This is a genomic window from Paenibacillus sp. MAHUQ-45 (assembly GCF_058133325.1).
In genome coordinates, this window is the sequence record NZ_JBYUPV010000019.1 from 1 (window position 1) to 57,671 (window position 57,671).

Genomic DNA, 57,671 nt, shown 5'->3' on the forward strand with positions numbered 1-57,671 from the left:
TTTTGGACGCCCTTCGGGCTGCTTACGCAGCGAAGCGACCAGGCAAAGAGCTCTTGCACCACTCCGACCGAGGTTCTCAATATACTTCTAAGGATTATGTCGAACAACTGAAAAGCTACGAGATGGAATCCAGTATGAGTCGCAAAGGAAACTGTTACGATAACGCCTGCATCGAGTCTTGGCACAGTATTTTAAAGAAAGAGCTCATTTACTGTAACCCCCGTTTCAAAAACAAGGAAGAGGCTTACAATGCCATTTTTCAGTACATTGAATTTTACTACAACCGCAAACGAATACATGGCGCGCTAGGGTATCTTTCTCCCGCTCGCTTTGCACAGCAATTTAATAAAAAATCCGTTGCGTGACTGTCCACTTTCTTGACAGAGGTCCAATTGTACCTTAAATTTGCCAGAATCCCCCGTCCAGCGTGCTTTTTCGAAAATTAAGATACAATAATGACCTTATTTCCTTAATTCACCTATATTGAAGAAAAATAAGGTGCAAAAATGCTGTTAGTTGGGAAAAAGCCCCTCTTTTTCACGGTTTAGACGACAGGTCAGGGGGAATATCCCGCCTCTACGCTTCTAGTGGTTGAAAATTGTCGATAGTCTATGTTCCGGTGCTAGCTTTCCTGTGGAAAGCTTTCAGGGAAGCGCTTTGCGCCCACAGCTCCAGACTTCGTCGTTCTCTCATCTTCGCTTTTGTTCGGCTTATAGATACAGAGGAATAAAAATATTAGCAAAGAAGCTCCGCTCGCCCGAAAAAGGGCAGTGGGGCTTTTTTGCGTTCTGCTATTGCAACTATTGCAACTATTGCAGTCATTGCAGTGTGCAGTCATTGCAGTGTGCAGTCAATGTAGTTGTTCAGATATTGCCAACGTTGCAACGTCCCTGAAAATGTTATTCAGCAAACATTCAGCCAGCACTCATTGTCCATTAAGGTACGGATGCGATACTACATCTGCGGAACAAGGAACATCGAAACGAAGTAGCGATATACCGCAAGATGAAGTTCAAGAGCGATGGGAGTGTGGGGGACGTATGTCAACGATCAAAAAGCAGGGACCGGATCTAGTTTTGCCTTTTATTCTGCTCCTGGCAGCATTTCTGTATGGCTATGGCATTTGGAATGATCATTATGTTAATACCTATTACACAACAGCCGTAGGGAGCATGCTGCAGAGCTTTCATAATTTCTTTTTTGCTTCCCTGGATTCGGCAGGTTCGGTAACGGTGGATAAGCCGCCGGTAACATTCTGGATTCAGAGCCTCTTTGCCCTGATCTTCGGGCTGCATGGCTGGAGTGTGATTTTGCCGCAGGCGCTGGCGGGTGTTGGCTCAGTTCTGTTAGTGTATCTGCTGGTCAAGCCAACCTATGGTATTAACGCAGCACGTATTGCCGCACTGGTGATGGCTTCGACGCCGGTAGCTGCGGCGGTTAGCCGCACGAACAATATTGATGCGATGCTGGTATTCACGCTGCTGCTGGCAGTCTGGTTTCTTTTTAAAGGGACTAAGAGTAATCGTATGGGCAGTCTTCTTGCCGCTTTCGCGTTGATTGGGGTCGGATTCAATGAAAAGATGCTGCAGGCTTACATGGTGCTTCCGGCATTCATCCTGTTCTATCTGCTGGCAGCCAAGGTGGGCTGGAAGCGAAAGACAAGTGTGCTGGCAGCAAGCACAGCAGTCATGCTTGTGGTTTCATTGTCCTGGGCGGTAATCGTCGATGCTATCCCGGCGGATAAGCGTCCCTTTATCGGAAGCAGTGGTACCAATTCCGTGCTCAATCTGGCGTTTGGGTATAACGGCGTCTCCCGGCTAACGGGGGATCGCAGCACCGGTGCTGCGTTTGGTGGCGGTGGCGTGCCTAACATGAACGGTAACGGGATGCCTGCATGGAACGGTGAAGTGCCTGACGGAGGCAATGGCAACGCGTTCGGGACGGACGGCGGCAGGTCCGGGATGGGCGGCATGGGCGGACGTGGGGCGAATGGCGCCCGTGGAATAGGCAGCATGGACCCCGAAGGGCAACAACGGGATCGGGGCCAGCGAGGTCAAGGCGGATTCGGCGGCGGTGGTGGGATGTTCCACACAGGTACGCCCGGACCGCTGCGGCTATTCCAGTCCGACCTGTCTGGCCAGGCTAGCTGGCTGCTGCCGCTTGTAGCGGTTGCTTGTATTGGGCTGTTCGCTAGTCTGCGTAGAAGAAACTTCACGCAGCAGCATAAAGAGGCAATTTTCTGGTTGGCATGGCTGGTGCCAGTAATGGGCTTCTTCAGCATCGCCGGGTTCTTCCACCAGTATTACCTGATCATGATGGCTCCGCCGATTGCTGCATTGGCCGGCGCAGGCTGGAAACAATTATGGAGTCAGTACCGTGAGCACTCCGGCTGGCGCTCCTGGCTGCTTCCGGTAGCCATATTGGCCACGATGGCCTTGCAGTGGTATATTCTACACCCTTATGACAGCACCATCGGTAGCGGCTGGTCCATCGGGATTTTGGCTGCGGGCATCCTAGCGACCCTGTTGCTCGTTATTTTCAAAGGCAGAGAGCAATCATTCGTGCATACAACGGCGGTTGCCGGGCTGCTGGTGCTGTTGATCGGTCCCCTCTACTGGGCAGTAACGCCGATTGCCTATGGTTCCAACAGCATGACCCCGGCAGCGGGACCTGATAGCAACTCCGGCCCGGGCGGTATGCGCATGAACGCTGGTTTCATTCCCGGTGGCAACGATCCAAATGCAATAGGTGACGCTGCGGGCAACTTTGGTGGTGTTCCGGGTAACTTCGGTGGTAGCGCAGGTAACTTCGGTGGCGGCGCGGGTAATTTTGGTGGCGGTGCAGGCAATTTTGGTGGTGGCGCGGGTAATTTCGGCGGCGGTGCAGACAACTTCGGTGGTGTTCCGGGCAACTTTGGAGGTGGTAAGGGCGGCTTCGGTGAGCGCGGTAGTGAAGGAGTCAACGAAGCTTTGCTGACTTATCTGGAGGAGCATAATTCCGGCGAACAATACTTGTTCGCGACAATGGATTATGGGACAGCCGGACCTTATATCATTGATAAAAATGCTTCCGTAGTAATTCTTAACGGATTTAATGCCTCTGACCAGGTCTACACGCCCGACTCTCTGAAGGCATTGGTAGAGAGTGGGAAGGTGAAATATTTCCTCATTTCCGGCGGCGGGATAGGCGGCGGTCGTGGCGGAAATAGCGAACTTACAACCTGGATTACCGAGAATGGAACCGAGGTACCCGCGGCGGACTGGCAGGGAGCAGGTACAGCCGCCAACACCGGAACCCTATACGAGGTCACCTTGAAGTAACAGAATGGCTTTTAACCATAACAAGGCAAGCACGCTGTGGTCTGTGAGGTACCGGGCGTGCTTGACCATTTCCCAGTAAAGGAGGTAGCGTCCATGAGTGTAACTATACGCTATTCCATTATCATACCGATGTTTAACGAGGAAGCAGTCATTCAGGAGACGTACCGGCGAATCAAAAAAGTAATGGGCACAACGGGCGAGTCGTACGAGCTTCTTTTCGTGAATGATGGCAGCACTGACCATTGCGCAGAAATGATTGAGGAGTACAGCCACTGGGATGAGAGCGTCCGCTTGATCGACCTGTCCCGCAACTTTGGGCATCAGGTGGCGATTACGGCAGGCATGGATTATGCCCAGGGCGATGCGATTGTGATTATTGACGCGGATCTTCAGGACCCGCCGGAGCTAATTTTGGAGATGATAGAAGAGTGGAAAGTGGGCTACGATGTGGTGTACGCCAAACGGGTGAAGCGACATGGGGAATCGTTGTTCAAAAAATGGACGGCAAGCCTCTTTTACCGGGTACTTCGCTATTCTACTGATATATCGATCCCGGTAGATACGGGTGATTTTCGCCTTATTGACCGTAAGGTTTGTGATCAGCTAAAACGTCTGCCCGAGAAAAATCGTTTTGTACGCGGACTCGTCAGTTGGGTCGGCTTCCGGCAGAAAGCTATTGAATACGAGCGCGACGAACGCCTTGCTGGTGAGACCAAATACCCGTTGAAGCGCATGATCAAGCTGTCCCTGGACGGAATCACTTCTTTCTCGTACAAGCCGCTGAAGCTGGCAGGGTATCTGGGCGGGGTACTGTCAGCTGCTGGTTTCTTCTACTTGATGTATGTGCTGTACCTGGCTATTTTCACAGATTCAGTGGTTAAAGGTTGGGCATCAATGATCGGCATCAGCTTGACGTTCAACGGGTTCGTACTGGTCATGCTCGGTATTCTCGGCGAGTACGTGGGCCGCATTTACGATGAGACCAAAGGGCGTCCACTGTATATCGTGGAGGAAGTATACGGAGGCCCATCACAGGCTGTTCAGGAGAAACGCAAGATTCAGTTGAACAAATAACGTTCCGGAAGGAAGTAAGGAGAACGGAATAAAGTAAGAAAGGGAGAAAGAAGGGAAGTAGGGGAGAAAGTAAGGGAGTAGGAAACGGATAAAGAAAGGCAGAAAGAAAGGAAGGAAGGAAGGAAGGAAGGAAGCGTCTTCCAGGTGATGGACTAGAAGATCTTTGTTGCTTCGTTATTCGTTTTACTAAAATAGGGGATGCTCTTGCAGCGAATGTTTGGGCTGCGGGCATCCCCATTTCGGTAACAGGACTTTCCTGATAAACGTGACAAGTATACCATCTCCATCGGTGGGCATTCCCGCTTCAGTAACAGGATTTTCTCCAGTTAATTCGGAGAGAAATCCTGTTTTTTATTTTTTAACAGGAATTTCTCCTGTTAATTATCTGTAATTCGCTGATATGACCGCTCAAGGCCAATAATAACTGGAGAAATTCCAGTTATTGAATATGCTTTCTGGTGTGACGGCGAATTAACAGGAGAAAATCCCGTTATAGGTGTTGAATTTGACTAAATCTCGACTACAGCCGATCCCCAACCAGTCCGCAACCGATCCCCAACCCCCCAACCGATCCCCAACTATAAACACAGTTTATTTATAGTTGTTTTTGAAAAGCAGCTTTGCCAAACTTATTTCCCTGCACAAGCCATTTGCCTTCCACGTAAAATAGAGTCAAAATCCCTTCTAACGGAACGCGGATACATTCCTTATTCTCTTAATCTATTAAGACAGGATCGGTGTATGATTCAAATTCATCCGATCATCTTTCGGGTCTAATACCTTGAATTTCAGATTCTCAGAGATAACCAATGTTGGATGGATAGGGGCTATGCTTACGAGTAAGGTTGCATAACGAGTAGTAAATGCTTTTTCAGAAAGATATTTATGAAGCCTACCTGTGCAAAATATGAAGCGGGTTCTCAGCGTTCTTTAATTCGGAGTAGACAACAAAAATAGCAAGTTCCGGCGCCTGTCCGGTGCTTGCTATTATAACGTGCATGCCTACTATTAAGACATTCCTTGCACACAAGGAAGAGACACCTTGAAGACTGTTTCTACACCCGGAATACTGGTGACGTTGATGTCCCCGCCATGGGCTTCGACGATGGACTTCGAGATCGATAGGCCCAGCCCGGACCCTCCGTATTTGCGGGTCCGGGAGGAGTCGCTGCGGTAGAAGCGGTCGAAGACGCGGGGCAGATGCTCGGCAGTAATGCCGGAGCCATTGTCGCTCACGGTCAGCTCGGCCCGCGGCCCCTCGGCATGCAGCGAGATGCGGATGACGCCCTCCTGGTCATCCGTATGCTGCACTGCATTGTGGAACAGGTTCAGGATCACCTGTTTGATTTTATCGGCATCATAGAGGCCATGGATGCCGTAGGAGATATCGAAGCTGACCCGGCGGTTCCCGGCCAGCACGGGCAGACCGGGCTTCATCTCCTCCAGGATGCCGCCGAGCTCAAGATCTGCCAGGCGCAGCTGCGGTGCGCCATCCATACGGGCCAGCAGCAGCAGGTCCTCCACCAGCTTGTTGATCCGCTTCGATTCCCCGTGCATGCTGTTAAGCGCGCTGTACAGCTGCTCACTGTTGTCGGCAGCGCCGCGCAGCAGAACCTCCAGAAAGCCGTGGATGGAGGTCAAGGGAGTCCGTAGCTCATGAGACGCATCAGCGGCGAAGCGCCGCATCTGCTCTTTGGCTTCCCGCTCGTTGCGGAAGGAGATCTCCAGACGCTCAAGCATCGCGTTGAACGACCGGGACAGCTTGTCGATCTCCATCTGCCCCTGAGATACCGGGAACCGCACATCCAGGTTACCGGCATCGATGCGCTGTGCGGCGTCCCCCATATTGGACAGGGGGACAAGCGTCTTTCGCAGCGCGGGCAGATACAAGAACAAGCCGGCCAGCAAAGCTGCCAGGGACAAGGCAGCAAAGATGAGCAGTTGCTGGAGGATGACATCCTTCAGTGGGCCCGTTTCCACTGTCATTTGCAGCAGCAGCCTTGTATTTCCTGGCCTGCCCAAATTCATGAAGACAGCCAGATGCTCGCTGCCGTCTTCGGCGTTGATCAGCTTATATTTGCCCGTGGCCTGATCGGGTGTCCGCCTCATCAATTCCTGATACTCTTCGTTGGTTAATCTGGGAGCGGCCGCCGTAGACAGTGTGTCCTGCTGAAAATCCTTGAAAGTGCCATCCGAACTGTAGATGGCAAGAGTCGCATGGGCGTCCAGCAACAGCGGCCGCCCTGTACCGTAACGGGGATTGCCGGGTCCGGATATCATGCCCCCGCCCGGAACGTTGGTATCGAAGCGGCCGCCGCTCCCGCCGCCAAAATTCTCATTAGGCTTGTTTGTACCGGCCTCATCTCGCAACGAATAATTCAGGAAATTAAAGAAAAACTCACGCGGAACGGACCGCAGCTGGGTTTCCATAGCTTCCGCCCTGTTCGTATAGGTGAAGTTACGCATCAGGATATATTGCAGCACACCAATCAGCAGCAGCAGCAAGGACAGGATCAGCAGCGAAATGGAGAGCAACTGTTTGCGGAGAGAACGGGGCGCAAAACGATCCCATATCGTGCGAAGTCTGCTTTGTCCACTTGCTGCCACTCCAATATTGCCCCTCTTACGCGATGGCCCGGTCATTCCAGATCCACCCGGTAGCCGGCACCGCGCAGAGTACGGATAATCCGATGTTCTTTATCGCCCAGCTTTTCACGCAGGGAACGGATATACACCTCTACGATATTCTCCTCTCCGCCAAAATCATACCCCCATACTTTGTCCAAAATCATGGGTTTGCTGAGAACGAGACCATGGTTCATTACAAGATATTGCAGCAGTTCATATTCGGTGGGTGACAGCTCCAGCACCTCGCCGCGAAAACGAATTTCCTTGCCCCTTCCGTCAATACGGAAAGGACCAAGACGTACTTCGCCCAGCAGGCCAGGGAACTGGTTGCGCAGCCGGGCCTGTATTCTTGCCAGCAGCTCCTCGAAGCTGAACGGTTTGATCATATAGTCGTCCGCACCAATAGACAGCCCTTTGACCCGGTCATCGACTTCGTCTTTGGCGGTCAGCATAATTACCGCGATATCATTCTCTTCTGAACGCAGATAGTGGCACACCTCGAAACCGTCCATTCCCGGCATCATGACATCCAGGATAGCTACATGCGGCTTGAAATCAGCGGCTTCAGCAATAGCGGTCAACCCATCAGGAGCCGTTCGTACTTCAAAACCTTCATTGATCAAACCAAGTTCCAGAAACTGCAGAATATGCGGTTCATCATCAACAAGCAGCAGCCTGACGCCTGGGGTAGCTTTCATTCCGATCCCTCCAACATTCTGATACTCTATTATGCCACAACTTTTTGAACGTTTGCTGAAGATGCGGCACATGCTGCTATGCCCTAAGGAAGACTGAATTCCTCAATGTGCTGCATAATGTTTAATCAATAGGATAAGAAATTCATGTGCTTAATAGCCAATAGGGTTATAGTTTCTTATTTTTAATTCCTGTGAGAAAGGGTTTTGACGGCAGGCTATCGAACAATTTACAATAAGAATAACTTACCCGGTATGGAGAGCCCTCTCCAGTCAAGGTAGGCCATTTGAACGACTCCGTTTCCCCGTTTGTAACCTTGTCTAAGTTCCTATCTAGCTCATTTCTTTCTGTTTCACTTCTTTCTGGAATTTTGATTTCATCGTCATTCTATCCATTCCACTTCTTAATCACTCAACCTTGTTTACTGCAGAAGCTTTGATACCCATAAGTCAAGGGAGGCTCTTCCATGAAGAAAAAAGAAATGGTAGCCATGCTATTGGCAGGAGGCCAAGGGAAAAGGTTGAAGGGATTGACCAAATCACTTGCCAAGCCCGCTGTTTATTTTGGAGGAACCTATCGCATTATTGATTTTCCTTTGAGCAACTGCTCCAATTCAGGGATTGACACGGTGGGGGTGCTCACGCAATATGAACCGCTTGTACTGCACTCTTATATTGGCATAGGCAGTGACTGGGATTTGAACCGCAAGAACGGCGGGGTGTTTGTGTTGCCGCCGCATGAGCGGGAGAACGGAAGCAGTTGGTATAGGGGGACGGCGGATGCGATTTACCGCAATCTCAAATTTGTGGATCAATTTGACCCTGAGCATGTGCTGATTCTCTCGGGTGACCACATTTATAAAATGGACTACAACGCGATGCTTCAATACCACAAGGAGCGGGGAGCCGATTGCACGATCTCGGTGATTGACGTTCCACTGGAGGAAGCAAGCCGTTTTGGCATACTTAACACGGAGGATGATCTCAAAATTTACGAGTTTGAGGAGAAGCCTGCGGAGCCCAAAAGCACACTTGCTTCAATGGGTGTATATATTTTCAAATGGGAAGTGCTTCGGCAGCATCTGCTGGAGGATGGGGAAAACGCTGATTCCTCCCATGATTTCGGCAAGGACATCATTCCCCTGATGCTGGAGGACGGCCAGTCGCTCTATGCCTATCCATTTGAAGGCTACTGGCGGGATGTGGGCACTGTGACCAGCCTCTGGGAAGCGAACATGGACCTGCTCAGTGATGATCCGCCGCTCAATCTCAATGATCCTGGCTGGCGCATCTTTACCCGCAATCCGAACCAACCGGCTCAATATGTGGCCCCTGGAGCCAATGTCTCCGGCAGCATTATTAACGAGGGCTGCATTGTATATGGTGAGGTTAAGCACTCGGTGCTCTTTTACGGCGTGGAGATTGGTGAGGGCAGTTTAATCACAGATTCGGTGATCATGCCGAAGGTCAAGATCGGTAAGAACGTACGGATACACAAGGCAATCATCAGCGAGAACACGGTGATTGAGGATTATATGGAGATTGGCACCCAGCGGGAGAATGAGGAAGAAATTCTGCTGGTCGACGATAGAAGCAAAAAACGTATTTCCGTTGCAGCCAAAACCATATAACCATGTAGAGGACGGTGGAACCCGATGAAGCAATTGATGGGTGTAATCAATCTGGATCATGAGCTCGACAAACTGAATGAGCTAACCTATTTCCGCTGCGGCGCAGCCGTGCCTTTTGCCAGCCGCTACCGCCTGATTGACTTTGTGCTTTCCAATATGATGCGTGCGGAGCTGGAAAGTGTCGGGCTGTTCGTCCGCCGCAAATACCGATCGCTGATGGACCATCTGGGCGACGGAAAGTCATGGGATATGAACCGCAAGCATGGCGGACTGTTTATTTTGCCTCCGGACTGGAACGATCCGACTGACACCTCCCTAGGTGACCTCCAACACTACCACAACAATCTGGATTTCTTCAAGCGCGCCTCCGCTAAATACATCGTGTTCTCGGGCAGCCAGCACGTCAATACGATCGACCTTGAGGATCTTTATCGCTATCATCTCGACAAAGGCGCCGATGTTACGCTTGTCTATAAGAAGATCGAGCATCTCCAGCCGGAGCATGATTTGTGCAGACGCATCGAATGCGATGAAGATCAGAATGTCATAGAAATTCACCACGAGAAAGACCACCCCAACCTCTATCTTGAAATTTTTATTATGGAAAAAGAGTTGTTCCTGGAGAAGGTTGAATACTGCATCGCCCATGGGGAGAGTTATTTCTTCCGGGATGTTATCCAGAAGCAGCGCCACAAGCTCAAGATTGCCGCCTATGAATACCACGGTTATCATGCTGTTATCAATTCTTTGGAGAGCTATTACAAGAACAGTCTGGAATTGCTCCAGCAGGACAATTACTTCAGCCTGTTCCGGGAGAATCCGGTCCAGACGAAGATCAAATATGAAGCACCAACCCGTTATTTGGAGAGCGCAAATGTTAGCAATTCTCTGGTAGCTAACGGCTGCATTATTGGCGGCACGGTGGAGAACAGCATTATTTTCCGGGGCGTTCAGGTCCGAAAAGGGGCAAGGATTATCAACTCGGTCATTATGCAGAAATGTGTGATCGAAGAGGATGCCGTCATCGAAAATGTCATTATGGATAAGGACGTCCATCTCAGCAGGGAACGTATTCTTGTCGGAGATCATAAACGTCCGTTCGTTATTGCCAAGAGCAGCAAGATTTAGCAGAAGGAAGCCGGGAGATCCGGTTGTTGTCTGTCGGTTGTTCTACTAAAAAAGCATTGTTAGGAGGAACCTACTGTTGTTTAACGATAAAGAAACCTTCAAACAAGTGTTCCGCGAGAGACTCATCGGAAATTTGGGCAAACCGCTCGCAGAAGCTTCAACTGCCGATGTCTACAATATTTTGGGCAGCATGATCCGCGAACGCGCAGGCAGCAATTGGGCAGATACGAACCAGAAGTACAAGGCCGATAAGGATAAGCAGGTCTACTATTTTTCGATGGAATTTCTGATCGGCAGACTTCTTGGCAATAACCTGCTGAATATGGGTGTACTGAACATTGTGCGTGAGGGACTGGCTGATCTCGGCTTTACCCTTCAGGATGTTGAAGAGGAGGAAGCGGATGCGGGCCTCGGCAATGGTGGTCTCGGGCGTCTGGCGGCTTGCTTCCTGGACTCGCTGGCTTCCCTGCAATATGCGGGGCATGGGTGCGGGATACGATACAAATATGGCCTATTCGAGCAGAAGATTGTTGACGGGTATCAGGTAGAACTGCCCGATTACTGGCTGCAGAAGGATAACGTGTGGGAAGTGCGCCGTGAAGACAAGGCCGTGGAGGTGCGTTTCTGGGGACAGGTAGAGACGGATGCCAGGGATGGAGAATTGATCTTTACGCATAAAGATTACGAAGCTGTGCGGGCGGTGCCTTACGATATTCCCGTTATCGGGGCTGATCACAGGCATGTGAACACACTGCGTAACTGGAGCGCAGAGTCGATTACGCAGCCGTCCCGGACACTCGGCGTGTTAGGCGGAACGGACTATCACAAATATCTGGAATACAAACGATCTGTTGAATCCATCTCGGAATTCTTATACCCGGATGATACGCAGTATGAAGGCAAGCTGCTGCGGCTGAAGCAGCAATACTTCATGTGTAGCGCAGGGCTGCAAAGTATTCTGCGAACCTTCGGGAAGCTGGATCTGCCCTATGAGGAGCTGCCGAACAAGGTGGCCCTTCATATCAACGATACACATCCCACGCTGGTGATCCCGGAGCTAATGCGAATTCTGATGGATGAGAAGGGGCTTGGCTGGGATCAGGCGTGGGATATGACGACCCGAATGGTCTCTTACACGAACCACACTATTCTGAGCGAGGCATTGGAGAGATGGCCGCTGCAGATGGTAAAAGAATTGCTGCCGCGCATCTTCCTCATTATCGAGGAGATCAATGCCCGCTTCTGCGGTGAGCTGATGAGCCGCTATCCTGGCGATCAGGACCGTATCGCGCAGATGGCAATTATTCACGATGATCAGGTGCGGATGGCTCATTTGGCGATTGTCGCCAGCCACAGTGTGAATGGGGTGGCGGCGCTGCACACGGAAATTCTGAAAAAGCGTGAAATGCGGTTGTTCAACGAGATGTATCCGCATCGTTTTAACAATAAAACAAACGGGATTACCCACCGGCGCTGGCTGCTGCATGCCAACCCTGAGCTGGCCAGTCTGATCAATGACTCCATCGGTACGCGCTGGATGCATCATCCGCAAGAGATGATCGGGCTGATCAAATACGGCGAGGATGTCTCCTTCCAGGAGCAAATCGCTGGCATCAAACGCCGCAACAAGCTCCGTCTCGCTGATTATATCCACAGCAAGCATGGTGTCTGGGTAGATCCAGATTCCATCTTCGATGTCCAGGTGAAGCGGCTGCATGCCTATAAACGTCAACTGCTGAATATCCTGCATATCATCCATCTTTACAATCAGATCAAAGACAATCCATCGATGGATATGGTACCGCGTACTTTCATCTTCGGAGCCAAGGCTGCGCCAAGCTATCATCTGGCGAAGCGGATTATCAAGCTGATTAATACCGTGGCAGATGTCGTCAACAATGATCCTGATATCAAAGGCAAGGTGAAGATTTTCTTCCTGGAAAATTACTCGGTTTCCCTGGCGGAGAAGATCATTCCCGCTGCGGATGTCAGTGAACAGATTTCTACGGCAAGCAAGGAAGCGTCCGGTACCGGCAACATGAAATTCATGATGAATGGTGCGTTAACGATCGGGACGATGGACGGGGCCAACGTGGAGATGCATGAAATGGTGGGCGACAACAATATGTTCCTGTTCGGCTTGCGGGCGGAGCAGGTGCTTGATTATTACCAGCATGGCGGTTATAACGCCCGTGATGTCTACAGCGGTGACGGCAGGGTCAAAGAGGTGCTGGACCAGTTGATTACACCAGGGCCATTCTGCAATCACACTCAGGAATTTGAGACCATCTATCATTCGTTGCTGGATAACAATGATGAGTTTTTCGTCCTCAAGGATTTTGCTAGCTATGTAGAGACCCAGGTCGAGATTGACCTGGCTTACCGCAATCGTAAAGAGTGGATCAAGAAATCGATCATCAACATCGGCCATTCCGGTAAATTCTCCAGTGACAATACCATTAGCCGTTATGCGTCCGAGATTTGGAACATTCATCCTGTGCTGCTCTAGTTGCAATAATCGATAAGTAAACAAAAGAACGGCTGCGCCTCTCGGTAGGGAGGGTGCAGCCGTTCTTGTTGTGTTTCTTAATGAGACGATAGGCCTTAGATAGCTTCGACGATGATCGCTGCGAACCGTTCCAGAAAACGACGCTCTTCGTCATCAAAACGATCCTTGAGCGGACTGTCGATATCCAGAACACCGAGTAGTTCGTCACCTTTGATCAGTGGAACCACGATCTCGCTGTTGGAGGCAGCGTCACAGGCAATATGCCCTGGGAAGGTATGGACATCGTCCACGACTAACGTGCGACGCTCCGTTGCAGCCGTACCGCATACTCCGCGGCCCAGCGGAATACGGATACAAGCGGGCAAGCCCTGGAAGGGTCCCAGTACCAGCTCTTTGCCATCGAATAAGTAGAAACCGGCCCAGTTGGTATCCGGCAGAGCGTGTTTAAGCAGTGCTGAGGCATTGGCCAGATTGGCCATCGCACTCGGTTCGTCTTTGATGAGTGCCACGAGCTGAGTCAGAACCATCTCGAATTGCTCGCTGCGTGTTCCATCATAAGGCATAGCCTGAAACATAAAGTATCACCTTCCTGTACCTTTGGGTCAGTATAATTCTATAACTGTATCTATCAACATAGTACAGCCGGAAAGGTACGTCAAGTCTTAACCTGATGAGGCATGAAATCTTGACCAAGTCGGTGTCTTGGGACTGAAAAGTGACTGGGTAATGTTTCCGCTGCTTACCATAAGGGTAATGCATTTATAAATATCGAAGGCTCATGGCCGGAAGGAGTGGAATATGCGCGCCGATGTACAGAACTTGTTCATAGGAATTCACATGCTCTATTTTGCACATGAGAGGGACCTGACGATTGCAGGGATGCAGCCTGAGCTGGAGAAATTAGGATACCGGGTGGCTGAGCGTGAAGTAAAGCAGGAGCTGGAACGGTTGACTCAAGAGAATTTCCTGACCGCCCATGATGATGCCTACAGCATCACAGGCACGGGTATTGAAGAGTTTAAGGCCATACAGGACAAGCTGGGGGTTCTTTACACGGAAGTGCTGAGGCCGGTTAAGGCGGTAGGAAGTACAGATTAATCTGATAAAGTATAATAATCATAGGCGTCTATAGTTGGGCATTAGTTGCTGCCTGATTATATACGCTGTTTTTGTGTGCAATACAGCATTTTCATGGATATGCCCTCTCTTCTGCAAGAGAAGTCTGCAAATTGATGTATAATAAGTAAAGTTGAGGAGGCGAGAGCGTGGAGTCACACAATGAGGAGACGCCTGAGTTAGTCGGAACCAGAGTGAGGCTGCGGGCGTTGTCCATAGATGACGCGACTGCACTACATGCCATCTGGAGTGATCACAGTGTGGCTCGCTGGCTGGGGGCTCCACCGCTAGCCTCTGTGGAGGAAACCCGGGAACTTGTGGCACTCCTGCTGCAAATGGCGCAGGAGGAAGAGAGCAAGCGCTGGTGCATCGTGCTGCCCGGCGGACAAGTTATCGGCAGCTGCGGCTTCAATTACTGGCAGCTGGCCGGTGCTTACCGCGGCGAGATCGGATGCGATCTGTCACCAGCGTACTGGGGACAAGGCTACATGAAGGAAGCACTCGGGCTCGTATTGGGTTACGGTTTTGAGACTTTAGGGCTGAACCGAATTGAGGCCTTGTGTCATCCGGAGAACGACAAGGCGGCAGGCTTAGTATCCTCACTCGGCTTTCAGCGGGAAGGCCTGCTGCGGCAATATCGCCATACTACCGCAGGATATCAGGATATCGTTTTGTACGCCTTGCTACGTCAGGACTGGCAAGGAGATTATTAGAGAGAGAAGGTTTGGAAGCATTGAGTGGAATGGGAGAGAAGGAACGCAAGCTAATCTTGATCGGGGTGCTGCTGGCTACCTTTTTAGCAGCGATTGAAGGAACGGTAACTGGACCGGCAGGACCAGCCATTGTGGGCGATTTTCAGGGAATACAGTGGCTGAGCTGGATTTTCACTGCATATTTGCTGGCGATGGCGGTCACGACGCCGATTTTTGGCAAGATCAGTGATCTGTTTGGCCGCAAACCTGTCTTTATCGGCGGTGCCGCGGTCTTTTTGCTAGGCTCGTTGTTGTGCGGGATTTCGCAAAGTATGGAACAACTGATTGTGTTCAGAGCCATTCAGGGGATTGGTGCCGGGGCACTGATCCCAATGACCTTTACGATTATGGGCGATATCTACAGCCTTGAAGAGCGAGCCAAAAAACAAGGACTACTAAGTTCTGTCTGGGGGATTTCCTCGTTGATTGGTCCGCTCCTTGGCGGGTATGTTGTCGATTATTTAAGCTGGCGCTGGGTATTTGTATTCAATTTGCCCTTTGGCCTGCTATCTATTGTATTCATCGCGCGTTATCTAAAGGAAGGGAAAACGCGCCGGAAAGCACATATTGATGTCGCAGGCGTGCTGCTGTTTGCCGCCGGGATGAGTGCGCTGCTCTTTGGGCTTACAGTCGGTGGTCAGAATCTGCCTTGGTCTTCGCCGCTGCTGCTCTCCATCTTAGGGGCATCTGTAATCCTGCTAATTGTGTTCGTTATGGTAGAACGACGTGTGGCTGAGCCTATGCTTCCGCTGGGGTTGTTTCGTATCCGGAACATTTCCGTATCCACAGTAGCTAATGTACTGGTCAGTATGCTTATTATCGGGCTCTCTACGTATATCCCGCTTTGGGTACAGGGTGTGAAGGGCCAAAGTGCAACGATTTCCGGAGTAGTGCTGGCGCCCTTGTCCGTAGCCTGGGTGTTCGGTTCTTTCGCGGGTGGTCGAATGATTCTCCGCGCTGGTGCCCGCCGGGCAGGTCTCATCGGCACCTTTTTCATAGCAGCAGGCGTAGTAGGGTTAATTTTCCTTGCGGGGCATTCATCGCAAGCGCTACTGTTGATTCTGATGACCGTAGCCGGGATTGGTTTCGGCTTTGCTTCGATCGTGTTCACCATCATTGCCCAATCCTCAGTAGGGCATGAACAGCGCGGAGCTTCTACAGCCTTGAATACATTTACCCGTTCACTGGGACAGACGGTCGGTGTTGCGATTTTTGGTTCGTGGCTTAATTTGAAGATTAACAGCCTGCTGTCCAAACAGCCGGGCGGGGAGAACGCCGGGGGCGATATTAACCAATTACTGAACCCTCATAGCGGAAGCTCCTTATCAGGAGAAGCCTGGACTACTCTCCGTGGCGCACTTGAAGGTGGTCTTCACTCACTGTTTATCGTGATGGCTGTGATTTCCGTCTTATCCTTGCTCTTCAGCTTTGGGCTCCGCAGCGGAGTGCCTTCTGATTCAGAGGAAGGAACGGCATTGAAGAAGGCATAAGGTGTAATGCGTAAGGCGTAAAGCCGTAAAGCCGTAAAGCGTAGAGTTTGTCTCGGTAGCTCGATACAGACAGACAGTACGAATGGGAGAAGTTGATCAAATGCAGAATCGCACCTTAATTTTCATGGGAAGAGCCAGTTAGGGTAAGGGGTGCAATTAACGGCATTTTTGTATCTTAATTATTCTATAGTCAAGGGAAAGTAGGAATTAAAGGCAAAAATGTATCTTAATTCTTTGGAAATAGCACTTTCAGCGTAGTTTTTCGAAAATAAGGTACAATAATGACCTTATTTCCTCCTTTTATCTATATTTTCAAAAAATAAGGTGCAAAAATGCTCTTAGTTGAGGAAAATGACCATTTTCTCACTGTTAAGAAGAGGGATTAAGAGGATGGCAGATTAGCGTCCTAAAGCCCTATCTTCACCATAATCATGCCTGGTCTTCTGTGTACATATTATTTTCGCTTTATACAGTGTCCTTATTGTTTATATACCTGAATTAAGGAGTGGAAGCTGCGTTCCTTAATTCATCATCCTTCGTTCTGTACCTTCAAAAACTAACTTCGTTCTTTACCCTAGAAACTAACTTTAGAGCTTGGCAAAAGGCTCTCATCCTTCGCAAACGCTGGAAGGATGAGAGCCTTTTGTTCTGTTCTCGGAAGTACATTTTATTTAGTACACTTTGATGAAAACCTCATCGTGGCCGAGTGCAGCTATGCGGATCACTCTCTTACTTGCGCGGGAGTGGAGACAGCTTCTCAGCCTGTAATCCCATCTTCTTGAGCAGTACGATCATCTGCTCCTTCTCTTCGTCGCTCAGCCCGCTGAACGCCAGATGCAGTCTCTCCGAATACTTCGGATACATCTCGTTCATCAAGCGTTCGCCCTCAGCCGTCAGTTCGGCGAAAATCACCCGTCGGTCGCTTGGGCAAGGCTTGCGCTGCAAGTAGCCGCGTTCCTCAAGCTTGTCGATGACGTAGGTGACGTTGCCGCTTTGCAGCAGAAGCTTGGCGCCGATCTGTTGGATGGGCTGCGGCCCTTTATAGTATAGAACCTCCATGACGGCGAAGGCTGTAGGATTGAAGCCTTCGATTTTGCTACCAGTAACGGCATGCTCGTTGATGCTTTTGAAAGATTTGGCGAATACCCGGTACAAATGCAGTGTTAATTGAGTATCACGTTCATAAGATTGTATCATGCTTCTCCACCCTCTATAAGTTAATCGTGTGAACGCGTCGCACGGTATGATGTCAATGCCTGTATTGCTAGGGTCACCTGTGCAGCGATCCTGAGATAACTTTACAATACGTTAAAGAAACTCAGAAGAACATGTGATTTGTCACAATGAGCACACTTTTAATTATTAAAAATCAAACAATTTTTAAAATCGCTCTATTTTTGCTTCGTTTTCAGCAATGAAGCAAAGATTTTCTGGTTGTTCTGCAGGGATAGGACGGTATAATGGAGGGAATATGAAGGCGTTTCACTTGTGACACGTTTGAGCGATCAGCTTGGCTTGCGGACAGAAAAAGGGAGTGTTGTCTTGCTTCAATCGAACAGAACCTACTTCAATTTCCGGTCACTGCGGGGGCGGCTGGCCTTCGTGCTGGTGCTGGCAGCCATATTTCCGATTGTTGTTATTGGTTTTATCTCTTACCGCTGGATTTACACGGTACAGACGCAGAAGATCGATCAGGATTTGCAGAATAGCGTGATATGGCAAAAAGAAGAGCTGGAACGAAAAATCGAGGAAATGGAACGGGTATCCCAGCTCCTCGATATAGAGGGCGGTATTGGCCGTGATGTTGTACGTTTTTTGGACAGTACAGTTCCTTATGAACGATCTACGCTGTACAGGAACATCTCATCGTCCATGGCCAATGTCAACTTTTCCAATCCTAATCTAGGTGCCATGTTCTTCTATTCTCCAGATTCTAGTCAGAAGGTGATGTTTCCGAATTCACCCGATCTTGCCGGATTCCAGCCGGAGCGCTTGAAATTGTTATTTCAGCAGCGTAATTTCTCCTATTACGGCCCTTACCGCACGCTTACCCGAACGGATAATAATCTCGTATTTTCATTGATACGAAAGCTGGAGAATTCTCCGAGGCCGCCGCTCTATGTATATATTGAGATTAAGGTGGTTGGCTTCAGCGATCAATTTGCCGATACCTCAGGCCGTTCTCCGGGGGATGACCTCTATTACACACTGATGAATGATCATGGCGAACTTCTGTTTAGCAACTTGCCGGAATCCTCATCGGTAACTATAACCGAGGCGCATCCGCTGCCCGCTGGCTATAAAGCTTTTGAAGCGGAGGGGCAACATGGCTGGAAGTTGTATCAGTTCGTACCTATGAAGAACTACAAGCATGAGATCAACAAATGGATTTCGCAGTTTATTCTGTTCTCGTTCTTGTCGCTTTTGTTTGGCGTGTCTCTGGCCTGGGGCGTCTGGCGAATGGTATACCGTCCTTTGCGCATGGTGAATCATGAAATTTTGAATTTCAGACAGCAGCGTGTTGCTGAGCCTTTTACGGATACCGGACTGGTTGAATTCAACCATATTCTTTCCAATATTACAGAGATGCGAAACCGCATACATGAGCTGATTACAGATGTAGAGGAAAAAGAGAAGCGGCGAGGCAAGCTCGAGGTGGAGAAATTGCTGGTGCAGATCAATCCTCATTTTCTGCATAACACCTTGAATACGATTCAATGGCTGGCCCGTATGCAGGGTCAGACCAATATAGCGCGGCTAGTGACGATATTTACAAGAGTGCTGCATTATAATCTCGGCAAGCAGAATATTATTGTAGAATTAAGGGCCGAAATTGCCGCCTTGAAAGATTACATTGAATTGCAAAATATACGCTATGACCATATATTTAACGTGGACATTCAAGTTCCAGAAGAGCTTTTGGACATACAGGTGCCGAGATTTATTCTGCAACCCCTTGTTGAAAACGCTCTATATCATGCTTTTAATCAAGATGAGGGTGAGATTTCTGTGCTTGCTGTGTTGGAAGACTCGGATACGCTTATGATTGAGGTGCGCGATAACGGCTCCGGCATTCCGGCGGAAAAGCTTGGAGAGATGTTAAGTGAAGAACGGATTGATCAAGGGTCTGGTCTAGGGATCGGTCTGCGATATGTACGCAAAATGCTTGAGGTGTACTACGGCGAATCCGCAGAATGGATTGTGGAAAGTTATCCGGGTGCGGGGACCTCAATTGTAATGAAGCTACCTACTGTGATCAGGGAGGAGAGGGTACAGAATGATTGAAGCTCTCATCGTCGATGATGAAGGTCTGGTCCGTAAAGGCTTGCGGGTTATGCTTCCCTGGAAGCAGCACGGCATTCGGATTGTCGGGGAAGCAGCCAGTGCCGAGAAGGCTTTGGAGTTCATGCAAACCCATTCCATTCGCCTGCTGGTAACGGATATTACGATGCCGGGGATGTCGGGACTTGAACTCATCGAACATTTGAATGAGATCGGGTCGCCGATAAAGGCGGTTATTTTAACCTGTCACCAGGATTTTAATTATATTCAGCAAGCTCTTCGTCTAGGCGCCATCGATTATATTGTCAAAACACAGCTGGAGGATCAAGACCTGAATGCTCTGCTGGGCCGAATCGCTGCTGCTGTCAATCAGGCAGAGGCTGATCCACAGGCTTTTGAAGCAGCGCTCGAGATGACGGCAGCGATGTTAAATCAAGAAATGCACAAACTTACATGGGTGTTTCAAGATGAGGGGTTTGAGCGCCTGATGGATTACATGCAAGCGAAGAATAATGGGATGGAGCTGCAGACGGCAGCAGGGAATTGGTATGATTTTGTCCATCAAACGTTTCCCCGATTTGAAAAGAACGAGCTCTTGCCGGAGAGTGGTTCAGGTAACCACAACGTATCCCGATTAGCGGCTCAGCGTCAACACTTGCAAAAGTGGCTGCGTGCTTCCGGCTACAATGAGGAGGTTCTGGTATCGATTATCCGTGCTGTCAGTCTGATTCTGGAAGACCGGGAGGAACCGCTGAAGCAATCGGGGCTGGCCAAAGAAGTGAATTTAAGCCAAAGCTATTTTAGTATATCCTTTAAAGAGGTTATGCGGATGTCATTCACGTCCTATATGCAATGGGTTAGCATTGAGCGAGCCAAACAACTGCTCCGTTACACTAACCAACCCATTTACTGGATTGCCGAACAATGTGGGTTTACGGACCAGCGGTACTTCAGCCGAATGTTTAAAGATGCGACAGGGCTGCTGCCCAGTGAGTTCAAACAAACAGCTACTCCGTCCTAACCTTTATCTGTTTAACCTTAACAAAACCATGGTCTCTTACGTGGTTTTTTTTCTTTTTTTAGGTGGATGATTTTTAAAAGAGGCCTTTATCGTTTATTGCACAAAAAAATCATACAAGGCGAGAATGGTAGCCTGTCACTCATTTTTGTAAACGCTTGCTATAATCACAGTGTACTTATCATAAACACAAAAAGGGGATGTCCGTGTGGGGAAAGCAAAACTGCTAGTAACCGGAGTTACAGTGATGGCATTAATGTTCGGAGCTACGGCATGTGCGGGCAACAATAACGAGGTCACAAGCAATAAAAGTGCTCCCGAAGAATCAAAGCCGCAAGCAGAGAATGTTGATCCACTGGGTAAATATGAACCTGCTATTACCGTTACAGCTGTCCGCGCAATCTCGGATGGAATGACCTTTAGTGAAGGGGAGTCGCTTCAGAACAACGTTTGGAGCCGTGCCTACGAGAAGGAACTGGGGATCAAAATCAACTATGACTGGACGACGCCGACAGCCCAATATGATCAAAAGCTGAATATCGCCATCGCGTCAGACCAGCTGCCCGATATTATGAAAGTGAATGCGGCCCAGCTAAAGCGCCTGGTAGAAGATGAGCAAATAGAAGAATTAACTTCATATTATTCCAGTACTGCTTCTGAATTTACGCAAAAGATTCTCTCAGAGGACGGGGGCAATGCGCTGAAATCAGCGACGTTCCAAGATAAGCTGTATGCCCTTCCGATGATGGGTTCAGGGCTTGGTCAAGCCGATGTGCTGTGGATCAGGGCCGACTGGTTGAAGAACCTCGGTCTCGATGTACCGAAGACGATGGATGAGCTTATCGCTGTAGCGAAAGCATTCACCTTTAACGATCCTGATCAGAACGGCAAGCAGGATACGTATGGACTTGGACTTAACAAGGATATCGCTGATAAGGATGCCGGGGCTTATTTTGCCGCAGCAGAAGGGTTCTTTAACGGGTATGGAGCTTATCCGAATATTTGGGTCGACAAAGAAGGAGAGCTTGCTTTCGGCAGCATTCAGCCGGAGGTCAAAACCGCGCTCGCGTCCCTTCAGAGCATGTACAAGGATGGCTTGCTTGATAAGGAGTTCGGAACGAAGGACCCGAGTAAAGTGAACCAGGATGCCGTGGCAGGCAAGGTGGGCATGCTGTACGGATACTTCTGGAATACAGGTGCCGGTTGGCTTCAGGATAGCAAGATCGCTGATCCGAAGGCGGATTGGATTGCTGTATCGCTTCCATCTGCGACGGGGGAGCCGGCGAAGGCACAGGTGCCTTTTGCGATTAATTCATACTACGTCGTGAAGAAGGGTGCGGAGCATCCAGAAGCTGCGGTCAAACTCCTGAATCTGGCACTGGAGAAACTATGGGGCGAAACTGCAGAACCGGATGTCTACAATACGGATGCCGAGAAAGGGACTGCATTGTTCAACTATGCCCTGTTATACGGAGAAGCCCCGCGCAAGAATCTGGATGCTTATTTACATGTCACGGATGCTTTGAAGACTAAAGACCCTTCCAAGCTGAATCCGGAGGAGAAGGGGTATTACGATAGCTCGGTCAAGGCGCAGGGCGGTGACAACAATTACTTTGGTGTTCTGAATATGTATGGTGAGAAGGGCTCACTCTCTGTACTCGAGAACTATTCGAAGAATAACACGCTGCAAAATGATCTGTTCTTCGGCGCACCTACGAACGGGATGACTGAGCATAACGCTACCCTGCAAAAGCAGCAGCTCGAAACCTTCACGCAAATTGTTATGGGCGGGGACCTCAATCAATTTGACCGCTTTGTGGAGAACTGGAAGTCTCTTGGCGGCAGCGCCATTACAAAAGAGGTGAATGAATGGAACAAGTCACGATAGGAAAAACCGGGAAGCCGCAAGTATCAAGCACAAAAATACGGGGGTCTAACTGGCGTGAGCTACCCTATCATCTAATGATCCTTCCAGGATTTCTGCTGGTGTTCATTTACAGCTATATTCCGATGGCCGGGATTATGATGGCTTTTCAACGCTATCGTCCGGCTAAAGGGATTCTGCATTCGCCTTGGGTGGGCTGGAGCAATTTTGAATACATGCTGAATATTCCAGGCATTTATCAGGTGCTATGGAACACGGTATTTATCGCGCTAATGAAGATTATTGCGGGAATCCTGGTGCCAGTAGTGGTAACGCTGCTGCTGAACGAGGTAAGGGTTCGCTGGTTTCAGCGCGGCATTCAGACGATCATCTATTTCCCTCACTTTCTGAGCTGGATCATTCTGAGCGGGATTCTGATTGATATTTTGTCGCCTTCAACAGGAGTAATCAACAGCCTGCTTAGCTTCTTTCACATCAAACCTGTGTTCTTTTTGGGCGATGTAAAATGGTTCCCGTACACCATGGTGCTGACGGATACCTGGAAGGAATTCGGTTATGGAACGATCGTGTTCCTTGCGGCACTAACGGGGATTAATCCGGCTTTATACGAAGCCGCCTCGATAGATGGGGCTGGCCGCTGGAAGCAGACGCTTTATGTGACGCTACCTGGTATGCTCCCGATCATTATTCTGATGACTGTGCTGAGCCTTGGCAACGTGCTGAATGCGGGGTTTGACCAAATCTTCAATCTGTACAGCGCCCAGGTGTACCCTAGCGGAGACATCATTGATACGTTGGTGTTCAGAATCGGGATGCAGGATGCCAATTATGGTGTCGCTACTGCAGTGGGACTGTTCAAATCCGTAGTGTCACTGATCATGATAGGAACCTCCTATCTATTGGCCTATCGCTTTGCCGGGTACAAGATTTTCTAAAGAAGGGGGGAGACCTATGAATAGACATAATAGCCCTGGACGACGCGTCTTTCTCATTCTGAATTACACCTTTCTGATTCTGCTTGGGTTGGCATGTCTGCTGCCGCTAATTAATGTGCTGGCGATCTCGTTCAGTTCAAGCACGGCAGTAAATGCCGGAAAGGTCAGCCTGTGGCCGGTGGAGTTCAATCTGGATTCTTATCGCTTTGTGGTCGGGAAGCCGGAATTCGTGCAAGCCTTTCTAGTTTCAGTAAAAAGAGTACTGGTCGGCGTCCCGATCAATATGGTGCTGACCATACTCGTCGCCTACCCGTTGTCCAAGGAGCGCAGCACCTTCCGCTTCCGCAATTGGTACGTATGGTATTTCATTATTACGATGCTGTTCAGCGGTGGATTGATTCCCTGGTATATGACGATTCGGGCGACAGGTATCCTGGATACGTTCTGGGCACTTATATTGCCAGCGGCTGTACCCATCTTCAACGTCATCCTGCTGCTCAACTTCTTCAAGAATATCCCGCCGGAGATTGAGGAAGCTGCGCGGATTGACGGGAGTGGGGTGTGGCAGTCGCTTTGGAGAATAGCTGTGCCATTATCTGCCCCGGCGATTGCGACATTAACCCTTTTTTGCATCGTAACGCATTGGAATTCCTGGTTCGAGGGACTGATCCTCATGAACAATCCCGCAAATTATCCGCTGCAGACATATTTGCAGACGATTATCGTTAATCGGGATATGAGCCTGATCAACGTGGCCGATTTGGCCCAATGGGCGGCCATTTCAGACCGGACCTCACGGGCGGCGCAAGTATTTGTGGCAATGCTGCCTGTTATGCTCGTCTATCCTTTCCTGCAGAAATATTTCAGCCAGGGTATTGTGATGGGAAGCGTAAAGGGGTAACGAAATAGTGAACTAAATTAGCCTTTATAAAATCGAATTTATCAAAATTTATAAACAGAAAGTGGAGGAAGACCTCATGACCAAAATTGCCTTCATTGGTGCAGGAAGCACTATTTTCAGCAAAAACGTACTGGGTGACTGTATGACTACTCCGGCTCTAGCAGATGTGGAAATTGCCCTGCATGATATTGACCATGAAAAGCTGTTCAATTCCGAGAAAATGCTGAAGAATCTCAGCCGCAATCTGGGCGGACGCGCCCAAGTGACTGCTTATACAGATCGTAGAGAGGCGCTACGGGGGGCCGATTATGTCATCAATGCCATCTCTGTTGGGCAGTATGAACCTACGATTAAGAGTGATTTTGAGATTCCGCATAAATATGGACTGAAGCAGACCGTTGCGGATACGCTAGGTGTGGGGGGCATTCTTCGCGGTCTGCGGGCCGCATACGCCATGCTGGAATTCACGCGGGATATGGAGGAGCTGTGTCCGAATGCGTGGTTCCTGAACTATACGAACCCGATGGCGATCGTAACGGGAGCAGTGCTGCGAGGTTCAAAGATCAAGAGTGTAGGATTATGCCACAGTGTGCAGGTATGTGCCAAAGAGCTGCTGGAAGGACTAGACTTGCCTACGGACAATGTCCGCTACCGGATTGCCGGGATCAACCACCAGGCCTGGCTGCTGGAAATTACGCGAAATGGTGAGGATTTGTATCCTGAGATTCGCCGCCGTGCTGCAGAGCGTCCAGCCCCGCATGATGATATGGTACGATATGAGATCATGAAATCCTTCGGTTACTATGTGACGGAATCCAGCATGCACAGTGCGGAATACATGCCGTACTTTATCAAAAGTGGCCAGCCGGAGCTGCTTGAGCAGTACAACATCACGACAGACTGGTATCTGACTTGGGGTGACAGCAAGGCTGAATATTGGCAGGAGGTCATGGATTCTCTCGTCAATAACCCAGATGTATCTCATTCACGGACCCATGAGTATGCGTCTTATATTATCGAGGCTATGGAGACCGATGTACCGTTTAAGATTGCTGGGAATGTACTCAATACCGGGGGGCTGATTGGCAATCTCCCGCAGGATGCGGTTGTAGAGGTGCCTTGCCTCGTGGATGGCCAAGGGATCACCCCTTGCAAAGTAGAGGATTTGCCGCCGCAATGTGCAGGTCTCAACCGGACCAATGTTAATATGCAATTGTTGGCGGTTGAAGCGATCCTGACCCGCAAGCGCGAGCATATTTACCATGCGGCGATGCTTGACCCGCATACTGCCGCCGAGCTCTCGCTGGATCAGATTCGGTCTCTGATCGATGAAATGCTGGAAGCGAGCGCGGAGTTCCTCCCGGAATTCATATAGAAAGCAATCCTGTACAAGCAGGGATTTATGAAATAAAAGGCCTTCTTCTGCAGATGCTCTGCGGGGGAAGGTTTTTTTACTTTTTCATGAACTTTAAAGGGGAATTTCCCGTATATCTAGAATTATGGGAATAAAAGTTAACCAATGGCAGGAGACAAAGAGGCAGATTCTGCGTTTACATATTAGAGGGATCAGGCATTTCAATAACCCAAATTAGGAGATGGGCAGGATGGAAGAGACCGGAGCTGCACAGGTAGGCGATACGAAGGATATCACAGAGACAGGCGATGAAATTGTATTGGACGTTGAGATTGAAGAAGCCGGTTATGAGGCGGGCGATCCCCGGATCTTCGATATTTCCTTTCAGGTCCGGCGTGGGCAGCTGCTGGGGTTGATTGGGCCGAACGGGGCGGGTAAAAGTACAACCATCAAGACACTGCTGGGCCTGTTGAAGCATGCCAAGTCCAAGGTTGCGATCGGCGGGGCGAATAATTCGTATGCGTACGTACCGGAGCAGCCGGTTTTCTATGAGGATCTGACACTGTGGGAGCATCTGGATTTAGCTGCTGCTGCTTATGGACTGGATTACGGTCAGTTTCAGGAGACGGCGGAAAGGCTGCTGAAGCAGTTCAGTATGGAGCATGTGCGCAATGACCTGCCGGCGGGATTCTCCAAAGGGATGAAGCAAAAAATGATGCTGATGCTCGGGTTCCTGGTGCAGCCAGACATTTACATTGTGGACGAGCCGTTCATTGGTCTGGACCCAAGGGCCACGAAAGACTTTCTGCGGCTGCTGGAAGCGGAGCGGGTACGCGGTGCGGGAGTGTTGATGTCCACGCATGTCCTGGATACTGCGGAGAAAATCTGCGATGATTTCGTGCTGATCTCCGGCGGTAAAATGGCAGCAACAGGAACACTGGAGGATATCCGCGCGCAGGCCGGATTACCGGAGGCGTCGTTGTTTGATTGCTTCGACGAACTGGCATGAGCGGGCCAAGTCGTTCATCCTATGCTTTCCCGACGGCACGGCGGCTCTTCCGCAGACGGCTGCTCTCGCATTGGCGCGAGCAATGGAGGATTATTCGTACCGCTGCAGATTGGACGGTTCTACTCTATCTCATTATCCCCGGCCTCCTGCTGGGAGGACGGATCTATTATGGATATTGGGTCGAGCCTCTTCCCGCGTGGAGTACAGCAATACCTTTTCCGGTCGTCCCTGCGTTGCTGGCGCTGCTGATAAGTAGGGGAGGCTTACTGCTGTTTATGCAGGAGGGAGATCTGCTGTTTCTCCGTCAGCGGCAGCGTTGGATCAAGGCTATTATGCTGCGCGGCCTGTTGTATAGTCTAGGAGTGACCACGCTGAAGATATGTGCAGTATATCTGGTCATGTTGCCCTTTATCATACGCAGTTATCATCTGCCTGTGTCAGCAGCTGTTGTACTACTGATCTTGACGATCGTCGCGAGTTGGTGCGTCAAGCTGCTGGGGCATCTGGTGAGGGTACATCACCAAGGGTGGCGGAAATGGCTGTGGCAGATCCCGGCCATTGTCCTTCCCTGCGGTTTCTACCTTCAGATGTCTATCCTGTGGCACGACCTTCCAGGCTCTCTGCTGACGGTTGCCGGAGTTTTTGCGGCTGCCACGACTACAGCCGTTCAGCGGCGCTTCCTGCTGCGCGGCACGTTCATGAATGATGTGCGCGAGGATTACAAGCAGCGTATGAATATAGCGAGCCTGCTGCTGCGCGGTGTGATGGATAAGCCGCGCCCGACTCGGCACAAGCCATGGATCTTCCGCAGATCCCAGCCGCTGCTGAGATCAAAGCAAGTCGAGAGCCGCTTCGCAGCCGCTGCGATTAAAGCGCTGGTACGGAATCCGGCGCATATGAAGCTGTACCTGTCGTTCGCCGGGGTAACAGGAGTAGCTATATTTATCGTCCCCTCTGTTCTGAAGTGGCTGGTATTTATCGTGCTGAATTCGCTGATGGCCTATTGGCTGCACTCCTTCTGGTCCTTATTTTCGGGTGATGATTTTGTAGGGATATTGCCCTTTACCAAGGAGCAGAAGAATGGGGCCGGTACCAAGGCAGTGCCTATTCTGCTCATTCCGTTTTCTGTTTTCTGCGCGGGTGTGATCTGCCTGCAGCTCTATGCCTGGTGGGGGCTGCTACTATTCATTCCTGTCGGCAGTCTGGCGGGTATCATAATTGCACGCATATTTAACACCTTTCGACTCAGTTCGTGAGCCGGAAGGGCAGTTAGGACTTAACTGAGATCAAAGTGCTTGTGAAATAAAAACAGCGTAACGGATATCGCTCCGTCACGCTGTTTTTGTGTAGCAGCTTTATAATTTAGGCCACTAATAGTTCAGGCCATTAATATTACCATTGAGGCGCCACTTGTGGCATTACTTGTGTCGGCCAGCTGCTAGATCTTCCCGGCCTCAGCGGCATGCTTGCCGGCCGTATAGCCCGTCGAGAACGCAGCAGTAATGTTATAGCCGCCTGTATAACCGTGGATATCCAGCACTTCGCCGCAGAAGAATAGGCCAGGCATGATGCGGGATTCCATCGTTTTGGGCTCGATCTCCTTCAGATTGACGCCGCCTCCAGTCACAAAGGCTTCCTCAATGGAACGGGTGCCATGGACCATGATCGGCATCCGTTTCAGGAGGCCGGTCAACGCTAGCAGGCCATTCTTGGGCAGGCTGTGACCGGTAATATCCCCATCCAGTCCTGCTTTGGACAGGAGGAGTGGGATCATGCGCTCAGGCAGCAGTCCCTTGAGGGAATTGCGGATCGCTTTTTTCGGCTCCTGTTCTAACTTGTTCTGAATCTGGGCTTCCAGTTCTTGCGGGTGAAGATCAGGGAACAGGTCGACGGACATTTCCACCGTATCCACCCCGAATTTGTTCTTCACCTGGCGTAGAAACTGGCTACAGCGCAGGGCAATCGGTCCGGACAGGCCAAAATGGGTGAAGATCATATCCCCGCGATGGGCGATAACCTTCTTCCCCTTAGGATTCCAGACCGTCAGCGTTACATCACGCAGGGACAGGCCTTGCAGGTCTCCTGATTTGATCCATTCCTCGCGCGAGAGGATCGGTACCTCTGTCGGGAATAGCTCCGTAATGGTGTGTCCGGCAGCTATGGCCCAGGGATATCCGTCCCCCGTGGAACCGGTCTGCGGTACTGACTTGCCCCCTGTAGCGACGATCACCGCCGAAGAATGGTGCACTGCGCCGGACATCAGACGGACGCCTTTGACCGTTCCGTTCTCGTACAACACCTCACGAACTGGACTATCGGTCAGAATCTGTACGCCGAGGCTCTTGACCTTGCTGATTAGGGCCGAGACAACGCTTGAAGCTTTATCGGAAACGGGGAACATGCGCCCGTTATCCTCTTCTTTTAAAGGAATGCCAAGGCCTTCAAAGAAAGCGATAATATCCCTGTTGTTAAAATGGTCGAAGGCGCTGTACAAAAAACGTCCGTTACCCGGAATATGGGCAATCAGATCGGCATTCTCCTTAATATTGGTCACGTTGCAGCGTCCACCGCCCGAAATACCAAGCTTTCGACCTAGCTTAGAGCCTTTGTCGACCAGTAGAACGGACGCTCCGTGCTCGGCTGCAGCCACGCTGGCCATCAGCCCGGATGAGCCGCCACCAATCACAATTACATCGTAGTTACGCATGAATTTACTCCTTTACATGTCAAAACAGAGGTTGTGTCTATCGTTCTTCTATCGGCATCATACCATTTTCGACTTTGATGTCACCAGCCCTGACATTATTTGTCGATTTACAATTGTCAGAAAAGCGCGGTTATGCTTTAATCTAAAGGTGCAGGGTTATTTGTCCAACTTGAGGAGTGATTTCAATTACTGGTGCGGTTAAGGATATTTTATTGCAAATATCGGCTGCGAGCTCCTTTCTATTTCTCTTTCAATGGTGGCTGGATCAGAGCCATTTCACTCGCAGGAGCGGCAAATTCCCGGATGACCAGTCTTTCTTAATGATAGCATGCGCGCTGAGTGTTACGCTTTGCTCGTTATTGTCCACTTCCTTATTCGGAGTTACCTATCTCAATCTTGGAATTTTACCAGCCTTTATAGGCATATTATACGGCAGCTTCCGTTCAGGACTCCGTCTATCCCTCTTATTTCTGCTCTGTAATATTCTCTTCTCCAAGCCGGACAGCCTAAGTCCGCTGCTGCTGAATTCATCTGTTCTGCTATACCCATTGCTGTTTGGTATGTCCAATCTCTTCAAGAAGGGGACGGTCGTGGAGAAAATCGGCCTGCTCTGGATGGTGCTGCTCCCAAGTATGTTATTCGTGGCAATCGTGCCGATTCTGGGGGGACAAGACAAATATGAGCGGCACTTTGGCAATTCCGGAGATACTATGGAAGCGCTTATTCTTACCCTGTATGTGTTTATTGCCATCATTCTGGGGGCAGTATTCGTTTATTTTGTAGAAGTGACGTGGGGGAGAGTTAAGCTCAAGGAACGTATGAAGGATTTCACCGAAAAGTTTCAATGGGAGTCGGAGAAGCTCCAGCAGATTACCAATATCATGCCACTCAGCATTATGTCTCTGGATGAGAATGGAACGATCACCGGAATCAACGATTATATGCTGGAACTGATCCGCAGCCATTATCCCGATATCACTAAAGCCAGTATTATGTCGCAAACTGCCTGTCGATTGTTCAGGGAGGATGTAGACGAAGAGGCTTTTGCACGCTTGCGTGACAGCATCCGGACCCAAGAGCGTTCCAGCGTGAGACTCATTCATAAAGCAAGAGTCTATCACATATTTATAGCCCCTCTAGCTCCCCCGCTATCTGGGCTTTCCGGCGGAGTGGTGCTGATCGTTCAGGATATGACCGAGGAAGAGAAAATGCGGAGTGAACTGGACAATGTGGAGCGGCTGACCCTGGTAGGCCAAATGGCCGCGGGCATCACTCATGAAATCCGTAACCCCATGGCGGTGGTGCGTGGTTTTCTCCAGCTAATGAGAGAGAAGAGTACATCGGAGCTGGATTCCTATTATCAGATCGTGATGGAGGAGTTGGATCGTGCCAACAGTATCATCAATGACTTTCTGTCACTTGCCCAGAGTCGTATTTCGCACAAGGAGAATGTCCTCCTGCATGAAATTATTGATGATCTAAGTCCCTTGCTCTGGGCAGACGCCAATCTGCGTGGCCAAAGTGTTGAATTGAAGCTGAGTCCCTCGTTACCCCTGCTGGATCTGAATGTCCGGGAGATCAAGCAATTGATCCTCAACCTCGGCCGCAACGCAATGGAGGCCATGGGCCCTAAGGGGGTACTGACACTGGAAACGCGGACTGTGCAGGATCATGTCGAACTTATCGTACGAGATACAGGAAGCGGAATTTCGGAAAGTCAGCGTGAGCAGTTGTTTGTTCCTTTTTTTACGACAAAAAGTCAGGGGACGGGCCTTGGGCTATCGCTGTGCCTCAGCATTGTCGAGCGGCATAACGGTATGATTCTCGTCGATTCGGAGGAAGGTAAGGGAACAGTGTTCACGGTATCCTTTCCTGCCGTGCGCGCAGAGGCAGCGGAGTATGTCATTACAGAGAGCAAGGAAGCTTCCGTAAGATGAAGAGTGCCGAAGGACCTTGCACATCCCTTGCTTTCACAGAGTATGGATGTATAATAAAGTTAGTAAGTGCTGTTGTGATATCATCTGACAAGCAGCTAAAGTGCAAAGGAGAGTGCTGAGAAATGTCCATGTCTTTTAGCCAATATATGAGAGATTCAATCCAGCCTATGCGTGACGATCTGACAGGCATCGGATTCGAGGAGTTGTTGACTCCTGAAGCAGTGGAAGCGGCGCTTCCGAATGCTAAGGGTACAGCGCTCGTAGTTATCAATTCCGTATGCGGATGCGCTGCTGGCCAATGCCGTCCAGGCGTAGCCCAAGCTTTGCAGAATGAGATTGTGCCGGATCACCTGTTCACAGTATTCGCCGGTCAGGAGAAGGAAGCCACAGCTAAAGCTCGTGAGTATTTCGCTCCATATCCGCCGTCCTCGCCTTCTATCGCACTGATGAAGGATGGAGAACTGGTTCACTTCATCGAGCGTCACTCGGTCGAAGATCGTTCTGCGACTGAAATTGCTGATGAGCTGAAGGAAGTATTCAATCGTCTCTGCCAATAAATCATAGCTCTAAAGTGAACTTAAGAATCTAAGCTATCATTCTTAAGTTCAGCTTATATCGTCCATATAATCTCGCTGCGCCGGACATTCCGGCTGCATGCGGGATTTTTCAAAATAGAAATACATACTTTCGGGCTGATGTTCCCTCCATGTTTGGGACAAAATAGGTTTGGAAGTGTTCAGGTTCCATAATTATGGTGGTATGATGGTGGTGGAACCATTTCAGACTGATGAAGCGGGGTGTAGTTTGTGAGTTTGCAGGAAGAGATTATTGCCGACCTCGGTGTCAAACCAACAATTGATGTAGAGGCAGAGGTTCAGAAGAGAGTAGATTTTCTAAAAAAATATGTGCTACAGGCGGGCGCCAAAGGGCTGCTAATCGCCATCAGTGGCGGAATAGACAGTGCGGTGGCCGCGGGTCTGTGCAAGCGGGCAACGGACGAGCTGTCGGAGCAGGAAGGCAAAGAGTATGTGACCCTTGGTGTATTCCAGCCTTATGGGGAACAAGAGGATATTGATCACAGTTATGCTGTTGCCAAGGCTTTTGATCTGAAGCATACAGTGGAGACCAATATCGAGGAAGCCGTGAACGAAATTGCGCTTGAAGTGGAGCATGGCATGAAGGCGCTTGGCGATCACCGTCATATGACCCATCAGGGTAAGGGCAATGTGAAGGCCAGAACACGGATGGTAATGCAATACGCCCTTTCCTTTGAGAAAAATCTGCTTGTCGTTGGCACGGATCATGCCTCCGAGGCGATTACCGGGTTCTATACTAAATGGGGTGACGGGGCTGTAGATATTACACCACTCTCTACCTTGAACAAACGTCAGGTGCGGCAAGTGGCTACCTATATCGGTGTGCCGGAAGAAATAATCACCAAGGCACCTACGGCCGGACTTTGGCCTGGACAGACGGACGAGACGGAGCTTGGCATTAGCTATGATGACAACAGCGATTATCTGGAAGGTAAGCAGGTTCGTCCTGAAGTCGCAGAGAAGCTGGAGAGCTACTATCGTAGAACAGCGCACAAGCGCAATGTAATCCCAGGCATATAATCAAGCAAAAGCATACCTGATCTCGAGAACCGCCGCGAGGATCTCTGTGAAACAACGCAGAGTCCGCGGCGGTTCTTGGCGTTTTGATGAGGGTCATGCCAGGAGGAACAGCATCAAGGGGCAACTGCGAACCGACCGGCAGAACAGCGGGAAGCGACAGTTATTGTCCAGTCAGGTAAGCAAGTGTACGGTCAATAAAAGCTTCAGAGGCAGCAATAGCCTGCTCTAGCTGTGGGGTGGGTCCTGTAAAAGGATGTACTGTACCGAAGGTATGATTCCCTTCCGGAATTTGTACCCAGTCGATATCGGGACGGATCGCGTTCAACTGGGCAGAACCGTGCCGTAAATGTTCACCATCACGCGTACCCTGAATCAAGACGGCTGGGAAAGCAGTTTCCTTCATCCGCTCCAGGATTTGATAGCGTGCTTTATGCTGCTCCAGATCTTCCAGAAGCACTGCATCTAGCGGCATTTGCTGACCTGTGCGGCCGTTTAGGATATAGGCCCGGCCATGCTGTAGCATATCTTGTTTCTGATCTGGCGAGTACAAATCTGCAGGCTGGGTCACACCATTCCACGAGATGACCCCTGTGATTCCTTCCGGATGATCCAACGCGTAGAGCAGAGCGTCCGCTCCTCCCCGGCTGTGTCCCAGGAGGAAGACTGGAAGGCTGCCCAAATCAGGATGCTGATTCAGATATGAGAGCAGGATCTCCATGTCTTTGAGCTCGCGGCTGAAGGTGTTACGCGCAAATTTATCGAGCTCGGTAAAATTGTGAAGATCCTCTCCGATTCCTGAGTGTGAGAAATTGAAGGTAACGACTTCATGCTCTTGGCTGAGTGCATTGGCGAGATAGGGAAACATCCCCCAATCCTTGAACCCTTTATAACCGTGTACAATGACAATGAGGCTCTTGGGCGTGCTACGGGCAGGAAAACGGGAGCAGCGAAGCAGGGCGTCATTTCCAGCTGGAATTTCGAAGCTGCGGTTCATAGGGCGATCCCTCTTTTCTATACAAAATGGCGTTTATCGTAAAGCGGTTGTAGCCAATTGGCGGGTGCAGAATGGACTTCGACCGATTTTTCTTTTAAGATACAGAAGGGTTTAGTATGGTTAGTAAATTTATGGTCACTTCTATTATATCGGTATATGTTCAATAAACTGTTCAACAAACGGTTCTACAAGAAGTTCTTACCATTAATAATACCATTAAATGAAGCAATCGGGGATACACGTCTACAAGGAGCGTGAAATATTGATATACGGTATCGGACATGATCTTCTGGAGATTGAGCGAATCACGGCAATGATACAAAAGGGGATAGGTGCGAAGTTGCTGCAGCGGATTTTGACGGAGAAGGAGCAGGTTCTGGCAGAGCGACGGGGCGGCAAGGCTGGAGAGTTTGCAGCCGGACGCTTCGCGGCCAAGGAAGCTGTTGTGAAGGCTCTAGGCTGCGGAATCGGTGGTCAGGTTGGTTTTCAGGATATCGAGATCCTGCCGGACGGACTAGGCAAGCCGGTGGTCACACTGAGTGCGGAGGCTTGGGCGAGACTGGACTTGCCGGAAGGCACGGGCTACACCATACACTTGACGATCACCCATACCCGGGAATTTGCCTCGGCTTTTGCGGTAGTGGAATCTCCATAAGAGAGCTATGAATACACAAGAATAAGGAGAATAGAACATGATACAGCAAGAGCAACAACAGCAGGAGGCCAAGATATTTTTCAGCCGCCATTTGCTGGAGTGGTATCAGCGTGAGAAACGGGATCTGCCGTGGCGCCGCCATCGCAATCCGTATTATATCTGGATTTCTGAAATCATGCTGCAGCAGACGCGGGTGGATACAGTAATTCCTTATTTCCAACGTTTTATCGAACGGTTTCCAACGGTGGAATCGTTGGCTGATGCACCCGAAGAGGATGTATTGAAATGCTGGGAGGGTCTCGGTTATTATTCCCGTGCCCGCAACATTCAGCATGCTGCCAAGCAGGTGAAGGAGCTATACGGTGGACAGGTGCCAAATGATCGTGACGCGGTGTTCGGACTGAAGGGTGTGGGCCCCTATACTGCAGGAGCTATTCTCAGTATTGCCTTTAACCGGCCGGAGCCGGCTGTCGACGGCAATGTTATGCGTGTGTTGTCCCGCTATTTCCTGATTCGGGACGATATTGCTAAAGGACCTACACGGGTAAAAATGGAGGGACTGGTCAGAGAGCTGATCCCGGAGGGAGAAGCCTCGAGCTTCAACCAGGCACTCATGGAGCTGGGTGCACTGGTCTGCACCCCGAAATCCCCGCGCTGCCTTACCTGCCCGGTGATGGAGCATTGCGCCGGGCGGCTTGCGGGCTGCGAGACCGAGCTACCCGTGAAGACCAAGGCCAAGCCGCCGCGTCCGGAAGAGCGGCTGGCGGCTCTGGTGGAGGGCCGCGGTGCCCACGCGGGCCGAGTGCTGATCCGGCAGCGACCATCCAGCGGGCTTCTCGCCCGCATGTGGGAGCTGCCGCACTGGCCGGCGCCGCCTGTGGAGGGCGGCGCGCCCCGCACGCCGCTGCCGGAGGCCGCGGCGCAGGACCGGCTGCGCCGGTCCCTGCAGTCGGCCGGGATCTCTGCCCGGCCGGAAGGGCACTGGATGGCTGCTGAACATGTGTTCAGCCATATCGTGTGGACCCTGCAGGTGTACCGCTGCAGGGAAGAAGAGACCTTACCGCTGGCGGCAGAAGGCCGGGCGGTGTACGGCGCCGCAGCTGCAGAAGCCGCTGCGGGTGGTGCGCTGCTGTCGGATGGCAGCGCACCTGTAGAGCTCTTTGACGACGGCAGTGGCGATCCCGCCGACCGGGGGGCCGTCCGCTGGATCAACCGTGCGGACATGGCAAACTATGCCTTTCCGAACGTGTTCCTGAAGCTGCTGAACAGCTATTTTGATGAGCAGGAGCAGACAGGACAAGAGTAGTGTTAGGCAGGGCATAAAGATGCTCGATCCTGACTTACCCGAGTCAGGTAGAGAAGTTTAGCGCTCAGTTGCGAACAGTCTGACCCGTCTCAACCTGGCCGCCTATTCACTCAGCCATAATGGCAACAGATCTGCCATCCGCAGACTGTTGCCATTAGTTTGTTTGCGGATAGCACAGTATTAATTACCGAATATCAACACAAAGAAGGTATCTCCCTGGTCCTGAGGCCAAAGGAGATACCTTTTTTTGCTGTCTCTATAGTAGAAACCGGATGCTGCCGTTCAAAAGGCAGCAGAGTTAAAGCGTCTTACTTAGCGCTTTCGTAGCGTTTGCCAACTTCTTCCCAGTTTACTACGTTCCAGAACGCTTTGATGTAATCTGGGCGTTTGTTTTGGTAGTTCAGGTAGTAAGCATGCTCCCATACATCCAGACCAAGGATTGGAGTTGCACCTTCGCTGATTGGGTTGTCTTGGTTAGGCGTGCTTGTAACTGCCAGCTTGCCGTCTTTAACAACGAGCCAAGCCCAGCCGCTGCCGAAGCGGGTAGTTGCTGCTGCTGCGAAATCTTCTTTGAACTTGTCGAAACCGCCAAGCTCGCTATCGATTGCGGAAGCTAGTGCGCCAGTTGGTGCGCCACCGCCGTTTGGTCCGATAACTTCCCAGAACAAAGTATGGTTAGCATGTCCGCCGCCATTGTTGCGAACGGCAGTACGGATGCCTTCAGGAATAGCGTTCAGGTCGGTCAGAAGCTCTTCGATGCTTTTGCCTTCCAGTTCAGGTGCTTTTTCCAAAGCAGCGTTCAGGTTCGTCACATACGTATTATGGTGCCGGTCGTGGTGAATTTCCATCGTCAAAGCGTCGATGTGTGGTTCTAGTGCGTTGTTCGCGTAAGGAAGTGCCGGTAATTGAAATGCCATGGAAAAATCCCTCCTGATATTAGTTGTTTGTAATAGGTTATCCCAATATAACCTATGGGGATATGTACCCGTCTGACTACTATCATTAAACAGCATCTGGAACAATAATGCAACACTAAATAAACAAAAATGTTTACTAAGTATCACCCTTGAACACCTCAACTTTCATTTGTAAACGCTGTGTCAAAGAGATAGGATTCCGCAGTGAAGCCCCTTTTATTCCTAGAATATTTCCTTAATAAAGAAGTAATGTAAACTAATACTTTGTAAGCGCTTGATATAAAGCGCTTTCCAAAGAAAATTGGTGATATAGCGAGAATTATGTGCTTTAATAGATTTAAAAGCAGGTATTCCTCGGTTTTTGTTGCTTTTTTCGTCTCCACACTGTTATGGGAACTCCTTCTTTTTGTAAAATCATAAGCCATAGAAAAGGGAGATTTTAAAGAATGCACGTTCGTTCCTTTCAATTAAGCGACGTAAGCTCAGTAACTGAACTGCTGCAGACCGCGCTATCGGATGAGTGTTTCGAGAACACCATTGAGCCTTTCTCCAGACAGCTTTCATGGGATTCCGATCTCATAGTAGTTGCTGAGGACGAAGGAGAGATTGTGGGCGCTCTTATTGGCACGATCGAGAAGAATCACGGCTGTTATTTCCGTATAGCTGTACATCCCGATTATCGCCGCAAAGGAGTCGGCAGAAGTTTGGTAACGGCTATGGAGCACCGGTTTCAGGCACGCAAGGTCAGCGGTATTTTTGTCGCTGTGGACGAGCATAATTCGTTTGCGTTGCCATTGTATGAAGCTATGGGCTATGGTGAGAACCAAATCTTCAAATCCGTACGGAAGCTGAGCATTGTTGGTTAACCGACTTGATATCAGCTGCTGCGTAAGCGGAAACATTTACCTAGAATAGAGAACGATAGTTGTTTCATTATACTGAAGCATATCTTCGAGGGTCCTTTGCAAAGGACTGGGAGATATGCTTTTCTATTGTTATAATGGTCTGAAGGCACAAATAATCACGAATGCTGCCGGACCCTGGTATCAAGAATTTTGTCGATTATTGGGGACAGCAGCTCCCTTTAAAAAAATATCAAAGGAGGATGCGGATATGCACAGAATGCCCGAGACCTCCTATGCCCCACCGCCCTCCAAATGGGAAGAGCTTAAGGCAGAGATCAAGGAGGCTGCGTCGTCACTTGGAATTGATGATGTGGGGTTCACCACCGCAGAGCCTTTTCTTTACTTGAAAAATATACTTCAGCGGCACAGGGAGAAGGGCTTTGAGTCTGGATTTGAAGAGCCTGATCTCGATAAAAGAACGATTCCGGCACTGCAATCCGGCGATAAGCCGGAATCCATTATTTCCATTTCAGTTGCGTATCCTTCCAAAATGGAGAATCCGCCAAAGTCGGAGCCGGGTGCTCGCCGGGGCATCCTAGCTCGCGCCTCTTGGGGACAAGATTATCACCACGTGCTGCGTGAAGCGCTGGCGAACCTCGAAGACTTTATCCGCGCGCGGGTACCGGATGCCGTAATGGACAGCATGGTCGATACCGGTGTACTGGTGGATCGTGCGGTGGCGGAGCGCGCCGGAATTGGCTTCAGCGGGAAGAACTGCTCAATTATCTCGCCCAAGTGGGGGTCATGGATTTTCCTTGGAGAGATGGTCACGAACATCCCATTCCCTCCGGACGAGCCGGTTCAGGAAGGGTGCGGAGAATGCACCAAGTGTATTGATGCTTGTCCTACGGGAGCGCTTGTTGGTCCTGGTCAACTCAACGCGCAGGCCTGTATTTCTTATCTGACACAGACCAAGGGCTTCCTGAGCGATGACTATATGACCAAGATCGGAAACCGACTGTATGGTTGTGATACATGCCAGATTGTCTGTCCGAAAAACCGCGGCAAGAACTGGAACCACCGTCCGCAGCTGCAACCCGATCCCGAGGTCGTTAAGCCGCTGCTTATGCCGATTCTGGATCTCAGCAACAGAGAGTTCAAGGAGAAATTCGGCAGCAGTTCGGCAGCATGGCGAGGTAAAAAGCCGATTCAGCGCAATGCGATCATCGCGCTAGGGAACTTCAAAGAGACCGCTGCTGTTCCGAAGCTGTGTGAGATACTGCTGAGGGAGCCGCGACCGGAGATGCGTGGAACCGCTGCCTGGGCGCTGTCACGTATCGGTGGAGAAGAGGCGCTAGCGGCTGTGGATCAGGCACTGGAGACTGAGCAGCATGAGACGGTGCTTGAGATGCTGGGCCGGGCCCAGGAGAAGCTGCGGGGCGGGCAGGGACAGGGCGAATGATGAGACGGAAATATCGATTTTTCCAATTGCTGTCCACTTGTTGAAATGCTATGATATACTCGCGTGCCTAATGGCGTAGACAAAAGCAATAGAGGTGGACTTAGGATGACTATAGCATTACCAATTATTACGTTAGTCGTGGGTCTGATCGGTGGATTTTTCATCGGTGTATACTATCTGCGCAGACAAATGACAACGATGCAGAATGATCCGGAAATGTTGCAAAAGGTAGCGAAACAAATGGGGTACAATCTGAACAGCAAGCAAATGCAGCGAGCTCAGCAGATGATGAAGGGCAATAATCTGCAGCCGCCGGGACGTTCTGGTCCTGGTAAAGGCGGAAATCGCAAGGGCAGATAACCGAAGTCCGGTATAGATAGATTTTCGCGCAGGTGCGGAAGGGAGAGGTTGTGCATGGGGGGCATCAAGGACTACGTAAACAGCAATGTATCGAAACACCGTGAACAAATAGAGTATCACGTTGAGAAAATATTGGAATTAATCGGGGAAGATACGGCCCGTGAGGGTTTGCTGGAAACCCCGGCGCGCGTTACACGGATGTATGAGGAGATCTTCGGCGGATACTCAGTGGATCCCCGTGAGGCGCTCGGCGTTAGCTTTGACGAGTCACATGAAGAGCTAGTGATCGTCAAAGATATCGTCTACTACAGCCAGTGTGAGCATCACATGGCCCCTTTCTTCGGCAAAGTGCATATCGGATATGTGCCGAGCGGGAGAATAGCAGGACTTAGCAAGCTGGCCCGGCTCGTCGAAGCCGTCAGTCGCCGCTTGCAGGTGCAAGAACGCATAACGGCGCAGATCGCGGACATTATGACAGAGGTGCTGAATCCCCACGGCGTGATGGTCGTGGTGGAGGGGGAACATCTGTGTATGTGTGCCCGTGGCGTGAAGAAGCCGGGAAGCAAGACGGTAACGATGGCAACACGGGGAATCTTCCGTGAGGATGCCGCGGCCCGTGCTGAGTTCCTGGCGCTGATCAAGGAATAATACAGCTAAGTATTAAAAAAGGACCTACCGGCCATTTCGATGGCGGGCAGGTCCTTTTTTTGATCGCTGGAGTGCCTAGAGGCACGCATTATATAAAACGCTCTCTAATATCGATACAGGTTGAGGTTTGAGCAAAGATTTTGAAATAAGGGCAAATTTGTATCTTATTTCTTGGGGAAATTCAATTTAGTGGTAATTAAGTGCATTTTTGTACCTTAATTTTACAATATATCTCTTCTGGAGGTGTATCTAGCTTATTTAAGGTACAATTTTGCCACTAATTGCCGATAAAGTGCATTTTGATCAGAATTAAGGTGCAAAAATGCTCCTATTTGCTTTTGTTCTGAAGAGAATGAGGCATCGTGTGCAGAAATCTAGCAGATTCGAATTGGAAATGAGTAGCTCGCGCTCCAAAACAGATTGGAACACAACCAACCTACTCCTTAATAAGGCTGCCAAGCCAGTTTGCTGGCGGCATCGAAGCGCTCGGATACGTAAGGCCAGTTCACCACGTTCCACCAGTCCTTGATATAGTCGTCACGCTTGTTTTGGTGCTTCAGATAGTAAGCATGCTCCCATACATCCAAGACAAGCAGCGGAATGACATCCCATTGGGACAGATTTTGGTGCTTCTCGGCGGTTAAAATCTCCAGTCTATGGCTGCGTGGACTCCACACAAGGATGGCCCAGCCACCACCTTCTACCTTATTAGCTGCTTGGCTGAACTGCTGCTTGAAGCTGTCGTAGCTACCGAAGCTTTGCTCAATGGCATCCATTAGTGGTCCGGTTGGACGCCCGCCGCCCTGTGGAGACATTACGTTCCAGAAGATGGTGTGCAGGTAGTGTCCAGCCCCGTTAAAGGCCAGCTCCCGTTCCCAATGCTTCACCAGGTCGAAATTACCGCTTTTACGGGCTTGGGCTAGTTTGGTTTCGGCAGTGTTCAGGCCATCCACGTAGCTTTGATGGTGTTTGTCGTGGTGAATCCGCATCGTTTTCTCATCAATATAGGGTTCTAGCGCGTTGTATGCATAAGGCAGAGGCGGTAGACGGTGGCCACCAATCGGAACAGCAGATAGTTCGCGTGACTCCTGTAGCGAATACGGACTATCCTGTCCTGCAAAATAACCTTGCTCCACTGCATAGTCATTTTCTGCTGCAAAATCCTGTTCTGCTGACCGTTGCTCCGAATCAGCTAAGTCGCTCAGCACATACTCAGCCTGTTCCGCTGAATAGTTGTTTTCCGCGAGAAAATCCTGCTCTCTTGGCCGTTCCTCGGAATCTGTTAAGCCGCTCAGCACATACTCGCTCTGCTCTGCTGAATAGTTATTTTCCGCGAGAAAATCCTGTTCTGCTAACCGCTCTTCTGGAGCTGCCAAGCCGCTCAGCGCATACTCGCGCATCAATCCCTCAAGTTGCCCCGGCGCATTCAAAGTCTGCAGGACGGCTAGGAAGTATTCCGATTCGCGGATGATATGTAGCAGGACGACGGTTGCCAGTGGAACGGCCTTGACTGCAGCACTGCCCTCCATAATGGCATAGAGCTGTCTTATAAATTCGGTAGATTGTGCACTGGCTACACGTAGTAGCTGTTCAGTCTCGTTGATCAAAGCCCATTGATTCCCATGAGCCGGAGTAGAAAGAGCAGACTCCAACAGATGTCTGGCAGCTTCCTCGGTAGCTCCGAAAACAACAGCCCATTCATCGAGCAGTTTCACATAGGGTTGTTCCAGATTGGGAACGATGGCCTTGATAACCTCGGTATGCTCCTTCTCCTGAGTCTTCCAAAATACGATTTCTTCCAGAATGCGTACTGGCAGCATCGGTCCGTATACATATAGCATTACCTGTTCAAACCTCCCGTGATATGACTTCACCGATACATTTATATGAGTAGAGTAGACAGCTTATGAGCTTGGCGGAGCGGCAAATATTTAAGGTGGAATGATGGGAGAACGGAGAACATGAGAGAATATGGGGAGAGCTTGGAGGCATCAGGAGGAGAACTAGAGGGAAAGTTTGGAAATAATATGAAAAAGAGTCTGAAGAAGAGCTTGGAGATGACTTGAAGGAGAGTGTGAAGGAGAGTTTGAAGGCACCGGGAGAAGAGCGTGAAGAGTTTGGAAAGAGCTTGGAGATGACTTGAAGAAGAGTGTGAAGGAGATTTCGGAGAACAGCCAGGAGAAGATCTTGAAGGGGGTTCTTTTTGGGGAATGGTTAGAGTGAGGTGATTCAGATTGGTCTACCTTTGTTGAGTTTCAGAATTTGAGTATTCTGCAAAATGGTAAGTCTGTAATGCGTCTGGCTAACCCTGGCTAATCTCACACAAAAGAAAAGCCTCCTGCCGGCAGCATTTCTGCATATCCGGGAAGAAGGCTTACGTAACATTTATGGGTGGATAACGGAAGGTTTATAGCATGACTAAGATAGTCTATGAAACATTAATGCTATGAATAAAATGCAAGCCAACGCTGGCAATAATCTGAGCTATGAAAATAGCTAAGGTTTTACAACGGTGGATTGCTCAATCTCTTTTGCTTCCGCCAACTGTACGTTGCCCAGGAATGCAGATACCCGACGTAAGTATTCGCGTGGATGCTCCCGGAACAGTAATTCATGGTGGCTGCCCTCTACAATCCAGGATTCAGAGTAAGGGTTACTCTGGTTCGCGGCAAGCTCCTCGGCAATCGGATAAGGCGCCTTGTCATCCTTGGTTCCGTGCATGAACAGGATCGGGAACGGATAATCCTCTGATTTTACTTTGGCGTAGGGAATCTGATTCAGGCCAGTTCCGTTCAGCACTGGGAACAGCAGCTCCATAATTTCCAGAGAGGGATGGCGCGGCAGATTTATATTTTGTTTGATATTATGATACAGCGTGTCCGGCTCCAGTAGGAAGGTGCTATCGAGAATCATGGCATCGACATCCTTCGTAACCAGTCCTGCTTGGAGAGCTGTTCCAGCTCCCATGGAGAAGCCCCAGACGACAATCTGCTGCGCGCCTTTCTCCTTGGCGAATTGAATGGCACCTAGAAGCTGTTGGGATTCTTTTTTACCACCAGTAGCGATATCCTTGTTGACCTGTGAAGCAAATCCATAATCGAACATGACAACATTAAAGTTCAGGCGATGGGCGTAATGCGCAAGATCATACATAGGCACCCAGGATTCCTCGCGATTGGCGCCATAGCCATGGCTAAACACGATGGTCTTAGTAGACCCTTCAGCGGGAATGTACCAGCCTTGCATGATGCGACTATTATCCAGTGCCGGGAAGGTTACATCCTCATATTTCAGACCCTTGGCGATCAAAGGGTTGGAATAGAGGGGGGCAACTGTAGGATTGGACAACACCCAAGCAATATAGCCATGCAGCGAGATGAAGCAGAACACGAAAAAGAAGAACACCGAAAGTAGTAATGCTACAATAACATGTTTAAGGCGAATCATACCCAGTGACAATGTTGGCGGCGTATCAGGTTTGCGTTCTATAGGCTGGCGGGGGACCGGCGTGCCGGTACGGGCTGTAGTCAAATCCATGATGGTCACCCTCCTAATCTTTATGACAGATACAAGTGTGAAAAGTCTTACGTATTAGCGTCTTTCTACTTATATATATCGTATGATCATGATTTATCAAAGTCAATGAAATCAACGGTTTTGTAATGCAACTGTAAAGTGGAACCCAGCCTTTTCCGTGTGCTGAATGTGCTGGATTTCCGTAGGGTTTTGCTCTAAGATAGAATTGATATATTTAATAATGTAACCGAGTTTCATTTAATGAAACAAAAGGGGAGATTAAGGTGGAGGACCGCAAACTGACGGTGCGTGCCGTAGAACGGGCGCTTGATATATTGCTCTGCTTTACGAAGGAGAACGAACTGGGATTGACAGAGATCGCAGGGCAGATTGGTCTACATAAAAGTACGGTACATCGACTGCTGACAACACTGGAGGAAAAAGGGTTCCTGACTCGTAATGCGGCGACGGAGAAATACCGTCTTGGCATTCGCGTGTGGGAGCTATCGACTCATCTCCCAGCGTACGATGAGTCGGCAGCTCTGCTGCTACCGGCTATGGAGCGGCTGCGGGACCGGCTGGGCGAGACGGTCAGCTTGTACTTGCGCGACGGTCTGGAGCGCGTGCGTATTCAGGCTGTGCAGAGCCAGCAGGCCATCCGCCGGGTGGCTCAGATTGGCGCTCGACTGCCCCTGTCAGTCGGCGCTTCCAGCAAGGTGCTGGCGGCCTATGCGCCGCCGGAGGTGCTGCAGTCGCTGCTGGAGGGCCCCGGCTGGCCCGACTATGTGGAGCGTGATGCCTATAAGCATCAGCTCCAGGAGGTTATGAAGTTGGGCTACGCGACGAGCTTCGAGGAGCGCGAGCCTGGCGCGGCGGCGGTAGCCGTGCCAGTGGTGGGACGCAGCGGCACTGTCGTAGCCGCGCTGTCCGTGTCCGGGCCAGTCAGCCGTCTCTCGGAGGAGACGCTGCTGGATTATGCCGCCGTCCTCCATGAGACGGCGGCGGAGATGGGCTTGATGCTGCCATAAGCTGTGGCGGCAGCATCAAGCCCTGCAAGCTGGCAGCGCCTCTGGGAGGCGCTAGCCGCGCAGAAGCTCTAGCTGCCCGCATAAGCGCGGTCAGCGCCTAATGTCTGGCCTGCCTAGGCGCATCGCGTCCAGCGTCTGCTGTCTGCGCCAGCTAGGCGCACCGCGTCCAGCGTCTGCTGTCTGCGCCAGCTAGGTGTATCGCGGTCAGCGCCTGGTGTCTGCGCCAGCCTAGGCGCATCGCGGTCAGCGCCTGATGTCTGGCCTGCCTAGGCGCACCGCGGCTGGCTCAGACTGCACCCTGCCGCGTTCGATATCTGCGGCAGCACATGAAAAGGTTGTTCCAAGTGTTTTGGAACAACCTTTTTGTCTCTCTTATGAGCGACTACCTTCGGTTTGGAAAGCAGAAACCAGAAAGCAGAAAACAGAAAGTATACAAGCCGAACAAAAGAAATTAACCAAAAACGAAGATGAGCGAACGAGCGGATGTGGAAGTTAGGAACTGCAGGATTGAGAGAAAGCGGTCGCCTGAAAGCTGTCATAGGAAAGCCAGCGCCCGAACATAGACTATCGATAGATTTCAACCACTAAAAGCAGTCAATTTCCCCTTCACCAGTCGTCTTAACATTGAGAAAAAAGAGTCACCTCCCCAACTAAGGGCATTTTTGTACCTTATTTTTCTTCAATATAGGCAAATGAGGGAAATAAGGGCGTTATTGTATCTTAATTTTCGAAAAAGCACGCTGGACGGGGTATTCTGGAAGATTTAAGGTACAATTTTGCACTTAATCTCCACTAACCCTTAGCTGCAGAGAATTTAAGGTACAAAAATGCCATTAATTACACTTCAATACTACTTATAAGCTCTCTGTTAACAACGAGCCACGAAACGCTGAGCTGCAAGCTACAATCAACGATCCACGAACTACGATCGATGATCCACGGGCTACGATCCGCGTTCCACGATCTATATGAGCTCTCTGTTAACGACGATCCACGGAACGACGATCCACGGAACGACGATCCACGGAACGACGATCCACGGAACGACGATCCACGGAACGACGATCCACTAGCTACGATCCACGATCCATGAACTACGAACAACGGAGCCACGATCCCCCAACCCCAACCCCAACCCCAACCCCAACCCCAATCATTTCACGTCCAATCATACAAAAAAGGATGTCCCCAGCGCCTATGGCTCAAGGGACATCCTCTGTTTAAACGTTCAGGTTATTCAACCGGAAGGGCGCTGTCTGTAGTTGCATCGGCCAGCATCTGGCGGAGTACAGTTTGCAGAATGCCGCCATTGCGGTAGTAGTCGATATCTACGGTACTGTCGAGACGTGCGTTGACAGGGAATTCAAAGTGGGTGCCGTCTTCGCGGGTAGCGGTGACGGTCAACTCTTGCCCTGGTAGTACATTGTTGTCAAGGCCGGTAATGTTGAAGGTCTCGCGTCCGGTCAAGCCCAGGCTGCTCCAGCTTTGACCTTGCTGGAATTGCAATGGCAGTACGCCCATGCCGACAAGGTTGCTGCGGTGAATCCGCTCAAAGCTCTCAGCGATGACGGCTTTGACGCCCAGCAGCAAGGTGCCTTTGGCGGCCCAGTCGCGGGAGCTGCCTGTGCCGTACTCTTTTCCGGCAATGACAACGAGATTCTGTCCAGCGGACTGATACAGCATGGAAGCGTCATAGATAGACATAACCTCTTCGCTTGGTAAGAAGGTAGTTACCCCGCCTTCTGTACCAGGAGCAACGGCGTTGCGGATACGAATGTTGGCGAACGTTCCGCGCATCATCACTTCATGGTTACCACGGCGTGAGCCGTAGGAGTTGAAGTCTGCACGTTCTACGCCGTGATCGCGCAGGTACTCGCCTGCCGGACCGTTCGTAGAGATGTTACCTGCTGGAGAGATATGGTCTGTTGTAACAGAGTCGCCCAGCAGCGCCAGAACGCGTGCGTTGTTAATATTATCGATATCACCAAGGCCATCGGCCAGATTCTCGAAGAACGGAGGGTTCTGAATGTAGGTGGAGTTGTCGTCCCACTCATACAGTTCGCCTTCTGGAACTGGAATCGAATTCCAGCGTTCGTTCGCGGTGAATACATTTTCGTATTTACGACGGAACATTTCCGGGCTCAAGGAGAGGCCGATCGCTTCGCGGATTTCCGCGGAAGTAGGCCAGATATCCTTCAGGAAGACAGGCTCGCCTTGTGGATCGTATCCCAGCGGCTCATTTTGCAGATCAATGTCCACCGTACCTGCCAGCGCGTAAGCAACAACCAGCGGAGGGGAAGCCAGATAGTTAGCTTTAACCTGAGCATGGACACGGCCTTCAAAGTTCCGGTTACCCGAAATAACAGCGGCTACCGTCATATCGTTGTCGGCAATTGCTTCGCTGACTTCATCCGGCAGTGGACCGGAGTTACCGATACAGGTTGCACAACCATATCCAGCTACGTGGAAGCCAAGGGATTCCAGCGGTTTCAGCAGATCTGCTTTTTGCAGGTACTCTGTAACTACCAGTGAGCCTGGGGTCAAGCTGCTCTTAACGTAGCCCGGCTTGGTCAGACCGCGTTCCACGGCTTTCTTCGCCAAGAGTCCCGCACCTAACATAACGCTTGGGTTGGAAGTGTTCGTACAGCTAGTGATCGCTGCGATTACAACTGCACCAGTGCGCAGCTTGCTAGTCGAGCCGTTCTTATGCTGTATGTCCACAACCTGGTTGATTTTTTCGTCGCTGAGGCCATATCCACCCTTGTCTACAGGGGTGCGGATAATGCTCTCAAAGCTTTCTTTCATATTCGTCAGTTCCACACGGTCTTGCGGACGTTTTGGTCCGGCCAAGCTTGGTACAACCGAAGCCAGATCTAGTTCAATGACATCGCTGAACTGAGGGTCTGGTGTTTCTGCGGTGCGGAACATGCCTTGTGCTTTATAGTAGGATTCCACCAGTGCCACCAGATCATCAGGACGACCGGTGCTGCGGAGGTAAGTCAGTGTCTCATCATCGACAGGGAAGAAACCGATCGTTGCACCGTATTCTGGAGCCATGTTGGCTACCGTAGCGCGGTCTGCGAGACTGATGTTCGCCAGGCCAGGGCCGTAGAATTCTACGAATTTGCCGACTACGCCCTTTTTACGGAGCATCTCGGTTACAGTCAATGCCAGGTCAGTTGCAGTAGCGCCTTCTACGAGACTACCGGTAAGCTTGAAGCCCACAACATCTGGTGTAACGAAATAAAGCGGTTGACCGAGCATACCAGCTTCAGCCTCAATACCACCAACGCCCCAGCCCACTACACCAAGACCATTGATCATGGTAGTGTGGGAGTCCGTTCCTACAAGAGAATCCGGATAAACTACGGTTTCGCCATCTTGGGTCTTCGTAGCGGCTACAGAAGCCAGATACTCCAGATTCACCTGATGGACAATCCCTGTTGCAGGAGGAACCGCGCGGAAGTTATTGAATGCCGTCTGCGCCCAGCGCAGGAAGCGGTAGCGCTCTTCATTACGCTGGAATTCAACGTTCATATTGTATTCCAAGGCATCAGGTGTGCCGAAGGCATCAACCATAACAGAGTGGTCGATGACCAGGTCTACCGGTACGAGCGGATTGATCTTCTTGGGATCGCCGCCGGCTTTTTTAACAGTATCCCGCATGGCTGCCAGGTCTACGACTACCGGTACACCGGTGAAGTCCTGCAGTACGATCCGAGCAGGGATAAAAGGGATTTCTTTGTTCCGGTCAATACCGCCAGCCCAGCCGGCCAGCTGCTTCACATGCTCTTCCGTGATTGCTCGTCCGTCGAATTGTCGAACTGCAGCCTCAAGCAATACTTTGATGGAAAAAGGCAGGGAAGAAATGTCGCCCAGTCCTTGTTGTTGAAGGGAATTAAGGTCGTAGTAGCGATACGTTTTGCCGCCCGACTCCAGAGTACGGGCCAGCGAAAAATGATCCTTGCTTGGCATTAAATGCGCCTCCTTGTTTCATCTGTTGAAACTCCATTTCATATATTGCATCTCCTTTAAGTATAACGTTTACAAGGAGGGGAGTAAAGTTTTTTTTCCTCCTTTTTGATGGGAATACCGCCCGATTTCTCCCCCCTGTAACCAAGTGCGAAATGGAGTAGATCTGTATAGGAGCGCATTTTCCTTCATATACATAGGACAGCAGCCAAATAGGGGAGAAGGGGCGGGAGTAGAATGGAGCAGGATTGGAAACGAAGTCTGTATGTCTATGTGGATGAGCTGAACAAAGACCGAGTGGAGCCGGGGGCTCTGCCACGGTTTTCAGTGGTGAGAGATCAGCGCTTTCGGATACAGCAGGGAGAACGCTCCCGCAGGTTGGCGGAATGGTATGCCGGCAGAGGCATCACACCGTTGCGTGGAGAGACAGGGGTCAAGACCTTAAAAGTCGTGCATCAATCTCCGAGTGAAGTCATTGCAGAGGTGGTGCTGCACAGTGCACTTTATTACGAGAAAGGTGGCATGAGGCATCGTGAGGATGCGGTAGAGTCAGAGCGCTTGATTTTTGTGCAGGACGGGAGTTGGGAGATTGCTGCAGTGGAGCGGCGTATTCTAGAGAGGAATGCCAAACAATATATCGAAGCGGAACCGGATGGGAGAGTCTCCAAGTGGGGTGAGGTTCTGCCTGCCGCCCAGCCCTCGCAGCCGCTCCTTAACAAGAATATACTAGGGGGAAATTCCGGCTCTAAAGAGATTCGTTACAACCGTGAGGCAGCTGTAGCTTACGCTGATCGTTGGTGGAAGGAAGGGAACCCGGAATACGAAAACTTCGAAGTGGATTGCACGAATTATGTCTCCCAATGTCTCTTTGCAGGGGGGGCGCCTTTCAACTATACTGGTAAAAGAGAAACGGGCTGGTGGTACAAAGGGTACACTGGAAGCCAGGAATGGTGGAGCTTCAGTTGGGCTGTGTCGGACAGCCTGCAGCGTTATTTGGGCGCCAGCCGCAGCAGCGGCCTGCGTGCTGAAGAGGTAGAGCGGGCAGAGCAGCTTCAGCCGGGAGATGTTATCTTCTATGACTGGGACGGCAATGGTCGCTACCAGCACAGTACGTTCGTTACGGCGCTCGATGCGGGCGGCATGCCGCTGGTGAATGCACGTACGGTCAGCAGCCGCCATCGGTATTGGGATTATCGCGATTCCTATGCGTGGACCGACAAGACGGCCTACCGTTTTTTTCATATTAATGACTATTTATAATTCGGAAAGAGGTTATTGAAGTATGGGGAATGCAAAATTGACCGTTGGTCTGGTATACGGCGGCAAATCCGGTGAGCATGAGGTGTCGCTGCAGACGGCTTTTGCAGTCATGAATGCTTTTGATTACGATAAATATGAGATTCTACCTTTTTATATTACGAAGCAGGGATTGTGGAAGGTAGGCGAGACGCTGACAGCGCCTTTTGCGCAGATTGAGCACCTTAAGCTTGCTGAGGCGTCTTCTGATTCAGGCACTGCGATGAGCGCTATATTCAGCGGTCTTTCCGGCGAGGCGTCAGCGGTGGACGTGATGTTCCCAATGCTGCACGGCACCTATGGGGAAGATGGGACGATCCAGGGCCTGTTCGAGATTGCGAACATTCCTTATATCGGGGCTGGAGTTTTGGCCTCGGCGGCGGGCATGGACAAGGTCGTGATGAAGAAGCTGTTCGCTGAAGCCGGACTGGACCAGTGTGAGTACTGCTATTTCAACGTCAGCTCGTGGAAAAGCAGAAGTCATGAGCTGATTGTGGATGTGGAGGATAAGCTGGGCTACCCAGTGTTCGTTAAGCCAGCCAATCTTGGGTCTAGCGTGGGCATTTCCAAAGCGGAAGATCAGGAAAGTCTGATCAAGGCTATCGAGTATGCTTTCCGGTATGATACGAAGGTCATTATTGAAGAATTCGTGGATGCTCGTGAGCTGGAGGTTGGCGTGCTGGGTAACGAAGAGCCTGAAGCCTCCGTTCCGGGTGAAATTGTTTCTTCCGGTGAATATTATGATTATGCTGCCAAATACATTGACGGCAAGTCACAAATGCTGATTCCGGCACCGGTTGATCCCGATATTGCTGACCGACTCAGAGATTCGGCGCTGGTGGCCTTCAAGGCTATTGAAGGAAGTGGGATTACGCGGGCGGACTTCTTCGTGCGTAGGTCTGACGGCAAAATTATGATCAATGAAGTGAACACGATGCCGGGCTTCACGCCTTTCAGTATGTATCCGCTGCTGTGGCGTGAGACCGGCGTATCCTATAGAGCGCTGCTGGATCGTATGATTGAGTTGGCGCTGGAGCGCTACAATTTCAAGCAAAACCTGAAATACGACAACGAATAATACCAGATGGCCAAGCGCCAGGCGGGATCATCCCGGCCGGAGAGGAGAAAGAAGGATGGGCTTTCAATCAGAATTCAATTCGGTATGCAAATTCAAAAGTGAACAAGAACTTTATGAGCTGCTGGAGTATGGTCGCACCAAGATGGTAAAGCAAGGATTTCGCGTCTATCCGACCGGGCAAAAGGTCATCGCCTACACCCCGGAGAATGTTGCTGTAGCGATTGTCAAAATTTCAGCTTCCATCGCCGAGATCAATTTTCAGGGACATGAGGTCACTGCGGTGGAGATGGATCTCGTCCGTAAACTGAATGAGGAAGAATCAAGGGTGCAGACTGCGCTCGCTTATGAAATGTTCTTTGGAGAAGAGAAATGATTGTACGGTTTGGATATGTGGCGATGTCCACAGTTATTCCCGATTGTTCACCCTCCAAGACGATGACAATGGCTTCATTTAAAAAGCTGGAAGATCGCGAAGCGGCACTTGCCCGCCTAGAGAGCATTACTCGAACGAATTTGCACAATACGCTGCGTCTGCTGAAACATAACAATGGTTCCGATATCAAATTATACCGGATGACCTCGAAGCTGGTCCCGCTGGCAACGCATCCTGATCTCCAGGATTGGAAGCCGCTGGCGGCGCTGGCGGATGCGTTCGCTGAAGTAGGAGACTATGTGAAAGGTCATGGGATGAGGGTATCCTTTCATCCGGATCATTTCACGGTACTGAGTACGCCGCGGCCAGAGGTGCTGGTGAATTCCATCCGGGATCTCCAGCATCATACCGATATGCTGCATGCGATGGGGCTGCCGGCAACGTCCAAGAACAACATTCACATCGGTGGAGCCTATGGGGACAAGCCTACGGCGGCAGCACGGTTTGAAGATCATTTCCGCGACCTTCCATTGGAACTGCAGGAACGTATCACACTGGAAAATGACGATAAGACCTTCAACGCCAAGGAGACACTGGCAGTCAGCCAGCATCTCGGACTTCCCATGGTGCTGGATATTCACCATCAGTGGGTGAACAATGAAGGGGAACTCCCGTGGGAACTGTGGCCCGACATTCTGAAGACCTGGCAGACACCGCTTGCCCTGAAGGATGTACTTCCTGGGGAGCATTTGCCGCCCAAAATTCATGTGTCGAGTCCTCGTAGTCCCTCCGATCCGCGCAGTCATGCCGACGGGGTAGAGCCTGTGCCGCTGCTTGCCTTCTTGCAGCGCATCGCTGCCGATACACCTGCTGTGGATGTGATGATTGAAGCCAAGCTGAAAGACGGCGCGCTTTTTGGACTGATGGAAGCTATGAAGGAAGCCGCAGAGGCTGACCACAGAATAACTGTATTAGACGGGGCCAGCGTTAATATTGAACCATAAACAGTGATAAACCGGGTGATATAGCCGGAACACAGGCCTGCCCATGACTTGATAAGTCTCCGGAAATAAGGTACGTTGGTTAAAACCAAATGCCCGGGAAGTCTCTTGCCGTTAGCTATACTTTTAGTGCAGGGGATTCCGGCCCGGAAATGACGATTATGTTCAAGAAAGCGGAGTGAAATGATGAATCCTTTAAATCCTAATAGCCGAAATGAACGGGAACCCTATGTCGTAACCAGCAAGGGACACACGGCCGTAGCCATTAATGCTGCCGCCAAGGCAGGAGAATGGATCAAGAGCAGACAGGGCCAGGTGAAAGAGCTTGGTACCAAAACCTCTGCGCAGGATCTGGTCACAGAAGTGGACAAGGGCGTGGAGCAGATGATCCGCAGGCTGATCCTGACTCATTATCCGGACCATGCCATCCTTGGTGAAGAGGGAGTAGAGCCGGGGGCTGCCGCCGCCGCTGCTGCTCTTGAAGAAGCGCGTGAGCATGAATATCTGTGGATTGTGGATCCGGTGGACGGCACCACTAACTTTGTACACGGCTTTCCGTTTTACTGTGTGTCGATTGCACTGGCCGTTCGGGGAGAACTGACCGTTGGCGTGATTTATGATCCGACCCGTGATGAAATGTTCGTCGCTGAAAAAGGCAAGGGCGCATATATACACGGGATTCGCGCTTCCGTCTCGGAAGAGAATGAACTGGCCGGCAGCTTGCTAGCCATGGGCTTCCCGCCGGATCGCGAGTTTGCGCAGCCAGCGAACATGGCCGGTCTGCAGCAGCTGCTGCCGCAGATCAGGGGCATACGTGCCGGTGGCTCGGCAGCACTGCATCTTGCCTACGTGGCAGCAGGCAGAGTCGATGCTTACTGGGAAGTGGGGCTTAACCCATGGGATTGCGCGGCCGGTGTGCTGCTTGTCTTGGAATCTGGTGGTAAGGTCACGGATACTCGTGGGCACGCTTATGATATCGGTACTCGCCATGTTGTGGCGAGCAATGGCCGTATTCATGATGCGTTGATTGCTTCGCTGACAGCTGGGGAAGCTACAGGATATCAGTCATAAGGAGGAATCCAATAAGACCATGAGCGGCAATGAGGATTTGGAGCGCAAGCTGAGTGAACTGCTGGAAGATGGCGAGATGGAGCAGAGTGAACGCTCTGCTAAGGAACTTCGGCAAATCTCACCCAAGTATGAGATTCGTATCCAGACTACGCTGGACCCCATTGTGGAGGAGACAAGGCGTTATCGCAAGATTGGCCGAGAATTGGATGACCGTTATGATAAGTATATGGAGCGCGCTGGAGAACCATCGGGTCCAACGAGTAGCTCTGCTAACAAACAGAGTTCAAATCCCGACAGGAAACAGCAATAGAATAGCTATCTTCTTACTAAAGAGCGGTTCTTCGTTTAACGGGGGACCGCTCTTTTGCGTGGGTACCGGGGATGGTAGAATAGAGTCAGAACGAAATAGGGAGGAATACGATGCTGAAAGTTTGGAAGAAGATAACAGCTGCTGGTATGGGTAGTCTGCTGCTGCTATCACTATGGGCAGGGGCTGCCGGGTCAGTACACGCTGCCGGAGAGGCAGCTGCAGCGCAAGGGAACGGACAGGAAACCTTCCGCATCGTGGCATTGGGAGACTCCATAACGGCCGGATATGAGCCGGGAATGACGAACCCGAACGTGAAGCCTTATGGATATGCGGAGAGATTGTTAGAGCAGGGCTGGTATCATGGCCGGAGCACTCTCGCCAATTACGGTATCCTCGGACTAACTACTGCGGGCCTGAGTCACTATACAGAGGCGCTCAAAGCGGGGACGGTCAGCACACCGGAGGCAATTCAGGCAGGTCTTCCTGATCCTAGAATCGCTACCTTCGCAGCAGAGATCCCGCAAGCGGCCAAGGAACTCGCCGCAGCGAATCTTATCACGATTACAATCGGCGGGAATGACTTAAGCAGCTTGTTCTTGAAGGTCAAGGAACTGACAGATGCGGAATTTGAGACACAGCTTGATCAGAAATTGGCCGATTACAGTGCCAATCTGAAGGTCATTCTGGAGAATATCCGGGTGGTGAATCCGGGGGCTAAGATTCTCCTTGCCGATCAGTATCAGCCGGCACCCAAGATTGCCGTTGGTCAGTCCTACACGAAACTGATGAGTGCAGCAGACCGCCTCACAGCCGCTGCTGAAGCTGTGGCAGGTACAGCCAGTCAGAGCAGTGCACCGGTGCTGGTCGCTCATGTAGCCAAGCAGTTTGCTGGTGCGGAATTCTCATTGACCCATATTATCAGTGGTGACACACCGGACTTTCACCCGACACAGCTAGGGTACGAGAAGATCGCTACAGTGTTCGCAGAACTGCAGTGGGGTGCATACCGTACACCAACGGTAGCCGCTACGACTGCCGCAGTTGCACCTATGAATATTGTGGTGAAGGGTGTGGAATTGAATACCCCGAGCAAGCCTATACTCAAGAACGGTCAGAACTTCCTGGCTCTGAAGGATATCCTGAATGCTGTAGGGGCATCCGGGAAATGGGATAATAAAACAGCGAGTGCAACGATTCTATTGGGTGACAGAACGGTTGTCGTTACGATTGGATCGAAGACGATTAAGGTTAATGGGCAGGATGTAGCGATTGATACCCCTGCTTTTCTCCAGAAGGTTGGCAAGGAAGACAAAACTTATCTTCCATTAGCTGCATTAGCTACCGGCCTTGGATTTGAAGTGAATTACAGCGGCCAGCTGCGGACGGCTTTCATAAATCCGTAAGGATGCATACAGTACTTATATATATCTAAATCAAGCCCGTAAGGAAAAGGTGGATGAAATTGTTGTCTAATGCAAAATTTACTGCCGACTATATTATTCGGATGGACGATATTGTTCGGGAAGGAGATCCAGTGCTTCGTGAGGTGACTCAGCCGGTGGAGCTTCCTTTGCAGGAAGCCGATCGTGAGGCGATGCAATGCATGATGCAGTTCCTGAAGAACAGCCAGAATCCGGAAACTGCGGCTAAATACAAGCTACGTTCCGGTGTGGGGCTTTCTGCCAATCAAATTGGGCTGTCAAAGCGGATATTCGTCATGCTTGCAACCGATGAGAAAGGGCGCACAGTAGAGCAAATTTGGGTGAATCCCAAGATCATCAGCCATTCCATGGCTATGGTGTATTTGCCTGAGAGTGAGGGCTGTCTGTCAGTAGATCGTCCAGTACACGGCTTTGTGCCGAGATATGAGTCTGTGAAGGTCAAAGGTTATGATGCCAGCGGCAAAGAGATTGTTGCCCGCTACAAAGGCTATCACGCAATCGTGGTCCAGCATGAGATGGATCATCTGGATGGCATCATGTTCTATGACCGGATTAACAAAGAGAACCCGTTCAAGCTTCCACAGGGTGTGGAGATCCACAGTCTGTATGAGTAGGCTACCAGGTAGGCTTATTTTTGACAAAAGCGCGTAAAAAGAATGGCTTTCGTCCTTCCTTGCAGGGGGATGAAAGCCATTTTTTTGTGATGAAACGGTATTCCAAATACTGGGTTGCAATATGCTATACTGTCATTATTATGACTGAGACAAGGAGGTTGTGGCCATGGGCTGGAGTGAATTCCGGGCAATACCGAATCATTACAATGAGGAAGTCAGAACTATAGATGAGCATATTCTGGGACTGGTGCAGAGGCGGAGAGAGCTAGCTGGAGGGAAATGGACCATTCCCGCTCCTGAGCAGATGCAAGTCTTCGCGGAGCAGTTTGGTCTGAAATTAGAGCAGGTTGCGATGCTTCTGAGCGGGCTGAATGAAAGGGTCCAGCCCGTTCATTGGCCGGAAGAGGAAGAAGTGCTGGGTGTACTGCCAATTATGCAAAAATCGACACAAGATCAATGCGAATATAGTTTGACCCATGCGATGCAGTATGCAAGCTATAGTCTCGTTACGGTAGAGATTAAATATCGCCAAGAAGAAGCCGAGGATGTGCAGCTCCAGCCCAACTTGACGTTGGCTGTTATCGGTGACTCGGAGTATACAGTGCAAAGGCATGGAAGTAGAGGCGGCGGAACCCATGCCCAGCTCCAGTTTGTTGTCATCCCTGCGCTGCCGAATGAACTGAACGGAGTAGTGTTCTCACTGGTGCCGGAGGCGATGTTCCTGGAGCGTAAACTCAGGGAAATCAATCTGAACCGTCAGGTGGATTTTTATCCCTCCGTCTGATTAACCCGAAGGAGGATAAGGTAGCAGGCGGGCTGGGAACTGGACGGTAGTATTTAATCCAAATAGAAACGGCTTTGCCGTCCTCTAAGGGACGGTATCCGTTTCAGCGAGGAATAGAAGGATAATTTATAGCGTGGAATACATAAATTCTTATATTTTAAAAAAGCCGCTGGGGAACGAAATGTTCCCAGCGGCTTTTAATATTATGGCTTATATGAGTTTCACGTACTGATGAAGCTTCTTACAGATCACCCGCTGCCATGGCGGCAAAGGAGGCTTCGGCAGCTTCCAGGGTAGCATCGATATCGGCATCGGTATGGGCGGTGGTCAGGAACCAGGCCTCATACTTGGATGGCGCGAGATTAATGCCGCGGTTCAGCATGTGCCGGAAGAAGCTGGCGAACATTTCTCCGTCCGTATCTTGCGCTTCTTCGTAATCGGTGACCGGGTGATTGCAAAAATGAGTCGAGAACGCACCACGGATACGGTTAATCGTCAGCGGAATACCATGGCGGTCCGCCGAAGCCTGCAGGCCCTCAGTTAGACGGATGGCAAGGCGCTCCATTTCTTCATAGACGCCTTCCGCGCTTAACACTTCAAGACAGGCGATGCCAGCTGAGATGGAAGCTGGATTCCCCGCCATTGTCCCTGCTTGGTAAGCAGGACCGAGTGGAGCTACCTGCTCCATGATATGCTTGCGTCCACCATAAGCACCGATTGGCAGGCCACCGCCGATGATTTTGCCAAGCGCCGTCAAGTCAGGTGTGATCTCTTCATGATTATCGAGGCCGGCATAGGTTTGGGTAGAGCCGTAATGGAAGCGGAAAGCCGTGATTACTTCGTCGTAGATGACGAGCGAGCCATTGTCATGGGCCTGCTTGCACAGTCCTTCCAGGAAGCCTGGCTTCGGCATGACCATACCGAAATTGCCGACAATCGGTTCGACCATAACGGCGGCCACATCGTCACCCCAGGTCGCAAGGGCTTCGCGCAGTCCGTCCAGATCATTGAA

The 57,671-nt window shown here is 50.6% G+C and carries 47 protein-coding genes and 1 pseudogene (1 of these 48 running past the window's edge); 36 read left to right on the forward strand and 12 right to left on the reverse strand.

Translation table 11 applies throughout. The features are described from left to right. The 3 genes from AC3Y23_RS27010 to AC3Y23_RS27020 all read left to right on the forward strand — a co-directional run. On the forward strand, positions 1-365 hold a 365-nt coding region (locus tag AC3Y23_RS27010), incomplete at its 5' end, for an IS3 family transposase (protein ID WP_379204997.1). 675 nt (positions 366-1,040) lie between these two features. Continuing rightward, a complete protein-coding gene (locus AC3Y23_RS27015; RefSeq protein WP_379204999.1) occupies positions 1,041-3,320 on the forward strand; it encodes an ArnT family glycosyltransferase in 2,280 nt (759 codons plus the stop codon). 93 nt (positions 3,321-3,413) lie between these two features. Further along, positions 3,414-4,394 (forward strand): glycosyltransferase family 2 protein, encoded by a 981-nt coding sequence (locus AC3Y23_RS27020; RefSeq protein WP_379205001.1) that lies wholly within the window; start codon positions 3,414-3,416, stop codon positions 4,392-4,394. A gap of 1,008 nt (positions 4,395-5,402) precedes the next feature. On the opposite strand, the gene AC3Y23_RS27025 is transcribed toward AC3Y23_RS27020, so the two are convergent. Then, complete coding sequence (locus AC3Y23_RS27025) at positions 5,403-7,037, reverse strand: sensor histidine kinase (RefSeq protein WP_379205003.1); 1,635 nt, start codon at positions 7,035-7,037, stop codon at positions 5,403-5,405. Continuing rightward, positions 7,034-7,720: a response regulator transcription factor gene (locus AC3Y23_RS27030; protein ID WP_379205005.1), complete on the reverse strand. Its 687-nt coding sequence runs from the start codon at positions 7,718-7,720 to the stop codon at positions 7,034-7,036. Before AC3Y23_RS27030 ends, AC3Y23_RS27025 begins: the two co-directional genes overlap by 4 nt. Positions 7,721-8,184: 464 nt before the next feature. Here AC3Y23_RS27030 and AC3Y23_RS27035 point away from each other — a divergent pair, with 464 nt between their 5' ends. The 3 genes from AC3Y23_RS27035 (at position 8,185) to AC3Y23_RS27045 (ending at position 12,985) form a co-directional block, all read left to right on the forward strand. Continuing rightward, a complete protein-coding gene (locus AC3Y23_RS27035; protein WP_379205007.1) occupies positions 8,185-9,348 on the forward strand; it encodes a glucose-1-phosphate adenylyltransferase in 1,164 nt (387 codons plus the stop codon). Between the two features lie 24 nt (positions 9,349-9,372). Then, positions 9,373-10,476: a glucose-1-phosphate adenylyltransferase subunit GlgD gene (gene glgD / locus AC3Y23_RS27040; RefSeq protein WP_379205009.1), complete on the forward strand. Its 1,104-nt coding sequence runs from the start codon at positions 9,373-9,375 to the stop codon at positions 10,474-10,476. Positions 10,477-10,552: 76 nt separating this feature from the next. Further along, entirely contained in the window at positions 10,553-12,985 is a 2,433-nt protein-coding gene (locus AC3Y23_RS27045) for a glycogen/starch/alpha-glucan phosphorylase (RefSeq protein WP_379205011.1), read from the forward strand. 95 nt (positions 12,986-13,080) lie between these two features. Here AC3Y23_RS27045 and AC3Y23_RS27050 read toward each other — a convergent pair whose 3' ends face one another. Further along, on the reverse strand, positions 13,081-13,560 hold the full coding sequence (locus tag AC3Y23_RS27050) for a GAF domain-containing protein (RefSeq protein ID WP_379205013.1): 480 nt from the start codon (positions 13,558-13,560) through the stop codon (positions 13,081-13,083). A 223-nt stretch (positions 13,561-13,783) separates the two neighbouring features. Here AC3Y23_RS27050 and AC3Y23_RS27055 point away from each other — a divergent pair, with 223 nt between their 5' ends. From AC3Y23_RS27055 to AC3Y23_RS27065, 3 genes are all read left to right on the forward strand, one after another. Further along, entirely contained in the window at positions 13,784-14,083 is a 300-nt protein-coding gene (locus AC3Y23_RS27055) for a hypothetical protein (RefSeq protein WP_379205015.1), read from the forward strand. A gap of 167 nt (positions 14,084-14,250) precedes the next feature. After that, positions 14,251-14,814: a GNAT family N-acetyltransferase gene (locus tag AC3Y23_RS27060; RefSeq protein ID WP_379205018.1), complete on the forward strand. Its 564-nt coding sequence runs from the start codon at positions 14,251-14,253 to the stop codon at positions 14,812-14,814. A gap of 29 nt (positions 14,815-14,843) precedes the next feature. Then, a complete protein-coding gene (locus AC3Y23_RS27065; RefSeq protein WP_379205127.1) occupies positions 14,844-16,343 on the forward strand; it encodes an MDR family MFS transporter in 1,500 nt (499 codons plus the stop codon). 729 nt (positions 16,344-17,072) lie between these two features. Here AC3Y23_RS27065 and AC3Y23_RS27070 read toward each other — a convergent pair. Continuing rightward, the gene (locus tag AC3Y23_RS27070; protein WP_066374506.1) at positions 17,073-17,540 is read right to left on the reverse strand and encodes a MarR family winged helix-turn-helix transcriptional regulator; all 468 of its coding nucleotides are present in this window, start codon (positions 17,538-17,540) and stop codon (positions 17,073-17,075) included. A gap of 291 nt (positions 17,541-17,831) precedes the next feature. Between AC3Y23_RS27070 and AC3Y23_RS27075 the strand changes: the two genes are divergently transcribed. The 8 genes from AC3Y23_RS27075 (at position 17,832) to AC3Y23_RS27110 (ending at position 27,983) form a co-directional block, all read left to right on the forward strand. Continuing rightward, positions 17,832-19,628 carry a sensor histidine kinase gene (locus tag AC3Y23_RS27075; protein WP_379205021.1) on the forward strand — a complete coding sequence of 599 codons (1,797 nt, stop codon included), beginning with the start codon at positions 17,832-17,834 and terminating at the stop codon, positions 19,626-19,628. Next, positions 19,621-20,646, forward strand: coding sequence for a response regulator transcription factor (locus AC3Y23_RS27080; RefSeq protein WP_379205023.1), 1,026 nt, complete (start codon positions 19,621-19,623; stop codon positions 20,644-20,646). The genes AC3Y23_RS27075 and AC3Y23_RS27080 overlap by 8 nt, the downstream gene beginning before the upstream one ends. A gap of 205 nt (positions 20,647-20,851) precedes the next feature. Beyond that, entirely contained in the window at positions 20,852-22,531 is a 1,680-nt protein-coding gene (locus AC3Y23_RS27085; protein ID WP_379205025.1) for an extracellular solute-binding protein, read from the forward strand. Beyond that, complete coding sequence (locus AC3Y23_RS27090) at positions 22,513-23,463, forward strand: ABC transporter permease (protein WP_379205027.1); 951 nt, start codon at positions 22,513-22,515, stop codon at positions 23,461-23,463. The genes AC3Y23_RS27085 and AC3Y23_RS27090 overlap by 19 nt, the downstream gene beginning before the upstream one ends. A gap of 16 nt (positions 23,464-23,479) precedes the next feature. Further along, on the forward strand, positions 23,480-24,364 hold the full coding sequence (locus tag AC3Y23_RS27095) for a carbohydrate ABC transporter permease (RefSeq protein WP_379205029.1): 885 nt from the start codon (positions 23,480-23,482) through the stop codon (positions 24,362-24,364). A 76-nt stretch (positions 24,365-24,440) separates the two neighbouring features. Further along, positions 24,441-25,739: an alpha-glucosidase/alpha-galactosidase gene (locus AC3Y23_RS27100; RefSeq protein WP_379205032.1), complete on the forward strand. Its 1,299-nt coding sequence runs from the start codon at positions 24,441-24,443 to the stop codon at positions 25,737-25,739. Between the two features lie 229 nt (positions 25,740-25,968). Continuing rightward, positions 25,969-26,727, forward strand: a complete 759-nt coding sequence (locus AC3Y23_RS27105) for an ABC transporter ATP-binding protein (protein ID WP_379205034.1) — start codon at positions 25,969-25,971, stop codon at positions 26,725-26,727. Next, complete coding sequence (locus AC3Y23_RS27110) at positions 26,724-27,983, forward strand: ABC transporter permease (RefSeq protein WP_379205036.1); 1,260 nt, start codon at positions 26,724-26,726, stop codon at positions 27,981-27,983. Before AC3Y23_RS27105 ends, AC3Y23_RS27110 begins: the two co-directional genes overlap by 4 nt. A gap of 182 nt (positions 27,984-28,165) precedes the next feature. Here the strand turns inward: AC3Y23_RS27110 and AC3Y23_RS27115 are convergent, their stop codons facing one another. Beyond that, positions 28,166-29,434: a BaiN/RdsA family NAD(P)/FAD-dependent oxidoreductase gene (locus AC3Y23_RS27115; protein ID WP_379205038.1), complete on the reverse strand. Its 1,269-nt coding sequence runs from the start codon at positions 29,432-29,434 to the stop codon at positions 28,166-28,168. A 176-nt stretch (positions 29,435-29,610) separates the two neighbouring features. Between AC3Y23_RS27115 and AC3Y23_RS27120 the strand changes: the two genes are divergently transcribed. The 3 genes from AC3Y23_RS27120 (at position 29,611) to nadE (ending at position 32,987) form a co-directional block, all read left to right on the forward strand. Beyond that, positions 29,611-31,371 (forward strand): two-component system sensor histidine kinase NtrB, encoded by a 1,761-nt coding sequence (locus tag AC3Y23_RS27120; RefSeq protein WP_379205040.1) that lies wholly within the window; start codon positions 29,611-29,613, stop codon positions 31,369-31,371. A 122-nt stretch (positions 31,372-31,493) separates the two neighbouring features. Then, complete coding sequence (locus tag AC3Y23_RS27125; protein WP_379205042.1) at positions 31,494-31,928, forward strand: BrxA/BrxB family bacilliredoxin; 435 nt, start codon at positions 31,494-31,496, stop codon at positions 31,926-31,928. A 249-nt stretch (positions 31,929-32,177) separates the two neighbouring features. Beyond that, positions 32,178-32,987: an NAD(+) synthase gene (nadE, locus tag AC3Y23_RS27130; RefSeq protein WP_379205045.1), complete on the forward strand. Its 810-nt coding sequence runs from the start codon at positions 32,178-32,180 to the stop codon at positions 32,985-32,987. Positions 32,988-33,147: 160 nt separating this feature from the next. Here the strand turns inward: nadE and AC3Y23_RS27135 are convergent, their stop codons facing one another. After that, positions 33,148-33,981 (reverse strand): alpha/beta hydrolase, encoded by an 834-nt coding sequence (locus AC3Y23_RS27135; protein ID WP_379205047.1) that lies wholly within the window; start codon positions 33,979-33,981, stop codon positions 33,148-33,150. A 262-nt stretch (positions 33,982-34,243) separates the two neighbouring features. On the opposite strand from AC3Y23_RS27135, the gene acpS reads away from it, so the two are divergent. Both acpS and mutY read left to right on the forward strand, forming a co-directional pair. Then, entirely contained in the window at positions 34,244-34,636 is a 393-nt protein-coding gene (gene acpS, locus AC3Y23_RS27140; protein ID WP_379205049.1) for a holo-ACP synthase, read from the forward strand. A gap of 37 nt (positions 34,637-34,673) precedes the next feature. Next, on the forward strand, positions 34,674-35,942 hold the full coding sequence (gene mutY, locus AC3Y23_RS27145) for an A/G-specific adenine glycosylase (protein ID WP_379205051.1): 1,269 nt from the start codon (positions 34,674-34,676) through the stop codon (positions 35,940-35,942). A gap of 308 nt (positions 35,943-36,250) precedes the next feature. On the opposite strand, the gene AC3Y23_RS27150 is transcribed toward mutY, so the two are convergent. Further along, positions 36,251-36,859, reverse strand: a complete 609-nt coding sequence (locus tag AC3Y23_RS27150; RefSeq protein WP_175372152.1) for a superoxide dismutase — start codon at positions 36,857-36,859, stop codon at positions 36,251-36,253. Between the two features lie 446 nt (positions 36,860-37,305). Here AC3Y23_RS27150 and AC3Y23_RS27155 point away from each other — a divergent pair, with 446 nt between their 5' ends. The 4 genes and pseudogenes from AC3Y23_RS27155 (at position 37,306) to folE (ending at position 40,174) form a co-directional block, all read left to right on the forward strand. Then, positions 37,306-37,725: a GNAT family N-acetyltransferase gene (locus AC3Y23_RS27155; RefSeq protein ID WP_379205054.1), complete on the forward strand. Its 420-nt coding sequence runs from the start codon at positions 37,306-37,308 to the stop codon at positions 37,723-37,725. A 247-nt stretch (positions 37,726-37,972) separates the two neighbouring features. Continuing rightward, positions 37,973-39,142: pseudogene (gene queG, locus AC3Y23_RS27160) on the forward strand (tRNA epoxyqueuosine(34) reductase QueG); the annotation flags it as partial. 129 nt (positions 39,143-39,271) lie between these two features. Continuing rightward, the gene (locus AC3Y23_RS27165) at positions 39,272-39,526 is read left to right on the forward strand and encodes a YneF family protein (RefSeq protein WP_379205057.1); all 255 of its coding nucleotides are present in this window, start codon (positions 39,272-39,274) and stop codon (positions 39,524-39,526) included. Between the two features lie 54 nt (positions 39,527-39,580). Then, positions 39,581-40,174 carry a GTP cyclohydrolase I FolE gene (gene folE, locus AC3Y23_RS27170; protein ID WP_379205059.1) on the forward strand — a complete coding sequence of 198 codons (594 nt, stop codon included), beginning with the start codon at positions 39,581-39,583 and terminating at the stop codon, positions 40,172-40,174. Between the two features lie 443 nt (positions 40,175-40,617). Here the strand turns inward: folE and AC3Y23_RS27175 are convergent, their stop codons facing one another. Together AC3Y23_RS27175 and AC3Y23_RS27180 are read right to left on the reverse strand one after the other, a co-directional pair. Continuing rightward, positions 40,618-42,015 carry a Fe-Mn family superoxide dismutase gene (locus AC3Y23_RS27175; RefSeq protein WP_379205064.1) on the reverse strand — a complete coding sequence of 466 codons (1,398 nt, stop codon included), beginning with the start codon at positions 42,013-42,015 and terminating at the stop codon, positions 40,618-40,620. Between the two features lie 655 nt (positions 42,016-42,670). Continuing rightward, a complete protein-coding gene (locus AC3Y23_RS27180; protein ID WP_379205067.1) occupies positions 42,671-43,711 on the reverse strand; it encodes an alpha/beta hydrolase in 1,041 nt (346 codons plus the stop codon). 263 nt (positions 43,712-43,974) lie between these two features. Here AC3Y23_RS27180 and AC3Y23_RS27185 point away from each other — a divergent pair, with 263 nt between their 5' ends. Then, positions 43,975-44,718 (forward strand): IclR family transcriptional regulator, encoded by a 744-nt coding sequence (locus tag AC3Y23_RS27185; protein ID WP_379205069.1) that lies wholly within the window; start codon positions 43,975-43,977, stop codon positions 44,716-44,718. A gap of 837 nt (positions 44,719-45,555) precedes the next feature. Here the strand turns inward: AC3Y23_RS27185 and AC3Y23_RS27190 are convergent. Next, positions 45,556-45,831, reverse strand: coding sequence for a pentapeptide repeat-containing protein (locus tag AC3Y23_RS27190; protein ID WP_379205072.1), 276 nt, complete (start codon positions 45,829-45,831; stop codon positions 45,556-45,558). Between the two features lie 120 nt (positions 45,832-45,951). Then, positions 45,952-48,693 carry an aconitate hydratase AcnA gene (gene acnA, locus AC3Y23_RS27195; RefSeq protein WP_379205074.1) on the reverse strand — a complete coding sequence of 914 codons (2,742 nt, stop codon included), beginning with the start codon at positions 48,691-48,693 and terminating at the stop codon, positions 45,952-45,954. Between the two features lie 234 nt (positions 48,694-48,927). On the opposite strand from acnA, the gene AC3Y23_RS27200 reads away from it, so the two are divergent. The 9 genes from AC3Y23_RS27200 to AC3Y23_RS27240 all read left to right on the forward strand — a co-directional run bounded on the left by AC3Y23_RS27200 (position 48,928) and on the right by AC3Y23_RS27240 (position 56,659). Further along, positions 48,928-49,950 (forward strand): amidase domain-containing protein, encoded by a 1,023-nt coding sequence (locus AC3Y23_RS27200; RefSeq protein WP_379205076.1) that lies wholly within the window; start codon positions 48,928-48,930, stop codon positions 49,948-49,950. Between the two features lie 22 nt (positions 49,951-49,972). Continuing rightward, entirely contained in the window at positions 49,973-51,064 is a 1,092-nt protein-coding gene (locus tag AC3Y23_RS27205) for a D-alanine--D-alanine ligase (protein WP_379205078.1), read from the forward strand. A 55-nt stretch (positions 51,065-51,119) separates the two neighbouring features. Beyond that, a complete protein-coding gene (locus AC3Y23_RS27210; RefSeq protein ID WP_066374462.1) occupies positions 51,120-51,437 on the forward strand; it encodes a hypothetical protein in 318 nt (105 codons plus the stop codon). Further along, positions 51,434-52,441, forward strand: a complete 1,008-nt coding sequence (gene uvsE / locus AC3Y23_RS27215) for a UV DNA damage repair endonuclease UvsE (protein ID WP_379205081.1) — start codon at positions 51,434-51,436, stop codon at positions 52,439-52,441. The genes AC3Y23_RS27210 and uvsE overlap by 4 nt, the downstream gene beginning before the upstream one ends. Positions 52,442-52,624: 183 nt before the next feature. Further along, the gene (locus AC3Y23_RS27220) at positions 52,625-53,509 is read left to right on the forward strand and encodes an inositol monophosphatase family protein (RefSeq protein WP_379205129.1); all 885 of its coding nucleotides are present in this window, start codon (positions 52,625-52,627) and stop codon (positions 53,507-53,509) included. Positions 53,510-53,528: 19 nt separating this feature from the next. Continuing rightward, on the forward strand, positions 53,529-53,819 hold the full coding sequence (locus AC3Y23_RS27225; protein WP_379205083.1) for a hypothetical protein: 291 nt from the start codon (positions 53,529-53,531) through the stop codon (positions 53,817-53,819). A 110-nt stretch (positions 53,820-53,929) separates the two neighbouring features. Continuing rightward, positions 53,930-55,222 (forward strand): stalk domain-containing protein, encoded by a 1,293-nt coding sequence (locus AC3Y23_RS27230; RefSeq protein WP_379205085.1) that lies wholly within the window; start codon positions 53,930-53,932, stop codon positions 55,220-55,222. A 101-nt stretch (positions 55,223-55,323) separates the two neighbouring features. Next, a complete protein-coding gene (def, locus tag AC3Y23_RS27235; protein WP_379205131.1) occupies positions 55,324-55,875 on the forward strand; it encodes a peptide deformylase in 552 nt (183 codons plus the stop codon). A gap of 166 nt (positions 55,876-56,041) precedes the next feature. Further along, a complete protein-coding gene (locus AC3Y23_RS27240; RefSeq protein ID WP_379205087.1) occupies positions 56,042-56,659 on the forward strand; it encodes a hypothetical protein in 618 nt (205 codons plus the stop codon). 241 nt (positions 56,660-56,900) lie between these two features. Here the strand turns inward: AC3Y23_RS27240 and AC3Y23_RS27245 are convergent, their stop codons facing one another. Continuing rightward, positions 56,901-57,671, reverse strand: the 3' portion of a protein-coding gene (locus AC3Y23_RS27245) for a glutamate-1-semialdehyde 2,1-aminomutase (RefSeq protein WP_379205089.1). 549 nt of this gene lie beyond the right edge of the window; the window shows 771 of its 1,320 coding nt (coding positions 550-1,320); the start codon falls outside the window, past its right edge — the gene reads right to left on this strand; it ends in the stop codon at positions 56,901-56,903.

Bases quoted from the DNA above. Each gene is read 5' to 3' on its own strand.
- AC3Y23_RS27205 (WP_379205078.1), top strand. From the start codon at position 49,973: ATGGGGAATGCAAAATTGACCGTTGGTCTGGTATACGGCGGCAAATCC.
- AC3Y23_RS27095 (WP_379205029.1), top strand. From the start codon at position 23,480: ATGAATAGACATAATAGCCCTGGACGACGCGTCTTTCTCATTCTGAAT.
- AC3Y23_RS27135 (WP_379205047.1), bottom strand. From the start codon at position 33,981: ATGAACCGCAGCTTCGAAATTCCAGCTGGAAATGACGCCCTGCTTCGC.
- AC3Y23_RS27150 (WP_175372152.1), bottom strand. From the start codon at position 36,859: ATGGCATTTCAATTACCGGCACTTCCTTACGCGAACAACGCACTAGAA.
- uvsE (WP_379205081.1), top strand. From the start codon at position 51,434: ATGATTGTACGGTTTGGATATGTGGCGATGTCCACAGTTATTCCCGAT.
- AC3Y23_RS27200 (WP_379205076.1), top strand. From the start codon at position 48,928: ATGGAGCAGGATTGGAAACGAAGTCTGTATGTCTATGTGGATGAGCTG.
- AC3Y23_RS27105 (WP_379205034.1), top strand. From the start codon at position 25,969: ATGGAAGAGACCGGAGCTGCACAGGTAGGCGATACGAAGGATATCACA.
- AC3Y23_RS27225 (WP_379205083.1), top strand. From the start codon at position 53,529: ATGAGCGGCAATGAGGATTTGGAGCGCAAGCTGAGTGAACTGCTGGAA.
- AC3Y23_RS27050 (WP_379205013.1), bottom strand. From the start codon at position 13,560: ATGTTTCAGGCTATGCCTTATGATGGAACACGCAGCGAGCAATTCGAG.
- mutY (WP_379205051.1), top strand. From the start codon at position 34,674: ATGATACAGCAAGAGCAACAACAGCAGGAGGCCAAGATATTTTTCAGC.
- AC3Y23_RS27015 (WP_379204999.1), top strand. From the start codon at position 1,041: ATGTCAACGATCAAAAAGCAGGGACCGGATCTAGTTTTGCCTTTTATT.
- AC3Y23_RS27165 (WP_379205057.1), top strand. From the start codon at position 39,272: ATGACTATAGCATTACCAATTATTACGTTAGTCGTGGGTCTGATCGGT.
- folE (WP_379205059.1), top strand. From the start codon at position 39,581: ATGGGGGGCATCAAGGACTACGTAAACAGCAATGTATCGAAACACCGT.
- AC3Y23_RS27125 (WP_379205042.1), top strand. From the start codon at position 31,494: ATGTCCATGTCTTTTAGCCAATATATGAGAGATTCAATCCAGCCTATG.
- AC3Y23_RS27055 (WP_379205015.1), top strand. From the start codon at position 13,784: ATGCGCGCCGATGTACAGAACTTGTTCATAGGAATTCACATGCTCTAT.
- AC3Y23_RS27100 (WP_379205032.1), top strand. From the start codon at position 24,441: ATGACCAAAATTGCCTTCATTGGTGCAGGAAGCACTATTTTCAGCAAA.
- glgD (WP_379205009.1), top strand. From the start codon at position 9,373: ATGAAGCAATTGATGGGTGTAATCAATCTGGATCATGAGCTCGACAAA.
- AC3Y23_RS27115 (WP_379205038.1), bottom strand. From the start codon at position 29,434: ATGCGTAACTACGATGTAATTGTGATTGGTGGCGGCTCATCCGGGCTG.
- AC3Y23_RS27240 (WP_379205087.1), top strand. From the start codon at position 56,042: ATGGGCTGGAGTGAATTCCGGGCAATACCGAATCATTACAATGAGGAA.
- AC3Y23_RS27175 (WP_379205064.1), bottom strand. From the start codon at position 42,015: ATGCTATATGTATACGGACCGATGCTGCCAGTACGCATTCTGGAAGAA.
- AC3Y23_RS27110 (WP_379205036.1), top strand. From the start codon at position 26,724: ATGAGCGGGCCAAGTCGTTCATCCTATGCTTTCCCGACGGCACGGCGG.
- AC3Y23_RS27065 (WP_379205127.1), top strand. From the start codon at position 14,844: ATGGGAGAGAAGGAACGCAAGCTAATCTTGATCGGGGTGCTGCTGGCT.
- AC3Y23_RS27155 (WP_379205054.1), top strand. From the start codon at position 37,306: ATGCACGTTCGTTCCTTTCAATTAAGCGACGTAAGCTCAGTAACTGAA.
- acnA (WP_379205074.1), bottom strand. From the start codon at position 48,693: ATGCCAAGCAAGGATCATTTTTCGCTGGCCCGTACTCTGGAGTCGGGC.
- AC3Y23_RS27070 (WP_066374506.1), bottom strand. From the start codon at position 17,540: ATGATACAATCTTATGAACGTGATACTCAATTAACACTGCATTTGTAC.
- def (WP_379205131.1), top strand. From the start codon at position 55,324: ATGGACGATATTGTTCGGGAAGGAGATCCAGTGCTTCGTGAGGTGACT.
- AC3Y23_RS27180 (WP_379205067.1), bottom strand. From the start codon at position 43,711: ATGGATTTGACTACAGCCCGTACCGGCACGCCGGTCCCCCGCCAGCCT.
- AC3Y23_RS27210 (WP_066374462.1), top strand. From the start codon at position 51,120: ATGGGCTTTCAATCAGAATTCAATTCGGTATGCAAATTCAAAAGTGAA.
- AC3Y23_RS27080 (WP_379205023.1), top strand. From the start codon at position 19,621: ATGATTGAAGCTCTCATCGTCGATGATGAAGGTCTGGTCCGTAAAGGC.
- AC3Y23_RS27025 (WP_379205003.1), bottom strand. From the start codon at position 7,037: ATGACCGGGCCATCGCGTAAGAGGGGCAATATTGGAGTGGCAGCAAGT.
- AC3Y23_RS27090 (WP_379205027.1), top strand. From the start codon at position 22,513: ATGGAACAAGTCACGATAGGAAAAACCGGGAAGCCGCAAGTATCAAGC.
- AC3Y23_RS27030 (WP_379205005.1), bottom strand. From the start codon at position 7,720: ATGAAAGCTACCCCAGGCGTCAGGCTGCTGCTTGTTGATGATGAACCG.
- AC3Y23_RS27220 (WP_379205129.1), top strand. From the start codon at position 52,625: ATGAATCCTTTAAATCCTAATAGCCGAAATGAACGGGAACCCTATGTC.
- AC3Y23_RS27020 (WP_379205001.1), top strand. From the start codon at position 3,414: ATGAGTGTAACTATACGCTATTCCATTATCATACCGATGTTTAACGAG.
- AC3Y23_RS27230 (WP_379205085.1), top strand. From the start codon at position 53,930: ATGCTGAAAGTTTGGAAGAAGATAACAGCTGCTGGTATGGGTAGTCTG.
- AC3Y23_RS27035 (WP_379205007.1), top strand. From the start codon at position 8,185: ATGAAGAAAAAAGAAATGGTAGCCATGCTATTGGCAGGAGGCCAAGGG.